A 57671-nucleotide genomic window follows, 5' to 3' on the forward strand; every position below is an offset into this window, starting at 1 on the left:
ACGTTGAAAATCATATAACAAACTGAAATAAAAGCACTTTTAATGATGGCATCCTTTATGCATAGCAAGGCGTAACGTTTTGTTTTTATTTAAGGAGCCGACATGAACCGCTTTGTAATGGCCGATCCTCAGTGGTGTACAGGATGTAAAACCTGTCTCGCTGCGTGTTCGGACGTACATAAAAAGCAAGGCTTACAGCAACATCCTCGACTCGCCCTGGTTTGCACACCTGAGCAAACTGCGCCTGTTCAGTGCCATCACTGTGAGGATGCGCCCTGTCAGCAGGTCTGCCCGGTTAACGCAATTTCCCGGCATGACGACGCAATCCAGCTCAATGAAACGCTCTGCATTGGCTGCAAACTCTGTGCATTGGTATGTCCGTTTGGCGCGATAACGGCTGCAGGAAGTGGGCCAGTGGACGCGCCAGCGTTATATCAGCACCAGGCTGAGGAGCCACTTAACGATATCCCGGAAAGCTCACCGACATTGCATCCCTTATTACGCTGGCAGGTTGGCGTCCAGGCAGTCGCTGTGAAATGTGATCTCTGTTATTTCCTGCCAGAAGGCCCCGCCTGTATTCGAGCTTGTGCCACTAACGCCCTGCAACTCGTCACAGATAAAGTTTTGCATCAGCAAATGAAGCAAAAACAGCATCTTGCCGCCACGTGTCTGGCAGACACAGGGTTGGATTCATTTTCTTCTACTTCGGAGCAAGGCTGATGGACGCTCTGCAATTATTGTTGTGTTCACTGATGCTATATTTCTTTGCCGGAATCGCGTCGCTGTTCCTTTACGGCCTGGATCGCATTGCCATAAAAATTTCCGGCATCGCATCCCTGGCCGGTGGCCTGGTCGGTATTGTCAGCGCTCTGACGCAGCTGCACTCTGCTATTCCTTTGGTTACAGAATTTATCACGCCATTCCCCTTCGCCACACTCACTATTCGTATGGATAGCCTTTCAGCTTTTATGCTGCTGGTGATTTCCGTACTGGTCGCGGTGTGTGCTCTCTATTCTCTGGCCTATATGCGTGAATATCTTGGTAAAGGAGCGGCAGCAATCGGCTTCTTTATGAATATGTTTATCGCCTCTATGGTGAGTTTGCTGGTGATGGATAACCGGATTGCCATTGCGGTCGATAATGCCGATGCGTGGCATAACATGAACGATCTGAAAGAGCAGTTAAAGCAAGAAAATAACCAACTTAACGAACAGTTACACTGCTCTCAACACGTCGGCGATATCATTTATCAAAGCCAGGTGATGGAAGAGTTACTCCAGCAAGTGGGAATTGTGGCGCAAAGTGACAGTACCGTCCTGCTTTGCGGTGAAACAGGTACCGGAAAAGAGGTGATTGCGCGTACCATCCACCAGCTCAGTCTGCGCCATGACAAACCGCTGGTGAAAATTAACTGCGCAGCCATTCCTGCTGCACTGCTGGAAAGCGAGTTGTTTGGTCATGACAAAGGGGCGTTTACCGGGGCTATTAATACTCATCGCGGTCGCTTTGAAATTGCTGATGGCGGGACGCTATTTCTTGATGAGATTGGCGATCTACCGCTGGAGTTACAACCAAAGCTATTACGAGTATTACAGGAAAAAGAAATTGAACGACTAGGAGGAAACCGCACCATTCCGGTAAACGTGCGAGTCATTGCCGCCACTAACCGCGATTTATGGCAGATGGTGGAAGATCGTCAGTTCCGTAGTGATCTGTTTTATCGGTTGAACGTATTTCCTCTGGAATTGCCACCACTGCGTGATCGACCGGAAGATATTCCCCTTCTGGCGAAATATTTCACGCAAAAAATGGCGCGTAGTATGAAACGCAAAATTGATGCCATCTCAACCGACACCCTGCGCCAGCTGATGTCATGGGAATGGCCGGGTAATGTGCGGGAGCTGGAGAATGTGATTGAACGTGCTGTTTTGCTTACCCGCGGTGGTAGTCTCAATCTTCATCTTCATCCACGACAAACGCGCTTGCTACCTGCGATGAGTGAAAACAGTTTTACTCAAGGACAAATGGCGCAAATGTTTAATCCTGCTACGCCTGAAAATGATGAAGAAGAACGGCTACGGATTATTCAGGTATTGCGCGAGACAAACGGTATTGTGGCAGGGCCTCGTGGCGCGGCAACGCGTCTGGGGATGAAACGCACCACGTTGTTGTCCCGAATGCAGCGCCTTGGGATCGCAGTACGTGAAGTGCTTTAGAAAATTGGCCCGATGAAACATTCACCGGGCCCTGAGATTAACTGTCGCTAACCTGCCCGTCAGGCCAGGCATGAATGACAGCTTTGATTAACGTTGCCAGCGGAATGGCAAAGAAAACGCCCCAGAATCCCCATAAACCGCCAAAGATCACCACTGACAGAATTATCACTAAGGGATGGAGATTCACCGCTTCGGAAAACAGCACAGGAACCAACAGGTTGCCGTCCAGTGCCTGGATAATGAGATAGACTGCGAAGCAGCTCCAGAACTCCGTTCCAAGCCCAAACTGAAACAGGGCCACACACACTACCGGAATGGTCACCACAAAAGCGCCAATGTAAGGGATCAGAACAGAGAATCCCACCAGTACAGCCAGCAGCAACGAGTAATTCAGACCAAACAGCAAAAAGCCCAGCCAGGTCGCCACACCAACGACGACCATCTCCAACACTTTACCGCGAATATAATTAGTGATTTGTTGGTTCATCTCCTGCCAGACTTGCCCGGCCAGACCACGGTTACGCGGTAACACCCGACGTACAGCGTTCAGCATCTGTTGCTTATCTTTGATCAGGAAAAAGACCATCAACGGTACTAACACCAGATAAACAGCAAGAGTTAGCAAGCCCACCAGCGACGCTAACGAAAATTTTACGACCGAATCGCTTATCGACAACATGCGGGTACGCATATTCTCGGCCATGGCATCGATGATGCCTGCGTCCATCAGTGCCGGATAACGCCGTGGTAACGTGGCAGCAAAATCAGACAGCTTGTTCAACATTCCGGGCATATCGCGGATTAAATAGATGCCCTGCTGCCAGACAATTGGCAGGACGACAAACGCCATCAACAGGAGGATACCCACAAAGACGATCAACACCAGCGACGTTGCCAGGCTTCGGGAGCAACCGATCGACTCCAGGCGAGCAGTAGGCCACTCAAGCAGATAAGCCAGTACAATGGCTACCAACAATGGCGCCAACAGGCCACTGAAAAAGAAAATAATACCGAATCCGGCAACCAGGATAACCAGCAAGGCGATCGCCTCGGGGTCGCTAAAACGACGGCGATACCATTGCATTAACATTTCAAGCATAAAAACCTGTCCCTGAATCTTGATAGCGGGATTGCGATCCCGAATTGTATCGAAATGTCACAAAAAAGACTTCGCTTTTTATGGCTGATTCAGGAAACTGAAACGTTATTCCCGTCATGTGTTTTCAGGTTTACCCGCAAACCCTGGCGCAACGGGAACAATACTCCACAGCATGGGTCAAATGGTTATCTCAAAAAATACAGGACAGAGGTTATGTTCAGGCAGTTGAAAAAAAACCTGGTTGCAACGCTCATCGCAGCAATGACTATTGGTCAGGTGGCACCGGCATTTGCCGATTCGGCTGATACCCTGCCGGATATGGGAACCTCAGCAGGAAGCACACTCTCTATCGGTCAGGAAATGCAGATGGGCGATTATTACGTCCGCCAGCTGCGAGGCAGCGCCCCACTGATAAACGATCCACTTCTTGATCAATACATCAATTCACTGGGTATGCGGCTGGTTTCACACGCCGACTCCGTAAAAACGCCCTTCCATTTCTATCTGATCAATAACGACGAAATTAACGCCTTTGCTTTTTTTGGCGGCAATGTGGTGCTGCATTCGGCACTCTTTCGCTATGCCGATAACGAAAGCCAGTTAGCGTCGGTCATGGCCCACGAAATTTCTCACGTTACCCAGCGCCATTTGGCCCGCGCAATGGAAGATCAAAAGCGTAACGCTCCACTGACATGGGCCGGTGCGTTAGGCTCTATTTTACTGGCAATGGCCAGTCCGCAGGCAGGGATGGCAGCATTAACCGGTACACTGGCGGGAACGCGTCAGGGGATGATCAGCTTTACGCAACAAAACGAACAAGAAGCTGACCGCATCGGTATTCAGGTACTGCAACGCTCGGGGTTTGATCCGCAGGCAATGCCAACGTTCCTTGAAAAACTGCTCGACCAGGCACGTTACTCTTCCCGGCCACCAGAAATTTTGTTAACTCACCCATTGCCGGAAAGCCGTCTGGCAGATGCCCGCAACCGCGCTAATCAGATGCGCCCAATGGTGACACAATCGTCAGAAGATTTTTATCTGGCCAAAGCTCGTACGCTGGGAATGTACAATTCCGGACGCAACCAGTTAACCAACGATCTTCTTGATGAATGGGCCAAAGGTAACATTCGCCAACAGCGGGCCGCGCAGTATGGTCGGGCGTTACAGGCAATGGAAGGCAGTAAATATGGCGAAGCTCGTACAATCCTCCAGCCACTGCTGGCGGCAGAACCGAATAATGCCTGGTATCTTGATCTGGCAACGGATATTGATCTTGGTGAGAAAAAAGCCAGTGATGCAATTAATCGCCTGAAAAATGCCCGTGATTTGCGTACTAACCCAGTATTGCAGCTCAACCTCGCAAATGCTTACCTGCAAAGTGGACAGCCACAGCAGGCGGCAACAATCCTGAATCGCTACACCTTTAATAATAAAGATGACGGCAATGGTTGGGATCTACTGGCACAGGCTGAAGCCGCGTTGAATAATCGCGATCAGGAACTGGCAGCACGGGCAGAAGGTTATGCCCTGACGGGGCGTCTCGATCAGGCCATCTCCCTATTGAGCAGTGCCAGTTCACAGGTCAAATTAGGCAGTCTGCAACAGGCCCGTTATGATGCTCGCATCGATCAGCTGCGCCAGCTGCAAGAACGCTTTAAACCTTATACCAAGATGTAATTCGTATTAAAGGAAGAACAATGAACAAAACGGTAAAAATTTACCATAACCCTCGTTGCTCCAAGAGCCGTGAAACACTTTCCTTGCTGAAGGAAAATGGCGTGGACGCAGAAGTTGTGCTCTATCTTGAGACACCTGCTGATGGCAAAACGCTGCGTGAGTTGCTGCAAATGCTTGGGATGAGCAGCGCCCGCGAACTGATGCGCCAGAAAGAGGATCTGTATAAAGAATTAAATCTGGCAGACAGCAGTCTCAATGAAGATGCTTTGATTCAGGCAATGGTGGACCATCCGAAGCTGATGGAACGCCCGATTGTGGTGGCGAATGGTAAAGCGCGGATAGGTCGTCCACCTGAGCAAGTTCTGGAAATTGTCAGCTAATAAAACGTAACGCCGTGGCTAACCCTACGGCGTTTACAGTTTCAGGATCTCTTTTACAAATGGAATGGTGAGTTTGCGCTGAGCGGTAATCGATGCCCGATCAAGTTGATCAAGTGTCATAAACAGTGTGCGCATTTCACGATCAAGTCGTTTCAGCAGGAAGCGTCCCACATCTTCAGGTAACTCAAAGCCGCGTAAACGGGCGCGTAACTGTAATGCTTGCAATTTATCCTCATCAGATAACGGCTGCAGTTTATAAATCTGCCCCCAGTCAAGCCGTGATGCGAGGTCCGGCAACCCCAGGTTTAACTGGCGTGGAGGGCGATCACCGGTGATCAACAGACGCGTTTTGCCTGACTCCAGAATGCGGTTATAGAGATCAAAAATCGCCATTTCCCACAATTCGTCGCCTGCAATACATTCAATGTTATCGATACAGACCAGCGAAAGTTGTTCCATTCCGTCCAGAACTTCCGGTACGAACCAGGTACGCTTATCCAGCGGTACATAGCCAACGGCATCACCACGTTGAGAAAGTTCCGCGCAGGCTGCATGCAGCAAATGGCTGCGCCCCGCACCTTCGCGCGCCCAGAGATAGATGTAACCGCTATGTTCCTGACGCAGCACGTTTTGCAGCGCGGCCAGTAAAGAGGAGTTATCCCCCGGCCAGAAACTTGCGAAGGTTTCATCGTCAGGAAGATAAAGTGGCAAAGAGAGCTGTGCCGGTGTGTTCAGAGATACCTCAACCAGGGATTTCACAAAATCGTGAGAAGTTTACCACAGAATTACATGATGTTAGAACCGGGCAGCGGAACTGCCCGGTTGCTACTTTACTTCTGCGGTGTATCTGCGTCTTCTGCTTCCAGAATAACCTCTTCCGGGCGCATGACACCAATCAGTTTAAAGATCAGACTCAGGCCGATCCCTACGATCGTAGCCAGGGCCATACCTTTCAGCTCTGCGGCACCGATATGCACCTTCGCGCCACTGACACCGATAATCAAAATAACCGAAGTCAGGATCAGGTTCTGTGCTTTGTTGTAATCCACTTTTGATTCAATCAGGACACGAATACCCGACGCCCCAATGACTCCGTATAACAGCAGCGATACACCGCCCATAACTGGCAGTGGGATCATCTGAATGGCAGCGGCCAGTTTCCCGACACAAGAAAGCAGAATAGCGATAATCGCCGCACCGCCGATGACCCAGGTACTGTAGACGCGAGTAATGGCCATGACACCAATGTTTTCACCGTAGGTGGTATTCGGCGTAGAACCAAAGAAACCAGAAATCACGGTCGACAGGCCATTAGCAAACATCGAGCGGTGCAGACCCGGATCACGGATCAGATCTTTTTTCACGATATTCGCCGTTACCACCAGATGACCGACATGTTCCGCAATCACCACCAACGCTGCTGGCAGAATCGTAAGAATAGCAAACCACTCAAAACGCGGCGTATAGATAGTCGGTAATGCAAACCAGTGGGCGTTCACAATTGGTGTGGTATCAACCATTCCCATCACAAACGAAAGGGCATAACCCACCAGCACACCGATAAGAATCGGGATTATCGCCAGGAAACCACGAAACAATACGGACCCCAGTACCGTGACTGACAGCGTCACCAGGGAAACAAAAATCGTTTTACCATCAGGTGCCTGACCTTCTGCTGGCAGTAACCCGGCCATGTTCGCTGCAACGCCCGCCAGTTCAAGACCAATGACGGCAACGATTGCGCCCATGGCAGCTGGTGGGAACATAACATCCAGCCAACCAGTCCCTGCTTTCTTCACAATAAAAGACACCAGGCAAAACAGTACACCACACATGATAAAACCACCCAGTGCCACTTCATAACCTAACGGCAGCAACAGCAAAACCGGGGAGATAAAAGCGAAACTGGACCCGAGATAGGCGGGGATTTTTCCTTTACAGATAAAGAGATACAGCAAGGTTCCGATGCCGTTAAATAACAGAACGGTTGCCGGATTAATATTAAACAGAACGGGCACCAGTACAGTTGCACCAAACATGGCGAACAGGTGTTGCAAACTAAGCGGGATTGTCTGTAAAAGCGGCGGTCTTTCACTCACCCCGATAGCACGGCGCGTCATAGTGTTTTCCTCTACGATTAAGTTTATTAGCGTTTTAGTCAAAAAAAAGCCGACTCTTAAAGTCGGCTAAGAAAGAATTTATTATTTATTTCGTACCAAAAATTTTGTCACCGGCGTCGCCAAGACCCGGAATGATGTATCCGTGCTCGTTCAACCCCTGATCGATAGATGCAGTATAGAGTTCCACGTCCGGGTGGGCTTTTTCCAGCGCCGCGATACCTTCCGGCGCGGCAACCAGCACCAGCACTTTAATGCTGCTGCAGCCCGCTTTTTTCAGCAGGTCGATGGTGGCAATGACAGAACCACCGGTTGCCAGCATTGGATCAACGATCAGCGCCATACGCTCATCGATATTGGAAACCAGTTTCTGGAAATACGGTACTGGCTCAAGGGTTTCTTCGTTACGGTACATCCCGACCACACTGATACGTGCGCTCGGTACGTTTTCCAGTACGCCTTCCATCATGCCAAGACCAGCACGCAGGATCGGTACAACGGTAATTTTTTTGCCTTTGATTTGATCGACTTCAACCGGACCGTTCCACCCTTCAATCGTAACCTTCTCGGTTTCCAGGTCGGCGGTCGCTTCATATGTTAACAGGCTGCCAACTTCCGAGGCGAGTTCACGAAAGCGTTTAGTGCTAATATCGGTCTCACGCATCAGCCCAAGCTTGTGTTTGACGAGTGGGTGTTTCACTTCCACGATCTTCATACTCTTCTCCTATCCTCAGACGAGTGGCAACCTAAAAAAAAATCGACGGATTATACCGCTTTTCATCCTCGCCGCAATACATTGAAGACATGATATCGATCAATCATTCATCTGCTGGTTAAAAAATAGCAGATAAAGCATGTTCAACACAGGCTCGCAAACGTTTGCTTAGCCTGATAGAATTGCGCCGAAATTATTCTGTTAACGCTAGTAAATGCGTGGGGACCTAAGCAGTGACCGAAAAAACCTCTCTTAGCTATAAAGATGCCGGTGTTGATATCGACGCAGGTAATGCTCTGGTTGATCGAATCAAAGGCGTAGTAAAGAAAACGCGCCGCCCGGAAGTCATGGGTGGTCTGGGCGGTTTCGGTGCGCTGTGCGCTTTGCCGCAAAAATATCGTGAACCGGTTTTGGTTTCCGGCACTGATGGCGTTGGCACCAAGCTGCGTCTGGCGATGGATTTACAGCGTCATGACACTATTGGTATCGACCTGGTAGCGATGTGCGTCAACGATCTGGTGGTACAGGGTGCTGAACCTCTGTTTTTCCTTGATTACTACGCGACCGGCAAACTGGATGTTGATACCGCATCTTCCGTTATTAGCGGTATCGCGGAAGGCTGCCTGCAATCTGGTTGTGCTCTGGTTGGTGGTGAAACCGCAGAAATGCCAGGTATGTACCACGGCGAAGATTATGACGTTGCCGGTTTCTGCGTTGGAGTGGTGGAAAAATCAGAAATTATCGACGGTACGAAAGTAACCGATGGCGATGTACTGATTGCTCTTGGTTCCAGCGGTCCGCACTCCAATGGTTATTCGTTGGTGCGCAAAATACTCGAAGTCAGTGGTTGCGATCCACAAACCACGCAGCTCGCTGGTAAACCATTAGCAGACCACCTGCTGGCACCGACTCGCATCTATGTGAAATCGGTACTGGAATTGATCGACAAGGTTGATGTTCATGCTATTGCTCACCTGACGGGGGGTGGCTTCTGGGAAAATATTCCTCGCGTACTGCCAGAAAATACTCAGGCAGTAATTGATGAATCCTCCTGGCAGTGGCCGGAAGTGTTTAACTGGCTGCAAACTGCGGGTAACGTCAGCCGCCACGAAATGTATCGCACCTTTAACTGTGGCGTCGGCATGATCATCGCTCTGCCAGAAGCGGAAGTCGAAAACGCCCTCGCCCTGCTCAATGCCAACGGTGAAAAGGCCTGGAAAATTGGGGTGATTAAAGCCTCTGATGCCGAACAACGTGTGGTTATTGCTTGATGAATATTGTGGTGCTTATTTCCGGCAACGGAAGCAATTTGCAGGCAATCATCGATGCCTGCAAAGTCAATAAAATCAAAGGCACCGTACGGGCAGTCTTCAGCAATAAGGCCGACGCGTTCGGCCTTGAACGTGCCAGGGAAGCGGGTATCCCAACGCATGTATTGTCAGCGAATGATTTTGCTAACCGCGACGCTTTTGACAAGCAACTTATTGCTGAGATTGACAACTACACGCCCGATGTTGTGGTGCTGGCGGGTTTTATGCGTATTTTAAGCCCGACATTTGTGGAGCATTACGCAGAAAAGTTGCTGAATATTCATCCCTCTTTGCTACCTAAATATCCAGGGCTTCATACCCATCGCCAGGCTCTGGAAAATGGTGATAAAGAGCATGGAACATCCGTGCATTTTGTCACAGATGAACTGGACGGTGGCCCGGTAATATTACAGGCCAGAGTGCCGGTGTTTGCAGGTGATACTGAAGATGATGTGACGGCTCGTGTGCAAACGCAGGAACATGCCATTTATCCTCTGGTCATTAGTTGGTTTGTTGATGGTCGGTTGAAAATGCGCGATAACGCCGCCTGGCTGGATGGTAAACGTCTGCCTCCTCAAGGCTATGCGGCTGACGAATAACTATTTTTTTCTGTTCCTCACGGTTCTGCTTGCGTGAGGAACGCTCTTCCCCGCCGTGTTCTCTACGTCATTTAACAGCATTTAAAATCGGTTCTCCACCGACTTTAACCATACTTGTCTGACACTGTTGGACATCTGGTCAATATGCTCGTCATAATAACCCGGCAGTTTCCCGTGAATAAAACGGAGTAAAAGAGGTAATGGGTCAGGAAAAGCTATACATCGAGAAAGAGCTCAGTTGGTTAGCGTTTAATGAACGCGTGCTCCAGGAAGCAGCGGATAAATCCAATCCGCTGATTGAAAGGATGCGTTTCCTGGGGATCTATTCCAATAACCTTGATGAGTTCTATAAAGTCCGCTTCGCCGAACTGAAGCGCCGTATCATTATTAGCGAAGAACAAGGTTCGAACTCACATTCTCGCCATCTGTTAGGTAAAATCCAGTCCCGCGTTTTGAAGGCCGATCAGGAATTTGACGGCCTGTACAACGAGCTACTACTTGAGATGGCACGTAATCAAATTTTCCTGATTAATGAACGGCAACTGTCGGTTAATCAACAAATTTGGCTGCGTCATTACTTTAAGCAGTACCTTCGCCAACACATTACCCCGATTTTAATTAACCGTGAAACGGACCTGGTGCAGTTCCTGAAAGATGACTACACCTATCTGGCGGTGGAAATTATCCGTGGAGATTCCATTCGTTATGCACTCCTGGAAATACCTTCAGATAAAGTGCCACGCTTTGTGAATCTGCCCCCGGAAGCTCCGCGTCGTCGCAAACCAATGATTTTGCTGGACAATATTCTCCGTTACTGCCTGGATGATATCTTCAAAGGCTTTTTTGATTATGACGCCTTAAATGCCTATTCCATGAAGATGACTCGTGATGCCGAGTACGACCTGGTGCACGAAATGGAATCCAGTCTGATGGAGTTGATGTCGTCCAGCCTGAAACAGCGCCTGACGGCTGAACCTGTGCGGTTTGTTTATCAACGTGATATGCCCGACGCATTAGTCGAAGTGCTGCGCGAGAAATTAACCATTTCTCGTTATGACTCTATTGTTCCTGGCGGACGTTATCATAACTTTAAAGACTTTATTAATTTCCCCAATGTTGGCAAAGCGAATCTGGTAAATAAGCCGCTGCCGCGGTTGCGCCATATCTGGTTTGATAAAGATAAATTCCGTAACGGTTTCGATGCTATCCGCGAACGTGACGTGCTGCTCTATTATCCTTATCACACCTTTGAACATGTGCTGGAATTGCTGCGTCAGGCCTCTTTCGATCCCAGTGTACTGGCAATCAAAATCAATATTTATCGCGTAGCGAAAGACTCTCGCATCATTGATTCAATGATCCATGCCGCTCACAACGGTAAAAAAGTCACCGTGGTGGTTGAATTACAGGCCCGTTTTGATGAAGAAGCCAATATTCACTGGGCAAAGCGCCTGACAGAAGCTGGCGTACATGTGATTTTCTCTGCACCTGGGCTAAAAATACACGCCAAGCTGTTCCTGATTTCTCGTAAAGAAGGCGATGAAGTTGTGCGTTACGCCCATATCGGTACGGGTAACTTCAACGAAAAAACCGCGCGCCTGTATACCGATTACTCGTTACTGACCGCCGACGCTCGTATCACCAATGAAGTACGCCGGGTGTTTAACTTTATTGAGAATCCCTATCGTCCGGTAACCTTCGATTATCTGATGGTTTCACCGCAAAACTCACGTCGGTTACTGTATGACATGATCGACCGGGAAATTGCCAATGCTCAACAGGGCTTACCCTCTGGTATTACCCTGAAACTGAATAACCTGGTAGACAAAGGACTGGTAGACAGACTTTATGCGGCATCCGGTTCCGGTGTGCAGGTCAATTTGTTAGTACGTGGTATGTGTTCACTGATCCCTCACCTTGAGGGCATCAGCGATAACATTCGGGCTATCAGTATTGTTGACCGATATCTGGAACATGACCGGGTCTATATTTTTGAAAACGGCGGCGACAAGCAGGTCTGGCTCTCCTCTGCAGACTGGATGACGCGCAATATTGATTATCGTATTGAGGTGGCAACTCCGATTCTGGACCCACGCCTGAAACAGCGTGTTCTGGATATCATTGATATTTTGTTTAGCGACACAGTAAAAGCACGTTTTATCGATAAAGAGCTGAGTAACCGCTATGTGCCACGCGGCAATCGCCGCAAAGTTCAGGCACAACTGGCGATTTACGATTATATCAAATCACTTGAACAACCCGACTAACCCTATGCCAATACATGATAAATCACCACGACCGCAGGAATTTGCCGCTGTCGACCTGGGATCAAACAGTTTTCATATGGTCATTGCCCGTGTGGTCGATGGCGCAATGCAAATTATTGGTCGCCTGAAACAGCGCGTCCACCTGGCTGATGGTCTTGGTGAAGATAACATGCTCAGCGAAGAAGCGATGGAGCGTGGTTTAAATTGCTTGTCACTGTTTGCTGAACGTTTGCAAGGTTTTTCTCCCTCCAGCGTTTGTATTGTGGGAACACATACATTACGTCAGGCGCAGAATGCGACCATTTTTTTGAAGCGAGCGGAGAAAGTCATCCCCTACCCAATTGAGATCATCTCCGGCAACGAAGAGGCGCGTCTGATTTTTATGGGTGTGGAACACACACAACCAGAAAAAGGCCGCAAGCTGGTGATTGATATCGGAGGTGGTTCAACAGAACTGGTCATCGGCGAAGACTTCGAACCGATTCTGGTTGAAAGCCGTCGTATGGGCTGTGTGAGTTTTGCACAACTCTATTTTCCTGGCGGCGTCATTAATAAAGAGAATTTTCAGCGGGCGCGAATGGCTGCAGTGCAAAAGCTGGAGAATCTCACCTGGCAATTCCGCATTCAAGGCTGGAATGTAGCGCTTGGTGCCTCGGGAACGATTAAAGCTGCCCATGAAGTGCTTATCGAAATGGGCGAGGACGATGGGATCATCACCCAGGAACGCCTCGACAAATTGGTGAAAGAAGTCCTGAAGCACCGCAACTTTGCCGCCTTGAGTTTGCCTGGATTATCTGAAGAGCGTAAGGCGGTATTTGTACCTGGCCTGGCGATACTTTGTGGGGTGTTTGATGCGTTAGCCATTCGCGAATTGCGACTTTCTGACGGAGCCCTGCGCGAAGGTGTGTTGTACGAAATGGAAGGCCGATTTCGTCATCAGGATGTGCGCAGCCGCACCGCCAGTAGCCTGGCGAATCAGTACCATATCGACAGCGATCAAGCCCGCCGTGTTCTTGATACCACTATGCATATGTATGAGCAGTGGCAATCACAGCAACCTAAGCTTGCACATCCGCAACTTGAAGCGTTGTTACGCTGGGCAGCTATGCTCCATGAAGTTGGCCTGAATATTAACCACAGCGGTTTGCATCGCCATTCAGCTTATATCTTGCAAAACAGCGATTTACCTGGGTTTAATCAGGAACAACAAATGATGATGGCAACCCTTGTGCGCTATCATCGAAAAGCGATTAAGCTCGACGATCTTCCCCGGTTTACCTTATTTAAGAAGAAACAGTATTTACCGCTAATTCAGCTACTGCGCCTTGGTGTGTTGCTGAATAATCAGCGTCAGGCGACGACCACTCCGCCTACACTGACACTCATTACAGATGACAACCACTGGACATTACGCTTTCCCCACGACTGGTTTAGTCAGAATGCGCTGGTATTGTTGGATCTGGAAAAAGAGCAAGAGTACTGGAGTTCAGTCACTGGCTGGCGACTTAAGATTGAAGAAGAAGGTATATCTAAATAATGTGCGTTACAGCATAAGAGATACAAGTGGCCCGATTTCACATCGGGCCAGCCTTATTACGCGTTTTGATTCATTGATTGACGCATTTCTTTAGCTGCTCATTCTGCGCAACAATTTCGTTTAGCGGTTTCGCCTCACCAAAGAAATTACCCTGAAAATAATCGATTCCCAGCGACAATGCCGCCTGATGGATCTCTTCATTTTCTACATATTCAGCAACCACCTGCATTTTTTTCATTCGTGCAAGATGGCAGATCGATGCCACAATCTGGTAATCGAGGCTGTTAGAGACAATATTACGGATAAAACTACCATCAATTTTCATAATATCGGCATTCACGTTTTTCAGCCGTGCGTAACTGGCATAACCTGTACCGAAATCATCAATGGCTATTCGACAGCCTAGTTCCTGCAACTGTAATAAGGTGTTTTGCGCCTGTTCCATATTTGTCAGTGCATTACTTTCGGTAACCTCGAAAATAAGCTGCCATGCTTCGATTTGGTATTTGGTCAACAAATGCCTGACCTCTTCCGGTAAACGCTGGCGACACACAGATGTTGGAGATAAGTTAATCGCATAGCGCTGCGCCGGGATCTTCTCCCGGTTTACGGCCATAAACTGCAGAGTATGTTCAATCACCCATAGATCAATTGCGGAAGACAAACCGAACTCGTGGGCAACTGGAAGGAAAATATCCGGATTGATCCTGCCGTTAGCGTCATCTTCCATACGCAGCAAAATTTCGTGATAAACATCCCCCCGCACACCCACAATCGGCTGCGCCATCAGGCAAAAACGGTCATGCTCAAGCGCCTGTTGCAGACGGTTCATCATCGCTACTTTATCTTTCAGGTCTCTTTGTACATGCATCGCGCCGCGACGTTGCATACTTTCTGGCGCATTTGTCGCGATAGAGAGCTCTGCGACAGTACTTAATTCACCAAGTAATAAATAGATATGGTTAACTGGCGAACGTACATAACAATAACTGATACCGATTTGTGGCTGGAGTGGCATTCCGTCCCACATAAAGCGGAAATTTTTCAGGTGCTTATCTATCGCTTCAATACGCTCCTGGTGGCCTTCTGTATTCAGACGTAATGCGAGATCATTACCCGACAACTGGTAAACATATTCATCTTTCTCCAGCATCGGTGCGAGCCAGTGGGAAATATTCTGCTTGTACTGAATACGCAACATGATGCCGTAGTTTTTTACTAACATTTCCATGCCAGGTACGCGCAAGTAACAAATAACCGACCAGGGAGCACTCGCCAAAGTGCGATTAAGGGAACGAATATTGGGCAAATGGACTACAGGATCGAAATAAGCCAGGCGGCGAATGCGGTTTACCACCGCCCGCTGCCGGGTAGCAAGTACTGCCATATAATTAATAATAAAAGAAAATACCAGATAGCTCGAAGAAGTAATCGCCAACTGAACATCGTATCCTGCATACCACGGCATATAACTTTTGTGATTATGAATACCGATAATCAGAACCGCCGCCCATATCAGTGAGATCAATCGGTAGCCATAACGCATCGCTCCCCACAACATCACCGGTAGAAGCAGCGATAAGGTGTAATTGGTGCTGAAAATTGAACTGCGGGTATTCAATGGCATACAGAGCAAAGTCATCAATGCAGTCAATACCATTAACCACAAGACAAATTCCTTTTTGCTGACCTTTCTGTCAACCTGTTGTTTTAGCTGAGAATAATAGCCAAATATATGCAATGGGTTACGTAAAATACGAATAATAACGTAGCAAAGTGGAACACCGACCAGATTGCCCACCAGCAGTGACTGAAAATTTATTAATGTACTAATATTAAAAGGCATTATGCCAATCTGGCTGGAGCGACTGCCATACAATCCGACAAAAGAAGCAAACTGGAAAAGCAACAAAAACAAGACTGCCGGGCAAAAAACCTGCCAGAAAAGCCGCTGAAAGAGAAGTTGCGCATTGCCATGTGAAATGTGACTCCGGCGGGGAACAAACACCCGATATCCGCCCCAACTTAGCACAATAATGAGCACAAAATTGGCTGATATAGTCAGTGTTTCATATAAGCCAACATCATGATATTTACGCAAAAATATCGATAATATGATGCCTGGCAATGCACCCCAACCAAAAAATAACATCAGGCTAATCATTAATGCCAAAGGCAAGTAAAAGAGTGTTACGTTACCAGAACTAATATGAGTGTAACTATTTGCGCTAGCTAATAAAGGAAGTAAAAAACACGGAAGAATAAGCGGAAGTGCCCACCATTTATCTCGGAATTTTATATATTTGGCATTCAGTTTCATAGATGCTCAGTAGAAACCCCTCTCCCCTGAGGGTGTTTACAGACAGGCATCCCACCTGACTTAAGATTATAGTAATGATAAACATCACAAATGAGGTGACAATTTTAGTGCCCACTCTGAAGCATCAATTGATATATATCAAATTATTTGGTCACCATTAATCATTTATTACGTTTATTTTTTGCTGTTATCAATAACTCATTATTAATGCAAATAATATTCTATTTCTCATAACATTTACGAATGAAAGCGCTGACATATTTTTACAATCGTAAGAATTGACCATTTCTGAGCAATATGCCTTAATGTAAGTATCGCCCATTTTTTTGGGTTTAACTGAAGGAACCCGTTGTGAGCCAGCCCACCAGTTTACGAAAACGACATCGATTTAACAGTCGCATGACCCGTATCGTACTGCTTATCAGCTTTATCTTCTTCTTTGGTCGTTTCATCTACTCTTCCGTCGGCGCCTGGCATCATCATCAGGACAAAAAAGAAGCACAACAATCCACTCTCTCCAGCAGTTCCCATACTCAACGCTAACGTGTTTATTACCTTGCGATAACTTCTAAACAGCATAACGTCTGATGCTGATATTTTCCTGTCTGTATTTGCAGTTAACCTTAGATGATGTGGGTATATATGTAATATACACTGAATCATATAAAGATTAGTTAATTAGAAAAAATTTATACATTAAATGTATATAATAAATCATATATTATTCATCATTACATTCACCAAAAATATAATTATTAATTTTCTTTTCTTGTTTCTACGCACTCGATTTACTTTTTAATTGCGATGATCTTAAATAGGTTGTTTTCTCAATACACACAACAAGGAATAGTGATGAATTTTAAAAAATGTTTATTACCTGTAGCAATTATGGCTTCTATTGCTCTTACCGGGTGTCAGTCAAATGCCGATGAACATGCGGCCGATGTCTATCAGACCGATCAGTTAAACTCTAAACAAGAGACTAAGACGGTTAATATTATTTCCGTTCTGCCAGCAAAAGTTGCGGTGGATAATACGAAAAATAAACAAGCTGCACAGACGTTCGGTGCGGTATTGGGTGCTGTCGCTGGCGGCGTAGCTGGCCACAACGTCGGTTCTCGTAGCACACTGAACACCACCACAGGCGCTGTTGCTGGCGGTGCAGCTGGTGCGGCGGCAGGTTCCATGGTTGATGACAAAGTGTTAGTTGAAGGTGTTTCCTTAACCTATAAAGAAGGCAAAAAAGTATATACCTCAACTCAGGTAGGGAAACAGTGCCAGTTCACCACTGGTTTGGCGGTGGTCATCTCTACCGCTTACAATGAAACCCGCATTCAGCCAAACGCGCAATGCCCTGAGAAGAAATAATATCAGGGGGGTGTCATGAAGAAAATTTTGCTATGCGCCATTCTCTCTACGCTTAGTAGCACTGTTTTTGCCGCTTCATTACAGGATCAACTTTCTGCTGTCGCAGAAGCTGAACAGCAAGGTAAAAATGAAGCGAAAAAAGAGCATGACGAATGGGTAGCGCAACGCAACAGGGAGATCCAGCAAGAGAAGCAACGGCGTGCTAACGCCCAGGCAGCAGCGAATAAAAAAGCTGCTGCTGCGGCAGCAGAACGCCAGGCTCGTCAGGACAAACTGGATGCTGAAGCAAGCAAAGATAAAAAACGTGATCAAGGCTATGAAGATGAACTTCGAAGCTTAGAGATCCAGAAACAAAAACTGGCTCTGGCAAGGGAAGAAGCGCGAGTTAAACGCGAGAACGAATTCATCGATCAAGAGCTCAAACGTTCAGCTGCGCATACCGACGTTGTGCAGTCGGAAGCTGATGCAAATCGAAACATGTCCGAGGGCGGTCGCGATTTACTCAAAAGCGTAGGCAAAGCAGAAGAGAACAAAGCCGAGAAGTCAGATAGCTGGTTTAATTAAACTTTTGCGATGTATGATTAAGTCAAGCCCAAACTGCCTGCAGTTTGGGCTTTTTCATTAAAAAAACAGATTCCTGTACTCGATTTAAATAAGGTCAATCTTGATATGAGCTCAAAATCTGACGCCATAATAACTGAAAGTGACATTCCACCATTGGTATGGCCAGAATTTACGGATATTTTTGCACGTATTAACTGGTGGCGCGCCTGTGCCCTTGCCTGGAGTGTAGAGTGGAACCGACTCTCACCCATTACCCCTGTTCTCGCCAGTGAAATTGATGCGCTCGAACAAAGGTTGGGGTGTACCATTCCCCTATTACTTCGCACATATCATGAACACATTGGCGCTCTTGATCTGGCGGAAACGCTTTGCAGTGTGCAACCGGCACCTTACGCGGCAATTGAACCATTAATCGACGCGTACCCAGGGATTACAGATCTTCTGGAAGATCTTTCTGATAGTGATGAACAGAGGAATCTTGTCGGCCAACTTATCGCTTTTGGTGACTATTTAGGGAATGGCAATTTGTGGTGTTTTCACCGGGTAACAGGCGAAGTCTGGTACTTTGATCACGACTGTCCACCGATGCTGACACAAATGTTTAGTGATGTTGGTCAGTATCTCGACCTGGTCATGTTTAAATGTCTGCTCACAGTGCATGGTGAGGAAGATAACGAAGACATGTTACGCGAGAAATTAGGTGAAGCGTTGGTGGAAAAATGGATGTATTAAGTCAGAGTAGTATCTTAATTAGATGTGAAGAATATTTAATGATGGCACTTATCCTTGTGCCATGATCATTAATCAATTATCGGGAAATCATTCCCACTCAATAGTTGCTGGCGGCTTGCCGCTGATGTCATACACCACGCGGGAAATACCGTTCACTTCATTGATAATGCGGTTGGAAACGCGACCGAGGAAATCGTACGGCAGATGCGCCCAGTGTGCGGTCATAAAGTCGATGGTTTCGACAGCACGCAGAGAGACAACCCAGTCATACTTACGGCCATCGCCCATTACACCAACGGAACGTACTGGCAGGAAGACGGTGAACGCCTGGCTGACTTTGTCGTACAGGTCCGCTTTACGCAGTTCTTCAATAAAGATGGCGTCAGCACGGCGCAGCAGATCACAGTACTCTTTCTTCACTTCACCCAGAACACGAACGCCGAGGCCTGGTCCCGGGAACGGGTGACGGTACAGCATGTCGTACGGCAGGCCCAGCTCCAGACCAATCTTACGCACTTCGTCTTTGAACAGCTCTTTCAGCGGTTCAACCAGGCCCATCTTCATCTCTTTCGGCAGGCCGCCCACGTTGTGGTGAGATTTGATGACGTGAGCTTTACCGGTTGCAGACGCGGCAGATTCGATAACATCAGGGTAGATAGTACCCTGCGCCAGCCACTTCACATCTTCCAGTTTCAGCGCTTCTTCATCGAATACTTCAACGAAAACGCGACCGATGATTTTACGTTTTGCTTCCGGATCGTTTTCACCAGCCAGCGCTGACAAGAAGCGATCTTCTGCCGGAACGTGAACAATGTTCAGACCAAAGTGATCGCCAAACATATCCAGAACCTGCTCTGCTTCATTGAGACGCAGCAGGCCGTTGTCGACGAATACGCAAGTCAGGTTTTTGCCGATTGCGCGGTGCAGCAGCATTGCGGTTACGGAGGAATCCACGCCACCAGAGAGGCCAAGGATCACTTTATCGTCGCCTACCTGCTCGCGGATACGGGCTACAGCATCGTCGATAATTTTCGCTGGCGTCCACAGGGCTTCACACTGGCAGATATCACGCACAAAACGCTCCAGCATGCGCATACCCTGGCGAGTGTGAGTCACTTCCGGGTGGAACTGTACGCCATAGAAGCGTTTTTCTTCGTTAGCCATGATGGCGAACGGGCAGCTTTCGGTGCTGGCTACGGTGATGAAGTCGGACGGGATAGCGGTAACTTTATCGCCGTGGCTCATCCAGACATCGAGCAGAGGTTTACCGTCTGCTGTCAGAGCATCTTCGATACCGCGAACCAGTGCGCTGTCGTTTACGACTTCAACCTGCGCATAGCCAAATTCACGTTCGTTAGAGGCTTCAACATGACCACCCAACTGCATTGCCATGGTCTGCATACCATAGCAAACGCCGAATACCGGTACGCCTGCTTCAAAGACATACTGCGGCGCACGCGGGCTGTTTTCTTCGGTGGTGCTTTCCGGGCCGCCGGAAAGAATAATGCCGCTTGGATTGAAGTCACGAATTTGTGCTTCTGTCACATCCCACGCCCACAGTTCGCAGTAAACACCCAGTTCACGCACGCGGCGCGCAACCAGTTGGGTGTACTGAGAACCGAAGTCCAGAATGAGGATGCGATGCTTATGAATGTTTTCCGTCATTGACGCTTATTCCGAGGCAAGTGAAACAGATAATATAAATCGCCCGACATGAAGTCGGGCGAAGAGAATCAGGAGCCCAGACGGTAGTTCGGGGACTCTTTAGTAATGGTCACGTCGTGAACGTGGCTTTCCTGAATGCCCGCACCGCTGATACGTACAAACTCCGCTTTAGTACGCAGTTCGTCGATAGTACCACAGCCGGTCAGGCCCATACAGGAGCGCAGGCCGCCCATCTGCTGGTGAATGATCTCTTTCAGGCGACCTTTATAGGCTACGCGACCTTCGATACCTTCCGGCACCAGTTTGTCGGCAGCATTGTCGCTCTGGAAGTAACGGTCAGAAGAACCTTTGGACATCGCGCCCAGAGAGCCCATCCCACGGTAAGACTTGTAAGAACGGCCCTGGTAGAGCTCGATTTCACCTGGGGATTCTTCAGTACCCGCCAGCATGGAACCTACCATCACCGCGCTTGCACCAGCAGCGATAGCTTTGGCGATATCGCCAGAGAAACGAATACCACCGTCAGCGATAACTGGAATCCCGGTGCCTTCCAGGGCTTCTACTGCGTCAGCAACGGCGGTGATCTGCGGAACACCGACGCCAGTAACAATGCGGGTAGTACAAATAGAACCAGGGCCGATACCCACTTTAACGGCACTGCAACCGGCTTCTGCCAGCGCGCGGGCACCTGCAGCTGTTGCCACGTTGCCGCCGATGATTTGCAGGTCAGGATATTTAGCGCGAGTTTCACGGATACGCTGCAGAACACCTTCAGAGTGACCGTGAGAGGAGTCGATCAGCAGAACGTCAACGCCTGCGGCAACCAGCGCATCAACACGCTCTTCGTTACCAGCGCCCGCGCCAACCGCTGCACCTACACGCAGACGGCCTTGTTCGTCTTTACACGCGTTCGGTTTACGTTCCGCTTTCTGGAAGTCCTTCACAGTGATCATGCCGATCAGGTGGAATTCATCATCAACCACCAGCGCTTTTTCAACGCGTTTTTCGTGCATTTTTGCCAGCACCACTTCACGGGCTTCGCCTTCACGCACTGTTACCAGACGCTCTTTCGGCGTCATGTAAACGCTAACCGGCTGGTTCAGATCGGTAACAAAACGCACGTCACGACCGGTGATGATGCCGACCAGTTCGTTTTCTTCGGTAACTACCGGATAGCCTGCAAAACCGTTACGCTCGGTCAGTTCTTTCACTTCACGCAAGGTAGTTGTCGGCAGTACGGTCTGCGGATCGGTTACCACGCCAGATTCGTGTTTTTTCACACGGCGAACTTCTTCAGCCTGGCGCTCGATAGACATGTTTTTGTGGATAAAGCCGATACCGCCTTCCTGAGCCAGAGCGATAGCCAGGCGAGCTTCCGTTACGGTATCCATTGCTGCGGAAAGCATAGGAATATTCAGACGAATAGTTTTCGTCAGCTGGGTGCTGAGGTCAGCAGTATTCGGCAGAACGGTAGAATGAGCAGGAACGAGGAGAACGTCGTCAAACGTCAGAGCTTCTTTAGCGATACGTAGCATGGGCAATATCTCGACCAGAGTGGTTAATAAATATTGCCGCGGCATTATACAGAGCGTAACCGATTGCATCTACCCCTTTTTGCAAAAAATGCTTGCTATCCCCGGAGGGCGGGTTACTATCGACTGAATAACCTGCTGATTTAGAATTTGATCTCGCTCACATGTTACCTTCTCAATCCCCTGCAATTTTTACCGTTAGCCGCCTGAATCAAACGGTTCGTCTGCTGCTTGAGCATGAGATGGGGCAGGTGTGGATCAGTGGCGAAATCTCTAATTTCACACAACCGGCTTCCGGTCACTGGTACTTTACGCTTAAAGACGATAACGCCCAGGTGCGCTGCGCGATGTTCCGCAACAGCAATCGCCGGGTGACCTTTCGCCCGCAGCATGGACAACAGGTTTTAGTTCGTGCCAACATTACGCTGTATGAACCGCGCGGCGATTATCAAATTATTGTCGAAAGTATGCAGCCCGCCGGTGAAGGTTTACTGCAACAGAAGTACGAACAGCTTAAAGCGAAGTTGCAGGCTGAAGGGTTATTCGACCAGCAATTCAAGAATCCGCTACCGTCACCTGCGCACTGCGTGGGCGTTATCACCTCAAAGACCGGTGCTGCACTGCACGATATTTTGCATGTGTTGAAACGCCGCGATCCGTCTCTGCCAGTGATAATTTACCCGACCGCCGTTCAGGGCGATGACGCACCGGGGCAAATCGTTCGCGCCATTGAGCTGGCGAATCTTCGCAACGAATGTGACGTACTGATCGTCGGGCGTGGCGGTGGTTCGCTGGAAGATTTATGGAGTTTTAACGATGAACGCGTGGCACGGGCGATTTTTGCCAGCCGCATTCCGGTGGTCAGCGCCGTTGGGCATGAAACCGATGTGACGATTGCCGACTTTGTTGCTGATCTACGTGCGCCAACGCCGTCAGCCGCCGCCGAAGTGGTGAGCCGTAATCAGCAAGAATTGCTACGTCAGGTGCAATCGACCCGTCAACGGCTGGAGATGGCGATGGATTATTATCTCGCCAACCGCACGCGTCGCTTTACGCAGATTCATCACCGTTTACAGCAGCAGCATCCACAGCTCCGGCTGGCGCGTCAGCAAACCACGCTTGAGCGTCTGCAAAAGCGGATGAGCTTTGCGTTGGAGAATCAGCTTAAACGCGCCGGTCAGCAACAGCAGCGATTAACACAGCGGCTGAATCAGCAAAATCCGCAGCCGAAGATTCACCGTGCGCAAACGCGGATCCAACAGCTGGAATATCGTCTCGCTGAAACACTTCGCGCACAGCTTAGCGCCACGCGCGAACGCTTTGGTAATACAGTGACGCACCTCGAAGCGGTGAGTCCACTCTCCACGCTCGCACGCGGTTATAGCGTTACCAGCGCCGCTGATGGCGCGGTGCTAAAACAGGTTAAGCAGGTGAAAGTGGGTGAGACACTGACCACTCGCCTGGGCGATGGCGTAGTGATCAGTGAAGTGAGTGCTGTGACGAAAAGCCGCAAGCCGCGCAAAAAAAACTAATTACTCTATACGTATCTGTCTTTCGGGCACGGCGATATTTAAAGCTGGATAACCTTACCTGAAGCATGTAGCAAACCCGGATGTTTTCGCAGGCTGAATACCACAGTTTAGCGTGCCAGCCCCTTCTTCAATACCACAGTAAAACGACCCGGCCTTATCAGTAGATAAATATGGGAAGCTTATCGAGGAAGGCCACCCCAGCGAGCTAAAGCCAGAATGCAATGTCTGTAATTCTGCGGTGGTTGGCGCGTTATTCATACTGTCGCACTGCTGTGCAATATCCCATTTATTAGCATCTATAACATGTGCCAGCGCCCAGGTTTCATTATTCACAGTTGGTGTACCTGCCGCTGTAGCCCCTGACGGCAACTCTGATTTCAATAGTGGGCGATGTAACGTCTTGCCACTTACTGTGGCGGTATCCGCCATATGTCCCCAGAAATAAGCCGTGGCAACATTCGGACTGGTCGGCACGGTGAAAATGGTATCCAGCGTCGCGGTTATCGCGGCGTTATTGGTCAGCGTCACCGTCAACGGCGTTTTATATCCAGGTGTATTATCCTGACGAACGGTAAAACTTGCCGTACCGTCTGCCCCTGTCACACCGTCGACCGTATTCCCACTGTCAGCCAGCGTTACCACCGTCCCGCTGGCAGGTTGTACCGTCATATCATCCATCGCCGCAACATCACCATACAACGTCGCCCCGCTGTTGCGTGGCACGGCTTCACCACGTTTTAAGGTGAAAGCGACATTCGGTACCGGCTTCCCGGCGCTGTCTTTTACGGTAACAACGAGGGGCACGGCTTCACCTTTTTTTACCTTCGCTGCCTGCGTAGTAGCATCCAGCGCCGTCGATGTCAGCGTGACGCTGGAGACGGTCGCGCGGGGGTTAACCAGACAGGCCTGATACGCGGTATTCACCGTCCCCCACGCTGAACCATTACTCAGACTGACTGCCTGCGGATTGCTGCCTCCCTGCCAGTTATCCAGCGCCCACCACGTATGCTGCGTAGACCAACCAATTTGAGTCGTCAGCGTATTCCCCGGATAGCGCGCGTAGAGCGATTCTAAATCATCGCTCAATGGCCGACGCGCCGCTTCACAAGGACTGAGGCTGCTGTCTGCCCTCTGAGTTGCGTTAAACACGGGCCAGACTTCATTGTTACTATTGACCTGACTAACCCCGGATGTCGACGGCAGCTCTTTCCACAATTTAGGTCGTTCAAAGACCACGCCGTTTTCCGCCGTTACCGTATCCGGCATATGGCCCCAGTAGGTCGCCATTGCGGAATCCGGGCTGGTAACGACGGTAAAGATCGCATCAAGGACGCTGGTAGTTGCGACATCTCGCGCCAGTATAGCGGTGAACGGAATGGCCAGGCCGATGGTCTCAGGCTGTTCAACATTGAAAGTGGCCGTACCATCACTGCCGGTGAAACCTTGCCATTGCGTATCGTGTGCGGCCAGAGAAAACTCCGCCGACACAGGTGTCAACTCTGTCAACGTCATTCCATTTGCCGCCGTGTTCACTCCTGTTCCTGAACGACTCATCGCTGAACCACGCCCGAGCGTCACGGCCTCTCCCGCCAGCGGGTTGCCATCACGATCTTTGACCGTCACCACAATTGGCAGTGGGTTACCTTTTTTCACTGATGCGCTGGGTCGCCCGCCATTACTGGGGGTTCTGGCGTTATCCATTGCGGATGACGTCAACATTACGCTGACGCCTGCAGGATGCGGCTTCGTCAGGCAAAGCATCAGCGCGTTGTTTGCTGAGCTCTTCGCGATATCTCCTGCGCTCAGACTGACCGTCTGATACTGCCACGTATATAAATCCGGCATGACCATATCATAAGCCCACCACTTGCCTGCATATATCGGCACCCCCAGGTCAGTCTTTATCGCGCCGTTGGGATGATCATTATACAAATCCAACAATTCATTACTGCGCGGTTGATTCTCCAGCGGACAATCTGTCGATGTTAAATTTTGAACGTTGCTCATATACGACCACACTTCACCATTGCCGTTAGTGCTAATCGATGACCCTGAAGTCGCTTCGGCTTTCAGCAGCGGTCGTCTGAAGGTGACACCTGCCGAACTGGTAAAGGTGTCCGGCATGTGCCCCCAGAATTTCGCACTCGGTGAGTCCGGGCTGGTTATCACCGTGTAGATAACATCCAGCGTGGCGGTTTTGGTTGTATCGCGCGCCAGCGTGACGGTTATCGGTGTCGCCAGACCGGTCGTGGCATTCTGGCTCACTTCAAAGGTGGCTGTGCCATCACTGCCCGTTGTTCTGAGCACTTTTGCCCCATTTGCCGTCAGCCCAGCGTCACTGTTCGCGGGTATCAATGACTTCACGGTAAGATCATCCGCACTCGAGTTAACGGTTGCTTTCGAGCGATCCAGCGTCGTTCCACGCGTGAGGGTAAAGTCGGCGTAGGGTACCGGATTCCCGGCGCTATCACGTACGGTCACCGTCAGCGGAATCGTCTCCCCTTTCTTCGCTACGGCGCTCGGTCGACCACCATTGCTGGCCGTTTTTGCCGCATCCTGTGCTGTTGAAGTGATCTCTATCATCGCCGGAACGGTATGCGGTTCCACCAGGCACATCACTACCGCCGTATAACTGGACGGTGCCTGAACTGTCTGACCATTAACGAGTGAAAACGCCTGGTTGCTCCAGCTACTGCCAGAAACCGTCATCATGTCGTAGGCCCACATATACCCGGCGGAAGTCGGCAAGCCGAGCACCGTGCCCAACTGGTTGTTAGGGTAATCCGCATACAACCCCTGCATATCAGTCGTCAGCGGTTGATAACTCTCATCACATCCAGCCTTGCTGGCATCCATTTTCTCCGTTGCTGTCAGACGCGACCAGACTTCATTATTGGTCGTTACCGCCGTACCACCAGAAAGTTCAGCTTTGAGGAAAGGCCGTTTGAAGGTGACGCCTTCGCTGCTGGTAAAGGTTTCCGCCATATGCCCCCAGTAGGCCGCCAGTGGTGTATCCGGGCTGGTGACGACGGTGAAGATTACAGGCAAGGTGTTCGACGACACGCCGGTATCGTTCAACAGGGTATAAAAGTCGGTTTTGAGTCCGGTGGACGCATCCTGTCGGAGTGTTATCGTGGTGGTTCCGTCTGGCCCGGTCACGCCATACACGGTGGCCGATGCATTGGTATCAACTGTACTGGCCGCTGCGGGTGTCACCGAAACAGTCTGCATCGTCACTAATGCATTCTGGCGATTGAAAGAACTGCTGCGCTTCAGTGTAAACGGCGTATTACCCACCGGGTTTCCTTGCGCATCTTTGGTCGTGACGCGGATAACAACCTCATCGCCTTTTTTCACCTTAATGGCGCTCAGGGTATCGTCAACCTTAACAAATTGCGTGGCGTCCGCAGGCTCCAGAGAAACCTGGCTGGCAACAACCGCAGGCGTTGTGCGACAGGTTTGTAATGCCAGCACGGTGGTCACGATTTGAGAAACCGCGCCGGAATTCAGTTGCACCACATTGTAATAACGGTTACTTAATTGCGTATCACTCGGTGTATTGGTGAGATAACTGGTTGCTACCGGCCATCCCTGCACTGTCCCCATCGCATTACCACTATTGGCACTGTACAAGGACCTCAGGCCATCCAGTGTCGGCATATACTCTGCACCACATCCATCCATATCGGTGTTATTTGACTGAACCACACTGAATCTTGCCCAATCTTCGCCATTCTCAAAAGTGCTATAGCGTGCATAGTTATTGGTAAGTTCTTTAAACAGTAATGGTCGCTTATACGTCATGCCATCAGAGGCCGTTACCGTTTCAGGCATGTGCCCCCAAAAATTCGCTTTAGGAGAATCTGGACTGGTTACCACGGTAAAGACCACCGGGAGGGTCGCCTGAACGCTGCTGACGCCATCCAGTGATGCCGTGAGATCTGTTCTTAACCCGGTACTGTTATCCTGTTTCAGCGTAAAGGTTGTCGACCCGTCAGCCCCCGTCACGCCATAGATCATTTCGGTTGTTGCCTGAAAATTACTCCGCGTGTTTCCCCAGGCATCGGTTACGGTCAGCGCACCTACACTCGCTGTCGCTGATGTATACCTCCGGTTTATGCTGGTGGCACGTTTCAGAATAAACGCCGCATTGCCAACCGGGTTACCTTGCGCATCTTTCGTGGTGACGCGCACTACCGACTCTTCGCCTTTTTTGGCTTTAACCACACTCAGTGTATCGTCAACATAAACCAGGGCCGCAGGATCTGCCGCTTCCAGTAGAATCTGGCTCACCGTGGTGACCGGCGTGGTTTGACAGGTCAGTAGATCCAGTGTCGACGTTGACACCATGGCACTGGTGCCATTACCGAGATCCACCGCTTTGTAGTTACGCTGTTCCATGCCAGTGTTGTCGGGCGTGCTGGATAAATAACGCGTGACTACCGGCCAGCCCTGGACGGTTTTGATGGTATTGCCAGCGTGATTATCAAACAACGACAACAACCCTGCCTGAGTGGGAACATAGCTAGTGCCGCAGCCGTTACTGGTTGAGTTCGCCTGGGTTTGAGTAAACAGCGCCCAGTTTTCATTGTCTTCGAATATTGCTGTTCGCCCGGTCTGACTCGACAGTTCCTTTATCAGCAATGGGCGTTTAAAAACGGTACCATCTGCCGCCGTTAAGGTTTCCGGCATATGGCCCCACATTTTCGCTTTGCTACTATCCGGGCTGGTGACCACAGTAAAGATCGTATCCAGGCTGTCTTTTTTTGTTGCATCGGAATACAACGTCGCCGTCAGCGCCGTTTTGGTGCCGTGAGTATCCGGGCGGGTAATATTGAGGATTTTGCTGCCGTCGCTGCCGGTCATGGCAGTATAAAATCCCGCGGTGTCGTTCAACGTCGTTTCATCCGCCAGCCCGCTGTTAATCACCACCGGTGCCACCAGCGCATCGCCACTACCGGCAATATGTTTTTCGCCCGTGCGGGTATAACCGTCTCCGCGACTGAGTTTAAATGGCATATCCGTGAGCGGATTACCCTGCGCATCTTTTACCGTTACCTTAACCCGTAGCGTTTCGCCTTTTTTCAGCTTCGCCGCGTTATTTCCGGCAGCCCACTGTGCGTTATCAACCACATCCAGCGTAATGCTGCTGGCAGGTTTGTTCGCCGTCGTCAGGCAACTGACGTAAACCGGCGTATCGCCGCCGATAGCCTGTGCGCCGTTATCCAGGGCAATGGTGTAATAGTGCGGCGTTACATCCGCGGGAGAACTGCTCCAGTAAGGCTGACGCTGCGTCGGCCAGCCGTGTGTGGTTTGCACAGCATTGCCGTTATTAGCGTCATAGAGCGCACTGAGCTGTGAGCGGCGCGGCAGCATATTGGTTCCGCAACCGCCTTTACTGGTAATGGCCGTACTGGCCTGGCTAACGCGCGCCCAGACTTCGTTTTTTTCCGTTAATGTGCCATCCGGACTGGTGATTTCTGCTGCCAGCTTAGGCCGGGTAAAGGTTAATGAATTAACGGTAATCGTTTCATCCATATGGCCCCACATCTGGGCGCCGGTAACATCCGGGCTGGTTGGGGTGGTAAAAATAACATTGTAATTAATGGCATTTGGTAAATGGGAATTTACCGGCGTAATGCTCAGCACGGTTCTTAACCCCACCCCTTGGGGTTGCTCTATTTCGACCGTTGCCACGCCTTGTGCATCTGTCGTACCCGTATAAACCATCGACGGCTGCGATGTGCCGTATTGCATGTTATCCATCGTGATTGCACCGCTGCTCGGGTCATCAAACCCGCTCACCTGCCCTGCTCGGTTATACCCCATGCCTTTGGTGATGGTGAAAGCAGTAAAGGGAACGGGGGTATTATTGAGCGCGTTAACCGTACGCACGGTCATCACGATGGTGTCACCTACTTTGGCCTGCGCTTTGCTGCCAGGGGTGATATCGTGATCGGTGCTGACTTCAACGTTCGCTACCATCTCATTGCCAGAACAGGAGAGGTAATTTCGCTTAAAGCCGGAGTAGCTGTCGACGCTCCCGTTCGCCAGATTCACCGATGAATGCGTTGCTTGCTCCGCCGCGCTTAAGTAGCTTTGTTGTGCGGTAGGCCAGCCATATTCCGTGCCGATGACGTTGCCTGGATGGGCGGTAAATAAGCCTTCAAGTGAACTCTGCCGGGGTATATGGCCCACACCGCATTCCGCCTGCATACTGGTGTCTTGATCGAACAGCGCCCAGTCTTCGTTATTTTCCCGCACCGATCCCAGTTCATGCTCAGTTTCATCCGCCAGTAATGGGCGTTTGAACAGACTGCCAGATTCAATAATACCGCGCATATGGCCCCACATCCGCGCCTTGTCGCTGTCCGGGCTGGTGATCACAGTAAAAATCACGTCTTTGTCATCTGTAGCCGTAAAATTGCTGCGCATTTTCGCCGTGATATGGGTTTTCACGCCTGCGCCGTCGGGCTGGCTCAGGGTTAGCGAAGCCTGACCGTTGACATCGGTCATGCCTTCATAGGTGTGAGCATCAACCTGTTGTAAATTCGAACCACCAGTAATCTGCACCGGATGGGCTTCCCAGGCAGGATCGGTTTGATTTTTGCGGTTAACACCGTCATCCAGATGCAGCGAGAAGTAGTAATACGCCAGCGGTTGATCGTTATTTTTATTGTCGGTGATCGTCAGACGCATCGAGACGTCATCGCCCACCTTCGCTTTCATCGCCTGTGCCGTATCATCATAGTTTTCGGGCGTAAGGACGATTTTCGGCTCGACATCAGGCGCGGGTTTATCCACGCAGCTTACAAGAAATGTGGTGCTATCCGGCTTTTGCGTTTCACCACGGTTAGAGACATCCGCCGCATGGTGCTGCCCGGTGGTGCCCGCCAGCGATGACCAGTAATAATTCCCCTGAATCGGCCAGCCAAGGACTGTCTGCACCGATGTGGGAATAACGGTCGCCAGCGCGCCGAAGTGGCGCATGCCGGGCAGCACGGTGCAGTGGCTATCTGCGCCGCTCCAGGTGAAGGTGGACCAGGTTTCGTTGTGATCGACGACCGTGGCGCTTTCATTGCTCACTTCTGCCGCCAGCTTTGGTCGACTGAAGGTGTAACCGTGGGCTTCTACCGTCTCTGCCATATGGCCCCACATCGTAGCCTGCGCCACGTCCGGGCTGGTGAGCACCGTAAAAATCACCGCGGTTTCGCTGGTTTGCGCAATGCCGGAAATGCTGACCACCAGTGGCGTTTTGACGCCAGGGCCATTCGGTTGGCTCACCGTGATGGTTGCCGTGCCGTTGGCATCAGAAGTGCCATGGTATTCGGTTACCGTCGTCGTTAACTCAGTGCTATCCAGTACCACTGGCGCAGTATTATTCACCGCCCCCTGGCGATTTTCAGCATCTTTACGTTTAATAATAAACGGAATATTACCCGCGACGTTGCCCTGACAATCTTTAGTCGTGACGGTTAGCGTGATGGTGTCGCCAACGGTGGTTTTTGCCGCCGCGATCGTTTCGTTATAACCGCTGGCGCTCACCGAGATTAAATCACCCTGTGCTGGCGCGATGTTCAGGGTCACTTTCTGGTCCACCAGCGCCACCATCCCCGCATAGGGATACCCGGTCGAGGTCAGCAGGTAGAGCAGTGGGAGGGTTTGCTGCGCATCAATCTGTGGCCAGGCCACCAGCGAGCGTCCGGCCAGCCCCTGAGCACAAAAGCTACGGTTGGCAATAGGTTGTGGGTTAAGGGGCACATCGGGCGTGACGGCATCGGCCCACACCAGGCTGACGGTAGGGGGTGTTTGATTTTCCCAGCGCAGCGCAGGTGGTGTAGAAAACTGGTCGCCTTCATTGTCCTGAGGATTAGCGACAATCAGGTTAGCAGCGTCATCGTCAACGCTAAATTCATTCGGTTTAGCAGAAAACCCGACATCATGAGATTCAGCAGGATTAAGCTGAACACTGCCCTGATAGACGGGTACGCTGGCGCTGTCGGCAAAAGGACCGGTTCCGTTAAACTCACCTGTAGAATCAGGATATGTCTGCCATTCCACCTCTGCCCGTGCAAAGTCAGACAGTATAAAGGCTGCCAACATGCCCAGAAGCATAATGATTTTCCCTGGTTTCAGACATACCGACATGTAGAAAACTCCAGCATGATAAACAAAACATCAACCTGTTTTGCTTAACGCGTCGCTAAGCAAAACAGGCGGAAAACAGCATTCCCGTATGGGAATGCTGTTGTGCGCATTAGTGGTGTTTGTAAATGATAGACAGCGTATAGCCCTGAACGCCGTCGCCGTTTGCCGGAATCGCAAGACCACTCTTACCATTACGGTCACTACCGTTAAGGCTGGTTCTTGCTTGTTCGTTAGTTTGCGGGATAACAATGTCTTTGTTATCGAAGCTGGCATTAGCAATACCGCCCGCCGCAGCAAGTTGTTTACTGTTACCGTTGAAGACCCACGCAAAGTCGTAGTTAGCGGTAACGTCCACATCCGTACCCGCATCGTACTTACCGTTCTGGTTTTCATCCGAGTACAGTTTGGCCACATACGTTTTGTTAAGTGCAATGGCCGTATTACCACCGATAAGGTTGGTAGTGGTGCCTTTCTCGAAGATGGCAACTTTCAGGTTCTGGTTCACAACCGGGCCGGGATCGACATTGTCCGTATCGCTGCCGCCACCGCTGGCCGTAGAAATATCCAGCAGAGTCAGCGAAGTTCCCTGGAAGGGATTACCGGTCTGGGTGATGGGCTGGATTTCAACACCGATATAACGCCCACGTTCGTCATTGGTGAGTTTATAACTTGTCTTGCCCGCCGCTGCGGTCAGCTCCGTTTTATCGCCACCCGCATTATTGCTGTAGCTGTACCATTTGATAGTCGCCGTCGTTTTCGCATCAATGCCTGCGGAACCATCATCGATATCCCCTTCGGTATCGCCGATATCCCAACCCAGCGTGATGGTATCCCCTGAGTAAAGGCGTTTATCCGTCTCGCTACCTGCAGGACGGGTACCTTTACCATCAGACGTCACTTTAATGTGACCCGCATCGTCCGAGTTAATCGTGGCATTCCCCCCTTCGCGATAGAGCCAGGGTACAGTCCCTTCGAATTCAGCGGTCGTTCCACTGGCGACCCAGGCGGCATCTTCCGCCATAGCGGCTGGTACGGCACAGTATCCAGCCAGCATCAGCGCCAGCGCGACTTTTGTCAGGCCACGTTTCATATGAGGTTTCATAAACACTCTCCTTGATTAATATTCAGCGGTGGCCCGATCAGCCATAGCGCCGACCCTATTTCTTGCTGTAATTGACCTGCAAACCGTATCCCTGCACACCATCGGTTACCTGAGCATTAAACTTTGCTGCCGCTTCCTTGTTGGTTACCGGGATCGCTATATCGACATTAGCGGTATTGGTTTGCGCGCCGGTATTGCCATTTACGCTATTCCCCGTGAATTCCCACTGATAGTCATACTGTTTCATCTCGTCGTCAGTGAGCTTCTCAGAAAGCTGAAACACGCCGTCTTTGTTAGCGTCACGCCACAACACAAAGTGATAGCGGCTATTGAGGGGCAACGGTTCTTTGTTACCGATAAGATTGACGGGCTTAGCCGCACCAACGCGGTAGATAAAAGCATTCAGCCCGCCGATGTCAGAACCCAGGAACGTTACGTCAACATAGTTACTGTCATCATAGGGGGCGGCTTTCGCCTTCCAGCGGAAAGTGCCGGGCAACGTACTGGAGAGCGTAACGGTCCCCTTTTCTTTATCTTGTTTGGCGATAAAAACGCACGGCACCTCGGTGGTGCAGGGTTTATTCGTCAGCGTCACTTTTTTATCGTTGGCATCAAACAGCTGCGGGCTGAGATTATCCTGCGGCAAGACATTACCGTTACGGTCAGTGTTGTCGCCAAAGCTATCGGTAACGTCGAGATCCATGACGACACCATCTACACCATCCGCTTGCGCGCTGGCTTCGTGGCTGTGATTGTTCTCATCCGGTACATTGGCGATGTTGTTAACAATGAGCTCAATTTTACGGTCCTGCTGAACGGTAATTTCCACCACGCCGGAGTTCTGCCGATTGCCTTTTTCATCTTCCAGCGCCAGCCGTACCCGCCAGGTATTGAGTTTTTCCTGGTCGGCTTTATCAGAGCTGTACTGCCAGGCAGGCAGCACCAGATTCCAGTGGTTGTTGTTCCCTTCGGTAAGCGTATTTTCTTTGATAACTGGCATCACCAGCGTACGTGCAGCATTGTTTTTCGCCTGCCAGGAAGCAGCAACGATTTTGTAGTGATGATTAATGAGCGCGTTAATGGTCCACTTACATTTTTCCAGCCCGATGGCTGCTTCTGGCGTATCTTTAATCACGCACTCGGGATGTTCATTCGTCGCATCGGCTTTCAGCCACAAAGTGACATCGAGGGGATCTTTCTCTTTGTATTCCAGAACAATAAAGTTGTTACGTTCAACAAAGTCGTGACGGCTGCCCATGAGCGAGTGAGCCGCGCTCACTTTGTCAGGATCAAGCTGGTCTTTGAGCGGGACGCCAAACTGGTAGTTCAGCGTTGCGTTAACAGAAAGATCGGTATTATCGCCAGTGCCAGCTTTGAAATCTGTACCGACGGCAATGAGCTGTACGGGCTGGTATTTCACACCCAGCGTGACGGCGAAGGGATCTTTCTCCAGATTATCAGTTCCAAAAAGCGCGACTTCATCACCGTAATACTGTTCGAAAACGATTTTACCGCCAAGCTGCGGGTAAGCGGGTAGCCAGGCGTCGGCGCGAATATCCCAGCCGCGCGCAGGACGCTCCTCATAAAAATCAAAATCTTCGGAGTCTTTCCAATCAGAAAGCGGGTGATAATAGTTGCCAGAGAATTTTAAATAATCAGTCCACGCTTCGGCACCTAAACCTAAACGGCGATGTCCTCGGGTAAAATCATAATCATAAAATATATTTCCACCCAATAACCATTTTTCAAAATTATGTCTTACACCAAGCCCAATATTCCCGATCGTACGATCTTCTTTTCGTTGTGCGGAAAATTGGCTGAAATAAACAGTAGTTTGATTATCATACCAGGGAACAAAATAGTCGATGGAACTGCCATCCAGACCGCCGCCCTGACCAAGAGAAAGATTCGTTCGGACCTTACCGTAGGGGGAGAGTGTATCCTCAATATAAGATTGTGTCGTAGAGGTAATTTGACTTTGCAGATAGCTTCTGGCCTGGGACTCCAGCGCCTCGGGTGTCAGGTTTTCAAACCCTTGCGTGGCGGAGTTAATGACGTAATCGGCACCACGCTCTTTTAGCGATTTACCCTTGTTAGTTTGTTCTTCCTGTTGTGCGGCCTGACTACCTAAATCAGGTAACGATTCTTTATGCTCAACATTTATCTCTGGAGCCGCAAAAGCAGCTCCAGAGATAAATGTTAGCATAATACAGCGTTTCCATCGCAGCATGCACATCCCCTGTGACATTAATAATGCTTAAAATAAGCTTTAATATTCTATTCCAGATTGTTCAGAAAGGCACGCCAGGAAAACTAAATATAATCTTAAATTTATAACACAGTGATTTCATTCACTTGTATTTGCGCTTCAACAAATAAAATAGGATGAAATCATTTATATTATGAATACAAATGATTACATCATATATTTAAATAATATTAAGCAACAATAAATTCAACGCGCTTTTTGGATATTAAACCGTGCCCATGCTGGCAGAAATAATCTACTGCACCACAAGCTTTTAACACCTGTAATGGCTGATGGCAGTCAGGACAAAGCGCCTGAATGGTGAAATCTTTGGCACAAGTTGCACAGTGGGCAGTTTCACCGTTGCGTTCGAGAGGGTTATGGCAGGTTGGGCAGTTGAGTTCCATAAATACTCCTCGCCTGTTGTTCAGTTTCCCTCTCCGTTTGGAAAGGGAAACCAGATAAGTGATTACTTACTTTTCTTAATATGCTTCATCAAACGCTTACGCTTGCGCATCTGGGTCGGCGTCAGGGTGTTACGCTTGTTCGCATATGGGTTTTCCCCTTCTTTGAACTGAATACGAATCGGCGTACCCATCACGTCCAGAGACTTGCGGAAGTAATTCATCAAGTAGCGTTTGTACGAATCAGGCAGGTCTTTCACTTGGTTGCCGTGAATCACCACAATCGGCGGATTGTAACCACCGGCGTGGGCATATTTCAGCTTCACACGACGCCCGCGAACCAGCGGCGGCTGGTGATCTTCAACCGCCATGGTCATGATACGCGTCAGCATAGATGTCCCCACACGACGGGTGGAGCTGTCATACGCTTCACGTACTGACTCAAACAGGTTACCAACGCCGCTGCCGTGTAATGCAGAAATAAAATGCACGCGAGCAAAGTCGATAAAGCCCAGACGGAAGTCCAGCGTCTCTTTTACTTGCTCTTTCACTTCCTGGCTCAGGCCGTCCCACTTGTTCACTACAATCACAAGTGAGCGCCCACTATTGAGAATAAAGCCCAGCAGGGAGAGATCCTGATCGGAAATACCTTCGCGAGCATCAATCACCAACATCACCACGTTGGCATCCTCAATCGCCTGCAATGTTTTGATTACGGAGAATTTCTCTACCGCATCGGTGATTTTGCCGCGTTTACGTACGCCGGCAGTATCGATGAGTACATACTCACGTCCATCGCGTTCCATTGGAATGTAAATACTGTCACGCGTGGTGCCTGGCATGTCATAAACCACAACGCGCTCTTCGCCAAGGATACGGTTAGTGAGTGTAGACTTACCAACGTTTGGACGACCAACTATCGCCAGTTTGATTGGCAGGCTTTGCGGGTCGAAGTCATCTTCCTCTTCTTCTTCGCCGTTTTCTTCTGCTTCAAATTGCGCCCAGTATTCAGCGTCTTCATCCACTTCTTCTTGTGGTGTGAGATCTTCCATCCACGGCAGCAGCACGTGCTCCAGCAGACTTAATACGCCACGACCGTGAGATGCGGCGATCGGGTAGATTTCACCTAAACCAAGCGAGTAGAAATCAACCACCGCCTGATCAGGATCCAACCCGTCAGTTTTGTTTGCCACCAGGAAGGTTGGCTTTTCGCGGGAGCGCAGATGTTTGGCAATCGCTTCATCCGCAGGCATCAGGCCAGCGCGCGCATCGACCATAAACAGCACAACATCTGCTTCTTCGATCGCAAGCAGCGATTGTTCTGCCATACGAGTCTCTACACCGTCTTCGGTGCCATCAATCCCGCCAGTATCAATACAAATAAACTCGCGGCCTTCAATTTCTGCACGACCGTATTTACGGTCACGAGTCAGACCTGGGAAATCCGCAACCAGCGCATCTCGTGTGCGAGTTAGACGGTTAAATAACGTGGATTTTCCGACGTTAGGGCGCCCGACAAGCGCGACCACAGGTACCATGTTTAAAGCCTCATTTTTATAAATCATCAAACAACGCTCACAAATTTGCGCCGTTGTTAAAAACAGGAAAACGGCCCCTTGCCCAGGAGCCGTTTTTTAAAACTAACAGCCGAGACGATTAACGCGTAATGGAATACAGCGTACCGTCTTTCGCCTGGATTAGCAGTTTGCCATCAGCAGCTACCGGCTCAGTAACAAAACCAGAGCTATCAACTTTCTGTTGAGCAACAAAACGACCATCTTCGGTGTTGATCCAGTGCAGATAACCTTCGCTGTCACCCACCACCAGGTTGCCGTTATACAGCACCGGAGCAGTTAACAGACGATGCAGCAGATCGCTTTGCGTCCATAAGGTCACGCCACCATCAGTGGTCAGCGCCAGCAAGCGGTCATTCTGATCGACCAGATAAATACGGTTACCGTCAACGATAAAATCGTTCACCGAACCCAGTTCGCGTTTCCACATAATCTGACCGCTACGCAGATCGAGCGCAGTCAGATTACCATTATAAGCCAGTGCATAAACGACGCCATTTACGACCACTGGCGTAGTATCAACATCGCTCAAACGGTCAATCTCTGTGGAACCGGTCGCCTGAGAGATACGCTGCTGCCAAATCATCTGGCCTTGCTGCATCAACACGGCACTGACGCGACCATTATCACCACCGACAATCGCTGCACCAAAGGCGGTTGCTGGAGCAGACTCACCACGCAGTGAAAGCGAAGGCATATCAAGGTTAACCGTCCATTTGATAGCGCCGTCAGCTTCGTTCAAAGCCTGCAACTGACCATTGCTGGTGTGAATTAATACCAGACCATCGCTAACCACCGGGCGAGAAAGCGCCTCACCAGCAACTTTGGTCTGCCATGCAACAGTTCCGTCGCCAGCATTCAGCGCATAAACCTGCGCTTTTTCGCTACCCACATAAACCTTGCCACCCGCAACCGTTACACCGCCAGAGAGCAGTGCTGGGGTTTTCGATAACCAGCCATCTTTCTCAGCAAGACTGATAGACCAGATTTCTTTGCCATCGTCAGCATTAACGGCTTTAACGACACCTGCGCGATCGGCTGCGTAGACAACGTTATCTGCCAAAGCAGGATGAAGATTAGAGTAGTAATCACCAATACCGTTACCGACCGAGGTGCTCCACGCCGTTGACGGTTCAAATTGGTTTTCAACCGTCGGTAATGGGGACATCTTAACGACATCTTCTTCGCCGCTAAATAGTGAACAACCGCTCAATAAGGTAACGGAAAGCAGTCCTGGCAGAAGTAATTTACGCAATTGCATCGGGTCCCTCTCAGATGGACAAATTATTGATTTTCATCCGCATCATTTCACTCAACGCAGGAGAGGCATCGCTTTTCACACCCGCTTCCCATGCGCTACGCGCACCTTGTTTATCGCCTTTACTCAACAACGCTTCGCCACGCAGGTCGGCAACTATTGCTGCCCATCCTTCACCTTTGATTGTGTCGAGGGTTTTTAGCGCAGCATCTGCTTGTTTGAGTTGCACCTGAACGCGGGCAAGACGCAGATTAATCACCGCTTTGAGATTTTCATCGCTGGTAGCTGTCAGCCCTTGTTGTAACTGAGCCTCAGCTTTCTGCAATTCATTTTTGTCAACAAACTGCTGCGCAAGTTCCAGAGAAGCCAACGCACCGTAGGTATTTTTGTTCTCTGTCACAAATTTCTCTGCAACAACAATACCTTCAGGTTTACCAGCACTCGCTTCGGTAACTGCATTTTGATAAGCCAGAGAAGCAGAGCGTGCAGTCTCAACTTGATGACTGTTCCAGTAGCGCCAGCCAATCAGTGCGCCTACTCCTAAAATCACCCCAACAGCCAGGGCTTTGCCATTTTCGGCAAAAAAGCGTTTTACCGCGTCAACCTGGTCGTTTTCGTTCTCGTAAATTTCCACGCTGTCCTTCTCCTTCCTTAACCCAGTAACGTGCGCAAATGCGCGGCTACGCTATCCTGCGCGACTGCCGTTTGCTCACCAGAGCGCAAATCTTTCACTACCGCCGTACCGTTAGCCACTTCTGACTCACCCAGTACTACAGCAATACGTGCGCCCCACTTATCAGCGCGGCCAAATTGTTTTTTAAAGTTGCCACCGCCGTGGTTGGTCATCAGTTTCACGCCCGGTAATTCATCACGCAGGCGCTCGGCTAATGCCATTGCCGCAGGCTGTGTGTCAGCACCTGAAGCCACCAGATATATATCGACAACAGGATCGGCTTTAAATTCCGGATTAACGGCCTGAACTAACAATACAAGACGTTCGAGGCCCATCGCGAAACCGACTGCCGGTGTTGCACGACCACCCAGTTGTTCCACCAGACCATCATAACGACCGCCTGCACACACAGTACCCTGGGAACCGAGGCTGTTAGTCACCCACTCGAAAACAGTACGGTTATAGTAATCCAGACCACGCACCAGACGCTGGTTTACGGTGTAAGCGATACCCGCGCTCTCCAGCAGTTTGCACAGACCAGCAAAGTGCTCACGAGATTCCTCGTCCAGATAATCGCCTAATGCCGGAGCGTCGTTGAGAAGCGCCTGCACTTCCGGGTTTTTGGAATCCAGCACGCGCAACGGGTTAGTGTACATGCGGCGTTTGCAGTCTTCGTCCAGTTTTTCTTTATGCTGCTCAAGGAATGCCACCAGCGCATCACGATAATTGGCGCGAGCTTCCAGCGAACCGATAGAGTTCAGCTCAAGAGTTACGTGTTCAGAGATACCCAGCGCACGCCACCAGCGGGCAGTGAGCATAATCAGTTCGGCGTCGATATCCGGACCTTGCAGACCGAAAACTTCGCAGCCCAACTGGTGGAACTGACGATAACGCCCTTTCTGCGGACGCTCGTGACGGAACATCGGCCCGATATACCACAGACGCTGTTCCTGATTGTACAGAAGACCATGCTCGATGCCGGCGCGTACACAGCCCGCCGTCCCTTCAGGGCGCAAAGTCAGGCTGTCGCCATTGCGATCCTCAAAGGTATACATCTCTTTTTCAACCACGTCGGTGACTTCACCAATCGCACGTTTGAATAGCGGGGTCTGCTCTACAATCGGCAAGCGGATTTCACTGTAACCGTAGCTGCCGAGCACGTTTTTCAGTGTGCCTTCAATGCGCTGCCAGATGGCCGTTTCGCCAGGCAGGTAATCGTTCATGCCGCGAATGGCTTGAATGTTTTTTGCCACGTTTATTCTCTTTCTGAATATAAAAATGAACCCTCAACGCGCCCCTCAATATTTCGGGAGCCATGCGGGTTCAATCATACACGGGAAGCGAGGTGCTTCCCATCACGTTATTATTTTTCAACCTGCTGAACGTCAATTCGACGCGCTTCGTCCAGTTGACTGGCTTTCGCGCGAATGCGCGCTTCCAGCTGGTCGATCATGTCATTGTTGTCCAGACGGTCTTTGCGCACGCCGTCTTCATAAAGGCCGCTTTTCTTGTTGCCGCCCGTGACGCCAAGTGTAGAAACCAGTGCCTCGCCAGGGCCATTCACCACGCAACCAATGATCGAAACGTCCATCGGAGTGATGATATCTTCCAGGCGTTGCTCCAGGGCGTTAACCGTACCAATAACGTCAAACTCCTGACGCGAACAGGTCGGGCAGGCGATGAAGTTGATCCCGCGCGAACGGATACGCAGCGATTTCAAAATATCGAAACCGACTTTGATCTCTTCGACCGGATCGGCCGCCAGCGATACGCGCAGCGTGTCGCCGATGCCTTCAGACAGCAGCAGGCCTAAACCAATGGCAGATTTTACTGCCCCACTACGTGCGCCGCCCGCTTCGGTGATCCCAAGATGCAGCGGTTGATCGATCTGTTTTGCCAGCAGACGATAAGACTCTACAGCGAGGAAGACATCAGACGCTTTGACGCTGACTTTGAACTGATCGAAGTTCAGACGATCAAGATGATCAACATGGCGCATGGCAGATTCCAGCAATGCCTGCGGCGTCGGTTCGCCATACTTTTCTTGCAGATCTTTTTCCAGCGATCCAGCGTTAACGCCAATACGGATCGGAATGTTTTTATCGCGCGCGCAGTCAACCACCATGCGAATACGCTCTTCATTACCGATATTGCCAGGGTTAATACGCAAACAATCAACCCCGTATTCCGCTACTTTCAGCGCAATGCGATAGTCAAAGTGGATATCAGCCACTAGCGGTACGTTAACCTGCTGTTTGATGAGTTTGAACGCTTCTGCCGCGTCCATCGTCGGTACGGAGACACGGATGATATCAGCGCCAACACGTTCCAACGCCTTAATTTGATTGACCGTCGCTTCGACGTCTGTCGTACGCGTATTGGTCATGGACTGTACGGCGATGGGGGCACCATCGCCAATCGGCACATTCCCAACGTAAATACGTGTTGATTTTCTACGTTGAATTGGAGCCTGGTTATGCATGAAAAATCTCCCGCGTTACCCGTCTGTTACTGCGCCGGTGATTGTTCGGCATTTAGGGTCAGACGCGCAACCTGGTTAGTTCTGATAAAACGACTCAGATCGACAGGTTTCCCTTGATACTGGATCTGTACTGCGGCTGGCGCACCAATTTTCAGTTTGTACGGAGCCTGGCCGGTTAAATTCAAATTACCGTCTTTACGCTGCATACCGCTAAACAGTTTTTTACCGGTAGCATCAGTGACTTCCAGCCAGCAATCGGCAGTAAAGTTCATCACCAGCGCATTCGGGTCAGCCGCCGGCGTGGTCACGCCTGCCTGATCGGTTGGCAGCGGAGTAGCAGTATCTGGAGTCGTGGTTGTAGCAGGTGCTGCTGGCGCAGTTGTAGCGGTGTCAACATTAGCCTGCGAAGGAGGAACGACGGCATTCTGCTGCGGTTCAGTGACTGGCGTAGGGGTAGAAGCAGCAGGCGTTTGTTGATTTGCAGTGGTATCCACCGGAGCAGCAGGAGCCGGTGTAGCTTCCGGGCCAGTTGTCGTGCTGTTTTCCAGTGGAATACTTTGTGAATTCGTGCCGTTAGCATTTAACTCAGCAGAAGATTGATCAGCCATGGTAGTGATTTCTTCCTGCTGGGCTTTGTGATCCTGCCACCACCAGGCACCGCTCAGGCCAATGACAACAAACAGCACCAGCCAGGTGAATGTCATCAACCAGCCGTCACGTTTTTTGCGGCGCTTACCGAGGGAAAAACTCTGCATTGGCGCAACTTTTGCAGCCCGTAACGGAGCCTGTTTTTCCAGTCCCGGCAGCAGTTCTTCTTCTGGAATATGCACCAGACGTGCATAAGAGCGGATATATCCGCGCAGGAATGTTGAAGCAAGATCGGCAGGTGCCTTATCTTCTTCAATATCGCGTACCGTGGAAACCTTCAGGCAAAGTCGCTCAGCAACCGCTTGCTGGCTGAGTCCGAGTTGTTCACGGGCGTTACGTAGACGAACGCCAGTGGTAAGTGCTTCATTTTGGTCGTGCGTGGCTTCAGTATTCATTCGCGACAGCTGCTGGTACGTGTAAATGAGAATTCAGATGCCGGCGAGCGGTAAGCTCACCCACACCGCGAAACATCAGATCAGTTAGCTTTAATCATACAGTATAAGGCGGTCTTTGTGCTCATGACAAAACAGCCTGGTAGCAAAAGCTAACTTATTGTTGCATCGTTACATACTGCCTTAAAGTCAACAAAAACGCACCGTAATTATTGACCAGGCAATTGAAACAGACTACTTCATTCATAAAACAATACGCCACGGTATATAAAACAACCGTGGCGTAACATTTATCAGACAGAACGAACGTCGATAGCCTCACCCTGCATCCGTTTACGCAGAGTACGTTTCGTACGGTCGATAACATCGCCCGCCAACTGACCACAGGCAGCATCGATATCATCACCACGGGTTTTACGCACAATTGTGGTGAATCCGTAGCTCATCAGCACTTTTGAGAAACGGTCGATACGGCTGTTCGAGCTGCGTCCATACGGCGCGCCAGGGAACGGGTTCCACGGGATAAGGTTGATCTTACACGGCGTATCTTTCAGCAGCTCCGCCAGTTGGTGCGCGTGTTCAGTGCCGTCGTTAACGTGATCAAGCATCACGTATTCAATAGTGACTCGGCCCTGATTGGCGTTAGATTTCTCCAAATAACGGCGCACCGCAGCAAGGAACGTTTCGATATTGTACTTTTTGTTGATCGGCACAATTTCGTCACGAATTTCGTCGTTCGGCGCGTGCAGGGAAATTGCCAGCGCAACATCAATCATATCGCCCAGTTTATCCAGTGCCGGAACCACACCTGAAGTAGAAAGCGTGACGCGACGTTTAGACAGACCAAAACCGAAATCATCGAGCATGATTTCCATCGCCGGAACGACGTTGTTCAGGTTGAGCAGCGGCTCGCCCATACCCATCATCACTACGTTAGTGATTGGGCGCTGACCGGTGACTTTTGCTGCGCCAACGATTTTCGCTGCACGCCACACCTGGCCGATAATTTCCGACACCCGCAGATTGCGGTTAAAGCCCTGCTGGGCGGTGGAACAGAATTTACACTCCAGCGCACACCCCACCTGCGAGGAAACGCAAAGCGTGGCACGGTCGTCTTCGGGAATATACACCGTTTCGACACGCTGATCGCCAACGGCAATCGCCCATTTAATGGTGCCGTCAGATGAACGCTGTTCTTCAACCACTTCCGGTGCGCGAATTTCCGCCACCTCTTTCAGCTTGCCGCGCAACACTTTGTTGATGTCGGTCATCTCATCAAAGTTGTCGCAGCAATAGTGATACATCCACTTCATCACCTGATCGGCACGGAAGGGTTTTTCACCTAAATCTTTAAAAAACTCCCGCATCTGCTGACGGTTGAGATCCAGCAGGTTGATTTTTCCATCTTTTGTGGTGACGTTTTCAGGTGTGACTAATTGTTCAGACATATGCTATTCCGGCCTCGTTATTACACGTTATGGCCCCTGGAGGGTTGAAAAAAGAAACGCCCCGGTGAGCGGCTGCTCGTCCGGGGGCGCTGCATTGTACAAATTCTGGCGCACGGATGCCACGTTTGCACGCGGCATTTATGAAATTATTAACGCGTGCGCGGGCACACTTCGCCTTCGCCGAAGAAATAAGCGATTTCGCGAGCGGCAGATTCGACGGAATCAGAACCGTGGGTACCATTTTCGGTCAGGCTGTCAGCGTAATCAGCACGAAGAGTACCGGCCAGTGCGTTTGCCGGATTGGTCGCGCCCAGCAGATCGCGGTGACGCTGAACGGCGTTTTCACCTTCCAGCACGGAAACCACGATCGGGCCAGAGGTCATGAATTCAACCAGACCATCAAAGAACGGTTTTCCATCGTGTTCAGCATAAAAGCCACGGGCCTGTTCAACGGTCAGGTGCAGCATTTTGGTGCCGACAATTTTGAACCCTGCAGCTTCAAAGCGCGCAAAGATATTACCAATGACGTTTTTTGCTACCGCGTTCGGTTTGATGATGGAAAAAGTACGTTCAATAGCCATGTTTACCTCTGTAAAGTATTCGTTGTTGTCTGTACCTGCGTACGAGATGGCGCGGATTATAAAGAGCATCTGCGCTGTTGACTATTGATAGAGGTAACATTTTTTTAAAATAAAACGAGTTTAAGCAACAAATATGAGCAAAACAGACTACTGCATGACAAATCTCACTGTCGCCACCTGCCCCATTTCGTCCATTACCAGTAATTGATATTCACCCTTCTCGCGAAGTCGCAACGTTAAGCTATGACCACGTTCAGCTAACGGTTCACCATTAAGAAACCACCAGCGTTCGCCTGTTCCTCCGCTTGATTGTACTGGTAATGATGCATCGTTGGCTCCTGGCAAACGTTTGATAATTACCCCATCACGCACACCAATCAACTGCAAAGGTAACTGAGCATCGCGACCATAGGGCGGGCAATTTGTTGATGCTCCAGGTAAGCGTGCAACTCGTCGTTCAGCAGCAGGTAGCCAGGGTTCCAGCGGTAACGGCCAGACATTAATCATTTCTTGTCGAGCCTGAGGACAATCAGCAGCAACACGTTTACCTTGCTCATCAAGCCAGATGGGGAAACGAATCCCACTTATTCCTTCCTGCTCCGGTAAAAGTAATGTTGGTGGCTGGCTACCTTCGAGCAACCAGGTGGCAAGACGACGGCGGCAATTACTGTCACCTTCTGGCAATGATTGCCCACCAGGCCAGCAGATGACACCGCGACTGACAGACTTCGGCCGTGGATCTTCTGGTAGATTTATACTACGCGACATCAGGATGTTATTGGCCTGATTAAGTAGAGGAACTGCGCTGGCAAAGCCAAACTGACCGACAACGGGCGTGCCGTCCGGTCTGCCTGTCCAGATACCGATTACGTAACGAGCGTTAACGCCAATAGCCCATGCATCGCGGTAACCGTAGCTGGTGCCCGTCTTCCATGCCAGAGGCGCAATACGCGGCAGGGAACTGTCCGGCAATGGTTGTGCTTCATCAGCCATGATGCGGCGGATTATCCATGCCGCACCTGGTGACATTAATGGTCGCTCAATTAAGGGAGCGTCAGGCTGTAAACGTAATTTACCTGCTTTGCCGTGGCGGGCAAAAGCGCTATAGGCTGCCGCCATCTCATCCAGACGAGCGCCAGCTCCGCCGAGAATTAACGAAAGATTTGGCGCCGCTCCCGCAGGTAAATACAGAGGCAAGCCAACATTACGCAATTTCGCCGCAAATCTTTTTGGGCCGTAGGCCTCCAGAACTTGCACTGCAGGTAAGTTCAGTGAGCGAACCAGGGCTTCGCTCATGCTGATCGGGCCATGAAAACCACTGTCAAAATTGCCAGGGCGATAATCACCTGTACGCCGGGGAACATCCTGCAACAACGATGACGGATGGATTAATCCTTCATCCAATGCCAAAGCATAAACAAACGGTTTAAGCACCGATCCTGGTGATCGGATCGCGTTAACCATATCGACATGCCCAAAACGGGAATCATCATTAAGATCAACCGATCCTACCCAACCACGCACACTCATATCAGTATGATCAACAACGATCATTGCCAACGAACTGCGTGGTGGTAAGCGACTTTTCCAGTTTTGTGCCAACTCTTCCATCTGTCGTTGTAACCCTGCGTCCAGCGTGGTTACGATTTTGTCGCTTTTGCTTTTACCCAACATCATCCGCGAAAACAGCGGTGCCAGTTGTGGCATTTGTCTCGGCGCCAACCAGACTGGCTCTTCGCGCGACTCGTTAACCTGCTTAACAGACCACACGCCTTGTGTTGCCATACGTTCAAGCACTTTATTGCGCGCAGCTTCAGCACGCTCTGGCCAGCGATCCGGACGCAGGCGGCTGGGGGCCTGTGGCAAAACGGCCAGCATTGCAGCTTCAGAGTAACTTAAATTAGCCGGAGACTTACCCAGGTAAGCCCAGCTTGCCGCACCAATCCCCTGTAACGTACCGCCAAATGGAGCACGGTTAAGGTACAGCGTCAGAATTTCACGTTTGGATAAGTGCCACTCCAGCTGAAACGCACGCCAGAGCTGGCGAATTTTCCCGCCAAAAGTTTTCGGGTGTGGATCAAGCAAACGAGCAACCTGCATGGTAAGTGTGCTACCACCGGAGATCACCCTGCCAGACGTAAGATCTTGCCAGGCCGCACGCACCACCGAGAAGGGGTTAACGCCGGGATGTTTCCAGAACCAACGATCTTCATAGTTGATCAACGCTTCAAGGTAACGCGGCGAAACATCGTCAATGGTGACCGGATAACGCCAGATTCCATCAGCATCGGCAAAACGCCACAATGGCGTACCATCATGAGCAACAACAACACGTGCAGGATCAACTTCCTGTAGCGGAAGAGGCCAGAGTTTATCAGCCCCCCACGCAACAAGAATCAGGAGAATGGGCGCGGCTGCTAACGAAATCCAGCAGCCGCGTTTACTTATCAGGCGACGCATTTACGGTCTGACAACCATGAATCCCTCTGACGCGCCACTTGCCCGCCACTGAGGCGCGTACATTGATTCAACCATTGGTTGCGGTACCTGATAGGTTCCCGGTGTTACTGCACGTGCCAGATATATCAGCGTTACTGGCTGGTATTTATCAACAGCTACCGCCGCGACATAGCGATCATCACGAAACTCTACGTGATTGATATTCGCCTGTTGCATCTGGATAAGCAGATTTTGCACTTTGCTACTACTTTGCTCCAGACTGGCACTACCATTTGCCAGATTCTGGTTTTCCAGTTCCAGTCCGGCTGGCAGCAGATCAACGACCAGAGCATCCGGCACGCTCTTGTTGGCTTTCACCTCCAACCAAACCAACACCAGTTCGCCACTGCGTAATGACTCCAGAGATTTGCTATTGCCGTTCGTATCGAGGATATGACGTTCAATTTGCAGTACGTTACTGAAAGGTTCCGGAGCAGATTGCGGATAACCGCTGGTATCCAGACGCAGCCATAACGGTTGATCGCCATTGTTAGTCACCTGCAATGTGGAGAGCTGATCACTATCCAGATTGCGGGTTTGTGATTTCTCCCCTGTCAGCGATTCGGCAGAAAGTGACGTTTGTGCCTGCCATTTACCTGGTAGATTTTCAAACGTACGCGCGGCCAGGTACAATGCATTCGTTTCTTGCGTTGACAGCCAACGTTTTCCAAACGCCTGTTCTGACAGAGTAAAAAGCAAACTATTTTGCTCGGCAGGAAGTAGTTTATTTTCCTCCAGCAGCGCCAGCATCAGAGCATTGTCGCGCAATGGGCTGCCATAATCTCCCCACCAACTACGTTGGTCACGGCGTGGCGTTTTTAGTGCCAGAGCAATAGCTTCTTCACCACGAGTGACATCGCCCATGTTTTTCAACGCAATACCTAATTGCAGCAATGGTAAACCAGAAGCTGCATCCTCATGACGCCCCCAGATTTCTCGCAGAACACCAAGCGGCGCTTTCTGCTGGCGAGCAAGCACCAACGCTGCATAAGCCTGCACGGCAAACTTACTGGCTTTGAGGTTGTCCGCGTAAGGAATAGACATCATTCCTGGGTCCTGTAAATAGCGCAGCAGACGCTCGTTCCCATGGTTTATGGCCGTCGCTGGTACGCTATACCCCTGCTCTCCTGCACGAATTAAGAAATCCATAACATAAGCAGTCAACCAGTACTCTTCCTGGCTGTCTTTATCCCACAGCGCGAAGCCACCGTTATTACGCTGCATTTGCAACAAGCGTGAAATGCCGATATCCACCGCAGCACGGCGTTTCTCATCACTGTCACCTTTAATCCCGAGAGCCCAAAGCTGCGAGGAATTAGTATAAAGGGATGGGAATAAGCCACTGGTAGTTTGTTCCAGACAACCGTAAGGATAGGCCTTTAACTCTTTGATATAACGAGCAAGGTTAAAGGGTGGTTTCCCACTCAACACCAACTGACCTTCAAGTGTGGCTGGTGAGAAATTGCTCAGACTCTCTGCCGGGAGCGCCCAGGTTTCACCAGGCTGCAGCGCAAAACCATAATTAACGGTTTGTGCCGGGAATGCCGGACGCACGCCTATTTTCCAGTGCTTATGCTGATCGCCAAAGGTTTCACCAGGCAAATCCAGACCACTAATATTGGCCTGTATTTCGCCATCACCGAACCCCGTCAAGGCGCGAACCGGGATAAATAACGTGGTACGCACACCTGGGGCTAATTCTACTGGTGCAGGAGATTCACCTACCAACTCCAGCAAACCACTGGCTGAAACAGTGACATTCAGCTTTTGCGGTTTATCAGTCAGGTTGGTGATATCAAGGGTTAAACGAGAAGTATCACCACTCGCCATAAAGCGAGGTGTATTAAGCTCGGCAATCACTGGCGCTGCAACAACCACCTTACTTTCGCTGCTACCAAAGTCATCTGCTGTCCATGCCTGCGCCATCACCCGCAGTTCACCATTAAAATCGCCAATCGGCAGCGTAACCGTACCTTCACCTTGCTCGTTAAGGGTGACAGGTTGTGCTTGCTGCGCCACAATATTAACGTGATTAACTGGCGGTTTACCGCCACGTTTCAGCTCGTCACCATCGCCACCAAAACGCAATGCCGCAAGACGCCCCTGACTTTCAATAACCTGACCGTAAATATCATAGATATCCACGCCATAGCGTTTCTGACCAAAGAATGCCTGCCACGGATCGGGAGTGACATAATCCGTAATGTTTAGTACGCCACTATCAACAGCAGACACCAGGACATTGACTTGTTTCGGTGTTTCACCATTTTTGTTGCTGGCTTTAATCTTCACCGTGAGAGGTTTATTCGGGCGCATTTTAGCTGGAGTTTCCAGCGCCAGATCGAGACGACGGTTTTCATCGCCAAGCGGCAAATGCAACACCCCAACTGCCCGTTTCGGTGTCGCTGAGCGGGATTTATCCCCCGGACGCACCACCAGCGTACTCAAATAGAGATCATGACGATTCCAGTTTTTATCCACCGGGATACTCAAATCCAACCCTTGTGCAGGAACATCAATTTCTTTCCACCACAACGGTCCTTCGCTGGATTCGACCATTGCATAACCTTTACCTGCTGCTGGCGCAGCAATATGCAGTTTGATGATGTCGCCAGGGCGGTAATTAGCTTTGTCGAGTTTTAACGTCACGCGATCAGGACGCACCGTGCTACCGCCAGCACTGTTATCCTGCCAACTGTATCCCGCCCAAAAGCGAACACTACTGACTGCCTCATTGGGTGCTTTGACTTCCAGACGATATGCTCCCCACTCAACAGGGAAACTGACTTTCCCGGTTTCGTCGGCTTGCAAATCCAGCGACTGCTCGTTTTCTACCAACTCTTTTTGATCAAACTGCGATTGCCAGCCTTCGGATTCAGACCAGTTCCAGTAATAATCGCGACGTTCCCGAATTAGACGAACCTGCAAGCCCGAAACCGGTTTTTTCACGCCCTGCGCATCGGCATAAACGATGTCAAAACTGGCAATACTGTTTTCATCAACCATCGGTTTTTTAACAGTCGTATTGGAGCTGTAGTCGTAGACAGGTTGAGTTGCAAATTGTGGGCGAATACCCGGTAGTGTATCGGCAGGCCAGATCGCCTGCTCTACCCGACGCGTTACCGGACGACCGCCAGATTCCAGCAAGCTGCCCTGGAAAATAACCTGTAATGGGGAGTGTGTTTCTTGCCACTCACTTGAAACATAGACTTCAGCACGCCCACTGTTATCCAGCGACAACTGAGTTTCATCCAAAGTGCGCGAAAGATTTTCAGCGGCAATGTCACCAAATTCGAAGCCAGGCAGTGCAGCAACTGCCTCCCGTAGTGGACGCAGGTAAAGTTGCCCTTGCAATGCATTACCGCTGGCAGGTGCGCCATACAAGTAGTAACCCACCACGGAGAATTTCACGCTCTCTTTTGGCGACAACGGTTTTTTCTTACCCGTCAGATTCAGCGCCATGCGCTCTGGCATAAAATCTTCAACATGGAAATCCCACATTCGATACTGATTATCGCCAGTGTTAGCACGGATATGCCACATTCCTGTAGCTGCGCCACTATCTAACGGATACGTAAAGTGGTAAAGACCATTCTCCGGCTTACTCACGACGCTACGTAGCACCTGACCATCTGGCTTAATGACTTCAAGCTTAATTGGCTGATCTGGCAGTACTTTACCATCGGCATCGCGCAGTAAACCGTTGAGAATAACCGTTTCACCGGGGCGATAGAGATCGCGGGGGCCAAACATAAAGAATTGTTTGCTGAAACCAGGTTCACCAGCAATATCAAACTCAGCTAAATCGAGCGCAGGAAGTTTTAAATCAAGCAGTGTTGTTTGCCCGTCTTTACGCGCTAATAGCAACGCTGCATTTTTGTCGTTTTCAAGTTGTACATGGCCTTCTGCGTCACTGGCTGCTTGTGACAAGGTTTGACCTTTATCATTCAACAGTGTGACTTCAATTCCCTGCTGAGCAGCACCGTTTTCCAGACTCTGGGTAAATACATCCAGACGATTCTGGTAACTGTGAACAGAAACACCGATATCACTGAGAGTAAACAACGTCGCCGGATAGCTATAGTCATAACGCCCCGCCTGGTTCATCACCGCGATGTAAACTCCCGCCTGCTGCAGCGGCTTAATATCACTCAAAGGAAGTTGTAATTTCTCGCGGGTATTACGCGTCGGATTCAGATCAAAACGTCCGGTATAGACCAGGTCCGCCATCTTCAGCAATTTATCTGACTGCCAGTTTTCCATCGAGTTACGGTAGTTCCACTGGCTAACAAATGAAGGTAATGTCTCTGGTTTGATGCGAAAAAAGTTAACGTCAACGCTATTAACATTTAGTGCCAGTACCGGTAGACCTTCAGCGATTTTTCCTGGAAGTAACGAGCCGCGACTGGCAAATCCGACACTGGGCTGAATATTACGGGTAGTAATGGTTTTCTGGTAATCAATGCCGAACGCAGCGTTATTTAACCCTTTTAGTTCACGTCTTACTGCCACCACCAACTCACGCTGAGGTTCCAGATGCCGTAAACGCAATTCCTTGAGATTGTCAGAGAGCTCCCATGCACCATCAACTGTGCCGCTCCTGGTGTCGACTACAGTGACAAGACGAGAGAAATCTTGCTCCGGATCTAAAGGAATAGAGAATGTCAGCAGTAATGTTGCCGCCCCCTCTAACTGTACTTCCGAGAGGTCGAGCAAAGCCAGCGACTTTCCAGCACTTTGCTGAGCAAGTTTTTGCCGTTTTTCAAGCGATTGTGAAGAAGGCTTCGCCGGACTGGTAGCCTCTGTTGAGGTATTATTTTTTTCAGATGCTGCCTGCTCTGCTGGCGGGTTAGTTTTACCCGTCGCTGATGTTTTATCGTTGTTGTCGCACCCCGAAAGGGCCAGCAGCAACATACAGGCTACTACATTTAACTTTCTCATCTTTCATCCCTGCCCTGATGGCCCATAGCCACGTCGAGTAATTATTATGCGTGAGAATTATCGTTATGTAATTGAGTATCACGTCCGCAGAGTCTGAATTTTAGTGCGAAATGTGGCTTAAGCAGCCAAATTAATCCCTTTTGCTTGTCGCTTTACGCTAAACCACCGACAATTTATCAGTAACCCGGCAACAATGGAGATGTCTATGACCACAACCTGGTTTGTTGCAGCCGACTGGCTCGCCGAGCATATTAACGATCCGGAAATTCAAATTATTGATGCCCGTATGGCTCCACCTGGGGAGAAAGAGCGTCATGTTTTACAGGAGTACCGCGAAGGACATATTCCTGGTGCCGTCTTTTTCGACATTGAAGCCCTTTCTGATCACACGTCCTCCCTTCCACATATGATGCCGCGCCCGGAGGCATTTGCCGTCGCTATGCGCGAACTGGGCGTTAATCAGGATAAGCATTTGATTGTATACGATGAAGGTAATCTCTTTTCCGCGCCACGCGCATGGTGGATGCTGCGCACTTTTGGTGTCGAAAGAGTATCGATACTCGCTGGCGGATTAACAGGATGGCAACGCGATGAGCTACTTCTGGAAAAAGGAGATGTGGAACTACCAGAAGGCGAGTTTACAGCAAAATTCACCCCAGATGCGGTAGTAAATGTCACGGACGTTCTGTTGGCAAGCCATGAAAAAACGGCGCAAATTATTGATGCCCGCCCGGCTGCACGTTTTAACGCAGAAGTTGATGAGCCTCGCGCAGGTTTACGTCGCGGACATATTCCCGGTGCACTGAATGTTCCGTGGACGGAACTGGTGCGCGAAGGCGAACTGAAAACGACCGATGAACTGGATGCGATATTTTTTGGTCGCGGCGTCAGCTACGACAAACCAATTATCGTCAGCTGCGGCTCTGGTGTAACGGCGGCCGTGGTTTTGTTGGCACTCGCGACACTCGATGTGCCAAACGTGAAACTGTACGACGGCGCATGGAGTGAATGGGGTGCACGAGCAGATTTACCGGTTGAGCCAGTGAAATAAGCTTTATACAGGCAATAAAAAACCGCCAAATTTGGCGGTTTTTTATTGCTGGTCTGGTTCGCGGCCTTTCCAGCAGGTTGTATTACTGCAAGTGTATCTCGTCTACTCAATACTCGCTTTATGCATCAACGATGTCAAGTAGATAAAAAAGGATAGATTTTGAATTCATTTGGCTTATCAGTCCGAATTCAGACAAATATAAACAAATCCCGCTCAATATTTAAAATACTAACCGGTAAAAGATATTACTTAAACGTGTAAATTCACTTTTCTTAAAACAACAAAAAACCGCCAAAATCAGGCGGTTATTTGTTGCCGGTCTGGTTCGCAGCCTTTCCAGCAGGTTCACTTGTGTTGCATGAACAACGCAGGTGCCTCACAGCAAAATAATAATCGTTGTTAAGAAATTTTGTGTCAAGTAAAAAACGAGTAATTATTTTTCGGTTAGCGTATTATCGACAACGGCCCTTTCCGCCGTCTCGCAAACGGGCACTGGCTTTAGGAAAGGATGTTCCATGACCGTAAATGCAAGTGTATCTCGTCGCTTGCTATCGCGGCAATATCGCCAGTGGTGCTGTCGTGATGTGGTCTTCGCATGGACCGCACAATGAAGATACGGTGCTTTTGTATCGTACTTATTGTTTCTGGTGCGCTGTTAACCGAGGTAAATAATAACCGGAGTCTCTCCGGCAACAATTTACTGGTGGTTAACAACCTTCAGAGCAGCAAATAAGCCCGAATGCCGCCCTTTAGGGCGGCATATTTTAGATTATCCGGTTCTGTTTAAAGTCACGCAAAAAACCACCCCAGCGACGTTCATAGAATGGCGCAATATGTTCGGTAATAAAGTGGCTAATTCCTTTTTCCCCTTTTTTCACCTGACAAATATCGATGGGTTCATCGCCAGGTAATGTATCGGTCGCTACACTTCCCGCCGCCTGAATAATTTCTTCGATATCACCATCGGCTTCAATGCCAATAAGTAAATTAGGCTGTGCCTCTTCGTTCTCTTTAATTGAACAAATAAAAGCACGCTTCACTGGCTTAATGGTTTTAAACAAGGTGGTGAGTGAATCAATCATTTGTACTGGCGGCTCTGCGACTTCCGATAATATCAGCGATTCACCGCCTTCCAGTACTTCCTGACTACTCAGCGGACTCCCTTCTTCACCAATCAACAAACTGATTTCACGCGGCATAAATTCTTTACCGGTTGGCAGTTTGGCATTAAGGAAGAGCGTTTCACCAAGGGTCATCTCAAACAATGTGCGAACGGGCATTACGACAAATGCCTGTTCGTCTTCAACCGCCTGTTGAAGTGCTTCTAACGAGGTAAAAAAAGGAATGACGCTGGTGCCGTCTTCTTTTTCCCAGTGCTGTAAATCAAGCGCGCTATCTTCAACCACAGCCTCGCCCTGCGCCGCCGTACCAGGCACCCAGACGGTGGATTCCAGTAGAGTACGGAAAAAGGCCGGGCGGTGCGCCGGTTCGGTTGCTGCTTTTTCCAGCAGGTCTTCAAGTTCGTTTTTTGTTTCGGACATAAGAACCACAATTCAATCAACGTTCGGGGCACAAGTGCCTGATGCGCTACGCTTATCAGGCCTACAATGGATTCGCAATTTGTTGAATTTGCAGAATTTGTAGGCCGGATAAGGCGTTTACGCCGCATCCGGCATATTAGTTTACGCCGTTAACAGATTAGCTATCGTGCGCACACCAAGTCCCGTAGCGCCCGCAGACCACTGTTCAACCGGCGCTTTACGGTAAGTCGCCGAGCAGTCGATATGCAGCCAGCCTTGCTGATAGTTCTCAACAAAGTGCGACAGGAAGCCCGCCGCCGTGCTCGCGCCTGCCGGATACGCCGCACTTCCGGTATTGTTCAGTTCGGCAAAGTTAGACGGCAGCTGGCTGCGGTGGAACTCCGCCAGCGGCAGACGCCAGAATGGTTCGTTCTCTTGTGAGGCACTCGCCAGCAAACGACCGGCAAGCGCATCGTCAAAACTGAACAGCGCGTGATAATCATTACCCAGCGCAGTTTTCGCCGCCCCGGTGAGGGTCGCCGCATCAATGATCAGTTCCGGTTTCTGCGCACTGGCATCAATCAGACCATCGGCCAGAACCAGACGCCCTTCCGCATCGGTGTTCATGACTTCGACTTTTTTACCGTTGCGATAGGTAATGATATCGCCCAGTTTGAACGCGTTGCCGCTGATCAGGTTATCCGCACAGCAGAGGAACAGCTTCACGCGCTTGTTCAGACCGCGCGTAATGGCAAATGCCAGCGCCCCGGTAACCGTTGCCGCACCGCCCATGTCAGACTTCATTGAGTCCATAAACGCGGTCTGTTTGATGCTGTAGCCGCCGGAATCAAAGGTGATGCCTTTACCTACCAGGCACGCGTACACCGGCGCTTCTTTATCGCCAGTTGGGTTATAATCCAGCGCCAGCAATACCGGGGAACGTTCTGAACCACGCCCGACAGTGTGCAGCCCCATATAACCTTGATCACGAAGATCTTCACCTTTGGTGATCCGGTAAGTCACACGATCGCCTGCGACGTTGCTGATCAGATCAACAGCACGCTGTGCCAGTTGCGATGGCCCCAGTTCTTCTGCCGGTGCGTTGATGGTGTCACGCACCCAGTCGATGATCATCAGGCGGTTATCCAGTTCCTGACGCTGGGCATCGTCCAGATCCGGCCACTCCACTTTACGCGTGCCTTTCGGGGCTTTGTAACCTTGCCAGAATGCCCAGCAACGATCCGCATCCCAGCCTTCACCGCTTAGCTGAACATGCTTGATGCCCAGACCGTCAATCTTGCGCGCCGCACGCTGGATCAGCCCCAGATCGTCTGCCCCGTTCAAATGCAGGGTAATACCATCATTATTAATGCTGTAAGTCGCTTTTTCTCCCCAGCGCGCGTCGGCAGGTTGGGTCGAGAGGGTAATCTTCATCGCTTCTGTCATTTTAGTTATCCTTATTCGTTTAACAGCAAAACGGGCTACCCCCAGGCAGCCCGTTCATTCACTCGGCTTCGTCCAGCCAGACTAATAAAATCGCTTCGAGGATTTTCTCGTTGGACGCCTGCGGGTCGTCGTCGAAATCTTCCAGATCGCAAATCCACTGATGCATATCGGTGAATCGAACCGTTTTCGGATCAAGATCGGGATATGCATCGTACAGTGCTTCGCCAATTTCGCGGCTATCGGTCCACTTAAGTCCCATACTAACCTCTGTTAATGCTCACGCGCATGGTTGATAGTGTAACGCGGAATTTCGACCACTAAATCTTCATCGGTAACGCGCGCCTGGCAGCTTAAACGGCTTTCCGGCTCCAGCCCCCAGGCTTTGTCCAGCATGTCGTCTTCCTGCTCTGAGCTTTCCGGCAGCGAATCAAAACCTTCACGAACGATGCAGTGGCAGGTGGTGCAAGCACAGGATTTTTCACAGGCGTGTTCAATCTCGATGCCGTTACGCAGCGCAACGTCGAGAATGGTTTCACCGCTATTCGCTTCCAGAACAGCGCCATCAGGACAGAGATCCTGATGAGGTAAAATAACAATCTTTGGCATATTAAACCTCGTCCACGGAATGGCCCTTCAGCGCACGACGAACCGACTGGTCCATGCGGCGAGCGGCGAAATCCTGGGTTTGTTTGTCTACGTTTTTAATCGCTTGTTCGATGGCGTCAACATCATCGCCCTGCGCCACTTCACTCAGGTGAGCGGCAGCATCGTCAATGACCTGACGTTCTGCGGCGCTTAACAGCGCGGCATCAGCAGCCAGCGCGCCGTGCAAACTTTCCAACACACGCGCCGCTTCTACTTTTTGTTCAGCCAGCATACGGGCTTTTACGTCCTGCTCGGCATAGCTCATTGAGTCTTTGATCATCGAGGCGATTTCACTGTCGGTCAGACCATAAGACGGTTTAACCTGAATAGACGCCTCAACGCCAGTGGATTTCTCCATCGCCGTCACGCTCAAAAGACCATCAGCATCGACCTGAAACGTTACGCGAATATGCGCGCCGCCAGCCGGTAGCGCCGGAATACCACGCAGCGCAAAACGCGCCAGCGAGCGGCAGTCCTGCACCAGCTCACGCTCACCCTGCATTACATGGATAGACATCGCCGTCTGACCATCTTTAAAGGTGGTGAAATCCTGGGCGCGCGCCACCGGAATCGTGGTGTTACGCGGGATCACTTTCTCCACCAAGCCACCCATAGTTTCCAGGCCCAGCGACAGCGGGATCACATCAAGCAACAGCATTTCGCTGTCCGGCTTGTTACCCACCAGAATATCCGCCTGAATCGCCGCGCCAATAGCGACGACTTTATCCGGGTCGATGGAAGTCAGCGGTGGACGACCGAAAAATTCGCCCACTCGTTCACGCACCAGCGGCACGCGGGTAGAACCACCAACCATAACCACTTCCAGCACTTCATCAGCTTCTACGCCCGCGTCTTTCAGCGCACGACGACAAGCCAGTAAGGTTCGTTTTACCAATGGCGCGATCAATTCATTGAATTGTTCACGGCTGATTTCACCCTGCCAGCCCGCAACATTCACGGTCACAGAGTCCGCATCGCTCA

General features: G+C 50.3%; 41 protein-coding genes (1 of these 41 only partly in view). 15 read left to right on the forward strand and 26 right to left on the reverse strand.

The window, feature by feature from the left end:
• Positions 1-102 precede the first annotated feature (102 nt).
• Together K0335_RS14025 and K0335_RS14030 are read left to right on the forward strand one after the other, a co-directional pair.
• Entirely contained in the window at positions 103-720 is a 618-nt protein-coding gene (locus K0335_RS14025) for a 4Fe-4S dicluster domain-containing protein (RefSeq protein WP_001079200.1), read from the forward strand.
• Complete coding sequence (locus tag K0335_RS14030) at positions 720-2216, forward strand: sigma 54-interacting transcriptional regulator (RefSeq protein ID WP_219393872.1); 1497 nt, start codon at positions 720-722, stop codon at positions 2214-2216. The genes K0335_RS14025 and K0335_RS14030 overlap by 1 nt, the downstream gene beginning before the upstream one ends.
• A 37-nt stretch (positions 2217-2253) precedes the next feature.
• Here K0335_RS14030 and K0335_RS14035 read toward each other — a convergent pair whose 3' ends face one another.
• Positions 2254-3315 (reverse strand): AI-2E family transporter, encoded by a 1062-nt coding sequence (locus K0335_RS14035; protein WP_000892028.1) that lies wholly within the window; start codon positions 3313-3315, stop codon positions 2254-2256.
• 213 nt (positions 3316-3528) lie between these two features.
• Here K0335_RS14035 and bepA point away from each other — a divergent pair, with 213 nt between their 5' ends.
• Entirely contained in the window at positions 3529-4992 is a 1464-nt protein-coding gene (gene bepA / locus K0335_RS14040) for a beta-barrel assembly-enhancing protease (protein WP_160193915.1), read from the forward strand.
• A gap of 20 nt (positions 4993-5012) precedes the next feature.
• Positions 5013-5372, forward strand: a complete 360-nt coding sequence (gene arsC, locus K0335_RS14045; protein ID WP_104919556.1) for an arsenate reductase (glutaredoxin) — start codon at positions 5013-5015, stop codon at positions 5370-5372.
• Between the two features lie 33 nt (positions 5373-5405).
• Here arsC and K0335_RS14050 read toward each other — a convergent pair whose 3' ends face one another.
• From K0335_RS14050 to upp, 3 genes are all read right to left on the reverse strand, one after another.
• Complete coding sequence (locus K0335_RS14050; RefSeq protein ID WP_072271641.1) at positions 5406-6107, reverse strand: DnaA inactivator Hda; 702 nt, start codon at positions 6105-6107, stop codon at positions 5406-5408.
• Between the two features lie 95 nt (positions 6108-6202).
• Positions 6203-7492 carry a uracil permease gene (gene uraA / locus K0335_RS14055; RefSeq protein WP_002431659.1) on the reverse strand — a complete coding sequence of 430 codons (1290 nt, stop codon included), beginning with the start codon at positions 7490-7492 and terminating at the stop codon, positions 6203-6205.
• An 85-nt stretch (positions 7493-7577) separates the two neighbouring features.
• Positions 7578-8204: a uracil phosphoribosyltransferase gene (upp, locus tag K0335_RS14060; protein ID WP_002431660.1), complete on the reverse strand. Its 627-nt coding sequence runs from the start codon at positions 8202-8204 to the stop codon at positions 7578-7580.
• Between the two features lie 233 nt (positions 8205-8437).
• Here upp and purM point away from each other — a divergent pair, with 233 nt between their 5' ends.
• From purM to ppx, 4 genes are all read left to right on the forward strand, one after another.
• Positions 8438-9475 carry a phosphoribosylformylglycinamidine cyclo-ligase gene (gene purM / locus K0335_RS14065; RefSeq protein ID WP_000137079.1) on the forward strand — a complete coding sequence of 346 codons (1038 nt, stop codon included), beginning with the start codon at positions 8438-8440 and terminating at the stop codon, positions 9473-9475.
• Positions 9475-10113, forward strand: a complete 639-nt coding sequence (gene purN, locus K0335_RS14070; protein WP_001028631.1) for a phosphoribosylglycinamide formyltransferase — start codon at positions 9475-9477, stop codon at positions 10111-10113. Before purM ends, purN begins: the two co-directional genes overlap by 1 nt.
• Positions 10114-10313: 200 nt before the next feature.
• The gene (gene ppk1, locus K0335_RS14075; RefSeq protein ID WP_000529550.1) at positions 10314-12380 is read left to right on the forward strand and encodes a polyphosphate kinase 1; all 2067 of its coding nucleotides are present in this window, start codon (positions 10314-10316) and stop codon (positions 12378-12380) included.
• Positions 12381-12384: 4 nt separating this feature from the next.
• Entirely contained in the window at positions 12385-13917 is a 1533-nt protein-coding gene (gene ppx, locus K0335_RS14080; RefSeq protein WP_001121343.1) for an exopolyphosphatase, read from the forward strand.
• A gap of 70 nt (positions 13918-13987) precedes the next feature.
• Here the strand turns inward: ppx and K0335_RS14085 are convergent, their stop codons facing one another.
• Positions 13988-16237 (reverse strand): sensor domain-containing phosphodiesterase, encoded by a 2250-nt coding sequence (locus K0335_RS14085; protein WP_000772602.1) that lies wholly within the window; start codon positions 16235-16237, stop codon positions 13988-13990.
• A 351-nt stretch (positions 16238-16588) separates the two neighbouring features.
• Here K0335_RS14085 and K0335_RS14090 point away from each other — a divergent pair, with 351 nt between their 5' ends.
• From K0335_RS14090 to K0335_RS14105, 4 genes are all read left to right on the forward strand, one after another.
• Complete coding sequence (locus K0335_RS14090) at positions 16589-16780, forward strand: YfgG family protein (RefSeq protein ID WP_000082274.1); 192 nt, start codon at positions 16589-16591, stop codon at positions 16778-16780.
• Between the two features lie 309 nt (positions 16781-17089).
• Positions 17090-17605 carry a glycine zipper 2TM domain-containing protein gene (locus K0335_RS14095; protein WP_001009600.1) on the forward strand — a complete coding sequence of 172 codons (516 nt, stop codon included), beginning with the start codon at positions 17090-17092 and terminating at the stop codon, positions 17603-17605.
• Between the two features lie 15 nt (positions 17606-17620).
• Entirely contained in the window at positions 17621-18169 is a 549-nt protein-coding gene (locus tag K0335_RS14100; RefSeq protein ID WP_000722175.1) for a DUF5384 family protein, read from the forward strand.
• 105 nt (positions 18170-18274) lie between these two features.
• Positions 18275-18901, forward strand: coding sequence for an SMI1/KNR4 family protein (locus K0335_RS14105; RefSeq protein WP_000095792.1), 627 nt, complete (start codon positions 18275-18277; stop codon positions 18899-18901).
• An 87-nt stretch (positions 18902-18988) separates the two neighbouring features.
• On the opposite strand, the gene guaA is transcribed toward K0335_RS14105, so the two are convergent.
• Both guaA and guaB read right to left on the reverse strand, forming a co-directional pair.
• Entirely contained in the window at positions 18989-20566 is a 1578-nt protein-coding gene (gene guaA / locus K0335_RS14110; RefSeq protein ID WP_000138270.1) for a glutamine-hydrolyzing GMP synthase, read from the reverse strand.
• Between the two features lie 68 nt (positions 20567-20634).
• Positions 20635-22101, reverse strand: a complete 1467-nt coding sequence (gene guaB, locus K0335_RS14115) for an IMP dehydrogenase (RefSeq protein WP_001299507.1) — start codon at positions 22099-22101, stop codon at positions 20635-20637.
• Positions 22102-22262: 161 nt separating this feature from the next.
• Here guaB and xseA point away from each other — a divergent pair, with 161 nt between their 5' ends.
• Positions 22263-23630: an exodeoxyribonuclease VII large subunit gene (xseA, locus tag K0335_RS14120; protein ID WP_000937870.1), complete on the forward strand. Its 1368-nt coding sequence runs from the start codon at positions 22263-22265 to the stop codon at positions 23628-23630.
• 54 nt (positions 23631-23684) lie between these two features.
• On the opposite strand, the gene K0335_RS14125 is transcribed toward xseA, so the two are convergent.
• From K0335_RS14125 to K0335_RS14190, 14 genes are all read right to left on the reverse strand, one after another.
• A complete protein-coding gene (locus K0335_RS14125) occupies positions 23685-31778 on the reverse strand; it encodes an adhesion domain-containing protein (RefSeq protein WP_219393873.1) in 8094 nt (2697 codons plus the stop codon).
• A gap of 109 nt (positions 31779-31887) precedes the next feature.
• Positions 31888-32880: a SinI family autotransporter-associated protein gene (locus K0335_RS14130; RefSeq protein ID WP_148048159.1), complete on the reverse strand. Its 993-nt coding sequence runs from the start codon at positions 32878-32880 to the stop codon at positions 31888-31890.
• A 55-nt stretch (positions 32881-32935) separates the two neighbouring features.
• Entirely contained in the window at positions 32936-35110 is a 2175-nt protein-coding gene (gene sinH, locus K0335_RS14135) for an intimin-like inverse autotransporter SinH (RefSeq protein ID WP_219393875.1), read from the reverse strand.
• Between the two features lie 209 nt (positions 35111-35319).
• Complete coding sequence (locus K0335_RS14140; RefSeq protein WP_000422357.1) at positions 35320-35535, reverse strand: zinc ribbon domain-containing protein; 216 nt, start codon at positions 35533-35535, stop codon at positions 35320-35322.
• A 62-nt stretch (positions 35536-35597) separates the two neighbouring features.
• Positions 35598-37070 carry a ribosome biogenesis GTPase Der gene (gene der / locus K0335_RS14145; RefSeq protein ID WP_002431662.1) on the reverse strand — a complete coding sequence of 491 codons (1473 nt, stop codon included), beginning with the start codon at positions 37068-37070 and terminating at the stop codon, positions 35598-35600.
• A gap of 118 nt (positions 37071-37188) precedes the next feature.
• The gene (bamB, locus tag K0335_RS14150) at positions 37189-38367 is read right to left on the reverse strand and encodes an outer membrane protein assembly factor BamB (RefSeq protein ID WP_001177077.1); all 1179 of its coding nucleotides are present in this window, start codon (positions 38365-38367) and stop codon (positions 37189-37191) included.
• Between the two features lie 10 nt (positions 38368-38377).
• Positions 38378-38998 (reverse strand): YfgM family protein, encoded by a 621-nt coding sequence (locus tag K0335_RS14155; protein WP_000409194.1) that lies wholly within the window; start codon positions 38996-38998, stop codon positions 38378-38380.
• A 17-nt stretch (positions 38999-39015) separates the two neighbouring features.
• On the reverse strand, positions 39016-40290 hold the full coding sequence (gene hisS / locus K0335_RS14160) for a histidine--tRNA ligase (protein ID WP_001107161.1): 1275 nt from the start codon (positions 40288-40290) through the stop codon (positions 39016-39018).
• A 110-nt stretch (positions 40291-40400) separates the two neighbouring features.
• Complete coding sequence (gene ispG, locus K0335_RS14165; RefSeq protein ID WP_000551802.1) at positions 40401-41519, reverse strand: flavodoxin-dependent (E)-4-hydroxy-3-methylbut-2-enyl-diphosphate synthase; 1119 nt, start codon at positions 41517-41519, stop codon at positions 40401-40403.
• Between the two features lie 26 nt (positions 41520-41545).
• Positions 41546-42562 carry a cytoskeleton protein RodZ gene (rodZ, locus tag K0335_RS14170; protein WP_160193911.1) on the reverse strand — a complete coding sequence of 339 codons (1017 nt, stop codon included), beginning with the start codon at positions 42560-42562 and terminating at the stop codon, positions 41546-41548.
• 290 nt (positions 42563-42852) lie between these two features.
• On the reverse strand, positions 42853-44007 hold the full coding sequence (locus K0335_RS14175; RefSeq protein WP_000003319.1) for a bifunctional tRNA (adenosine(37)-C2)-methyltransferase TrmG/ribosomal RNA large subunit methyltransferase RlmN: 1155 nt from the start codon (positions 44005-44007) through the stop codon (positions 42853-42855).
• 149 nt (positions 44008-44156) lie between these two features.
• The gene (gene ndk, locus K0335_RS14180; RefSeq protein ID WP_000963837.1) at positions 44157-44588 is read right to left on the reverse strand and encodes a nucleoside-diphosphate kinase; all 432 of its coding nucleotides are present in this window, start codon (positions 44586-44588) and stop codon (positions 44157-44159) included.
• A gap of 147 nt (positions 44589-44735) precedes the next feature.
• Positions 44736-47048 carry a peptidoglycan glycosyltransferase PbpC gene (gene pbpC, locus K0335_RS14185; protein WP_104919560.1) on the reverse strand — a complete coding sequence of 771 codons (2313 nt, stop codon included), beginning with the start codon at positions 47046-47048 and terminating at the stop codon, positions 44736-44738.
• Positions 47049-52028 (reverse strand): alpha-2-macroglobulin, encoded by a 4980-nt coding sequence (locus tag K0335_RS14190; protein ID WP_219393876.1) that lies wholly within the window; start codon positions 52026-52028, stop codon positions 47049-47051. It lies immediately after the preceding gene.
• A gap of 205 nt (positions 52029-52233) precedes the next feature.
• On the opposite strand from K0335_RS14190, the gene sseA reads away from it, so the two are divergent.
• A complete protein-coding gene (gene sseA / locus K0335_RS14195) occupies positions 52234-53079 on the forward strand; it encodes a 3-mercaptopyruvate sulfurtransferase (RefSeq protein ID WP_104919562.1) in 846 nt (281 codons plus the stop codon).
• A 607-nt stretch (positions 53080-53686) separates the two neighbouring features.
• Entirely contained in the window at positions 53687-53812 is a 126-nt protein-coding gene (gene timP / locus K0335_RS22500) for a small toxic inner membrane protein TimP (RefSeq protein ID WP_023063708.1), read from the forward strand.
• Positions 53813-53843: 31 nt separating this feature from the next.
• Here the strand turns inward: timP and sseB are convergent, their stop codons facing one another.
• From sseB to hscA, 5 genes are all read right to left on the reverse strand, one after another.
• A complete protein-coding gene (gene sseB, locus K0335_RS14200) occupies positions 53844-54620 on the reverse strand; it encodes an enhanced serine sensitivity protein SseB (protein WP_002431664.1) in 777 nt (258 codons plus the stop codon).
• A gap of 141 nt (positions 54621-54761) precedes the next feature.
• Positions 54762-56045, reverse strand: a complete 1284-nt coding sequence (gene pepB, locus K0335_RS14205; protein ID WP_000133571.1) for an aminopeptidase PepB — start codon at positions 56043-56045, stop codon at positions 54762-54764.
• A 58-nt stretch (positions 56046-56103) separates the two neighbouring features.
• On the reverse strand, positions 56104-56304 hold the full coding sequence (gene iscX / locus K0335_RS14210) for a Fe-S cluster assembly protein IscX (RefSeq protein ID WP_000523616.1): 201 nt from the start codon (positions 56302-56304) through the stop codon (positions 56104-56106).
• A gap of 11 nt (positions 56305-56315) precedes the next feature.
• A complete protein-coding gene (gene fdx, locus K0335_RS14215; protein WP_001124471.1) occupies positions 56316-56651 on the reverse strand; it encodes an ISC system 2Fe-2S type ferredoxin in 336 nt (111 codons plus the stop codon).
• 1 nt (position 56652) lies between these two features.
• Positions 56653-57671: the 3' portion of a Fe-S protein assembly chaperone HscA gene (gene hscA, locus K0335_RS14220; protein ID WP_001196582.1), read on the reverse strand. 832 nt of this gene lie beyond the right edge of the window; the window shows 1019 of its 1851 coding nt (coding positions 833-1851); its start codon lies off the right edge, out of view; its stop codon occupies positions 56653-56655.

Origin of the sequence: Escherichia sp. GZ89, from assembly GCF_019366485.1 — a bacterium.
GTDB lineage: Bacteria > Pseudomonadota > Gammaproteobacteria > Enterobacterales > Enterobacteriaceae > Escherichia > Escherichia fergusonii.

What these genes read in the sequence shown, in the direction of transcription:
- K0335_RS14025 (WP_001079200.1), top strand. Translation starts at nt 103, where the DNA reads ATGAACCGCTTTGTAATGGCCGATCCTCAGTGGTGTACAGGATGTAAA.
- K0335_RS14030 (WP_219393872.1), top strand. Translation starts at nt 720, where the DNA reads ATGGACGCTCTGCAATTATTGTTGTGTTCACTGATGCTATATTTCTTT.
- K0335_RS14035 (WP_000892028.1), bottom strand. Translation starts at nt 3,315, where the DNA reads ATGCTTGAAATGTTAATGCAATGGTATCGCCGTCGTTTTAGCGACCCC.
- bepA (WP_160193915.1), top strand. Translation starts at nt 3,529, where the DNA reads ATGTTCAGGCAGTTGAAAAAAAACCTGGTTGCAACGCTCATCGCAGCA.
- arsC (WP_104919556.1), top strand. Translation starts at nt 5,013, where the DNA reads ATGAACAAAACGGTAAAAATTTACCATAACCCTCGTTGCTCCAAGAGC.
- uraA (WP_002431659.1), bottom strand. Translation starts at nt 7,492, where the DNA reads ATGACGCGCCGTGCTATCGGGGTGAGTGAAAGACCGCCGCTTTTACAG.
- upp (WP_002431660.1), bottom strand. Translation starts at nt 8,204, where the DNA reads ATGAAGATCGTGGAAGTGAAACACCCACTCGTCAAACACAAGCTTGGG.
- purN (WP_001028631.1), top strand. Translation starts at nt 9,475, where the DNA reads ATGAATATTGTGGTGCTTATTTCCGGCAACGGAAGCAATTTGCAGGCA.
- ppk1 (WP_000529550.1), top strand. Translation starts at nt 10,314, where the DNA reads ATGGGTCAGGAAAAGCTATACATCGAGAAAGAGCTCAGTTGGTTAGCG.
- ppx (WP_001121343.1), top strand. Translation starts at nt 12,385, where the DNA reads ATGCCAATACATGATAAATCACCACGACCGCAGGAATTTGCCGCTGTC.
- K0335_RS14085 (WP_000772602.1), bottom strand. Translation starts at nt 16,237, where the DNA reads ATGAAACTGAATGCCAAATATATAAAATTCCGAGATAAATGGTGGGCA.
- K0335_RS14095 (WP_001009600.1), top strand. Translation starts at nt 17,090, where the DNA reads ATGAATTTTAAAAAATGTTTATTACCTGTAGCAATTATGGCTTCTATT.
- K0335_RS14100 (WP_000722175.1), top strand. Translation starts at nt 17,621, where the DNA reads ATGAAGAAAATTTTGCTATGCGCCATTCTCTCTACGCTTAGTAGCACT.
- K0335_RS14105 (WP_000095792.1), top strand. Translation starts at nt 18,275, where the DNA reads ATGAGCTCAAAATCTGACGCCATAATAACTGAAAGTGACATTCCACCA.
- guaA (WP_000138270.1), bottom strand. Translation starts at nt 20,566, where the DNA reads ATGACGGAAAACATTCATAAGCATCGCATCCTCATTCTGGACTTCGGT.
- guaB (WP_001299507.1), bottom strand. Translation starts at nt 22,101, where the DNA reads ATGCTACGTATCGCTAAAGAAGCTCTGACGTTTGACGACGTTCTCCTC.
- xseA (WP_000937870.1), top strand. Translation starts at nt 22,263, where the DNA reads ATGTTACCTTCTCAATCCCCTGCAATTTTTACCGTTAGCCGCCTGAAT.
- K0335_RS14125 (WP_219393873.1), bottom strand. Translation starts at nt 31,778, where the DNA reads ATGTCGGTATGTCTGAAACCAGGGAAAATCATTATGCTTCTGGGCATG.
- K0335_RS14130 (WP_148048159.1), bottom strand. Translation starts at nt 32,880, where the DNA reads ATGAAACCTCATATGAAACGTGGCCTGACAAAAGTCGCGCTGGCGCTG.
- sinH (WP_219393875.1), bottom strand. Translation starts at nt 35,110, where the DNA reads ATGCTGCGATGGAAACGCTGTATTATGCTAACATTTATCTCTGGAGCT.
- K0335_RS14140 (WP_000422357.1), bottom strand. Translation starts at nt 35,535, where the DNA reads ATGGAACTCAACTGCCCAACCTGCCATAACCCTCTCGAACGCAACGGT.
- der (WP_002431662.1), bottom strand. Translation starts at nt 37,070, where the DNA reads ATGGTACCTGTGGTCGCGCTTGTCGGGCGCCCTAACGTCGGAAAATCC.
- bamB (WP_001177077.1), bottom strand. Translation starts at nt 38,367, where the DNA reads ATGCAATTGCGTAAATTACTTCTGCCAGGACTGCTTTCCGTTACCTTA.
- ispG (WP_000551802.1), bottom strand. Translation starts at nt 41,519, where the DNA reads ATGCATAACCAGGCTCCAATTCAACGTAGAAAATCAACACGTATTTAC.
- rodZ (WP_160193911.1), bottom strand. Translation starts at nt 42,562, where the DNA reads ATGAATACTGAAGCCACGCACGACCAAAATGAAGCACTTACCACTGGC.
- K0335_RS14175 (WP_000003319.1), bottom strand. Translation starts at nt 44,007, where the DNA reads ATGTCTGAACAATTAGTCACACCTGAAAACGTCACCACAAAAGATGGA.
- ndk (WP_000963837.1), bottom strand. Translation starts at nt 44,588, where the DNA reads ATGGCTATTGAACGTACTTTTTCCATCATCAAACCGAACGCGGTAGCA.
- pbpC (WP_104919560.1), bottom strand. Translation starts at nt 47,048, where the DNA reads ATGCGTCGCCTGATAAGTAAACGCGGCTGCTGGATTTCGTTAGCAGCC.
- K0335_RS14190 (WP_219393876.1), bottom strand. Translation starts at nt 52,028, where the DNA reads ATGAGAAAGTTAAATGTAGTAGCCTGTATGTTGCTGCTGGCCCTTTCG.
- sseA (WP_104919562.1), top strand. Translation starts at nt 52,234, where the DNA reads ATGACCACAACCTGGTTTGTTGCAGCCGACTGGCTCGCCGAGCATATT.
- timP (WP_023063708.1), top strand. Translation starts at nt 53,687, where the DNA reads ATGAAGATACGGTGCTTTTGTATCGTACTTATTGTTTCTGGTGCGCTG.
- sseB (WP_002431664.1), bottom strand. Translation starts at nt 54,620, where the DNA reads ATGTCCGAAACAAAAAACGAACTTGAAGACCTGCTGGAAAAAGCAGCA.
- pepB (WP_000133571.1), bottom strand. Translation starts at nt 56,045, where the DNA reads ATGACAGAAGCGATGAAGATTACCCTCTCGACCCAACCTGCCGACGCG.
- iscX (WP_000523616.1), bottom strand. Translation starts at nt 56,304, where the DNA reads ATGGGACTTAAGTGGACCGATAGCCGCGAAATTGGCGAAGCACTGTAC.
- fdx (WP_001124471.1), bottom strand. Translation starts at nt 56,651, where the DNA reads ATGCCAAAGATTGTTATTTTACCTCATCAGGATCTCTGTCCTGATGGC.